General features: G+C 47.6%; 63 protein-coding genes (2 of these 63 only partly in view). 14 read left to right on the forward strand and 49 right to left on the reverse strand.

Going from position 1 to position 56548, the window contains the following annotated elements; translation table 11 throughout:
* The 12 genes from AC2JF8_RS05625 to rsmG all read right to left on the reverse strand — a co-directional run.
* Positions 1-712, reverse strand: partial view of a UDP-N-acetylmuramoyl-L-alanyl-D-glutamate--2,6-diaminopimelate ligase gene (locus AC2JF8_RS05625; protein ID WP_500761880.1) — the beginning only. 860 nt of this gene lie to the left of the window's left edge; 712 of the gene's 1572 nt are visible here — the first part of the coding sequence; the start codon lies at positions 710-712; its stop codon lies beyond the left edge, outside the window.
* A gap of 43 nt (positions 713-755) precedes the next feature.
* Complete coding sequence (locus AC2JF8_RS05630) at positions 756-1910, reverse strand: sensor histidine kinase (protein WP_500761882.1); 1155 nt, start codon at positions 1908-1910, stop codon at positions 756-758.
* A gap of 1 nt (position 1911) precedes the next feature.
* Entirely contained in the window at positions 1912-2598 is a 687-nt protein-coding gene (gene croR, locus AC2JF8_RS05635) for a response regulator transcription factor CroR (RefSeq protein ID WP_500761884.1), read from the reverse strand.
* 231 nt (positions 2599-2829) lie between these two features.
* On the reverse strand, positions 2830-4701 hold the full coding sequence (locus AC2JF8_RS05640) for an ABC transporter ATP-binding protein (protein WP_500761886.1): 1872 nt from the start codon (positions 4699-4701) through the stop codon (positions 2830-2832).
* Positions 4702-6426: an ABC transporter ATP-binding protein gene (locus AC2JF8_RS05645; protein WP_500762226.1), complete on the reverse strand. Its 1725-nt coding sequence runs from the start codon at positions 6424-6426 to the stop codon at positions 4702-4704.
* Positions 6427-6570: 144 nt separating this feature from the next.
* A complete protein-coding gene (locus tag AC2JF8_RS05650) occupies positions 6571-7356 on the reverse strand; it encodes a DUF1129 family protein (protein WP_500761888.1) in 786 nt (261 codons plus the stop codon).
* Between the two features lie 6 nt (positions 7357-7362).
* Positions 7363-8463, reverse strand: coding sequence for a redox-regulated ATPase YchF (gene ychF / locus AC2JF8_RS05655; RefSeq protein ID WP_500761890.1), 1101 nt, complete (start codon positions 8461-8463; stop codon positions 7363-7365).
* A gap of 39 nt (positions 8464-8502) precedes the next feature.
* Positions 8503-8766 carry a DUF951 domain-containing protein gene (locus tag AC2JF8_RS05660; protein ID WP_500761892.1) on the reverse strand — a complete coding sequence of 88 codons (264 nt, stop codon included), beginning with the start codon at positions 8764-8766 and terminating at the stop codon, positions 8503-8505.
* Complete coding sequence (locus AC2JF8_RS05665; RefSeq protein WP_500761894.1) at positions 8759-9646, reverse strand: ParB/RepB/Spo0J family partition protein; 888 nt, start codon at positions 9644-9646, stop codon at positions 8759-8761. Before AC2JF8_RS05665 ends, AC2JF8_RS05660 begins: the two co-directional genes overlap by 8 nt.
* A complete protein-coding gene (locus AC2JF8_RS05670; protein ID WP_500762228.1) occupies positions 9624-10403 on the reverse strand; it encodes a ParA family protein in 780 nt (259 codons plus the stop codon). Before AC2JF8_RS05670 ends, AC2JF8_RS05665 begins: the two co-directional genes overlap by 23 nt.
* Before the next feature lie 15 nt (positions 10404-10418).
* A complete protein-coding gene (gene noc, locus AC2JF8_RS05675) occupies positions 10419-11267 on the reverse strand; it encodes a nucleoid occlusion protein (protein WP_500761897.1) in 849 nt (282 codons plus the stop codon).
* A 15-nt stretch (positions 11268-11282) separates the two neighbouring features.
* A complete protein-coding gene (rsmG, locus tag AC2JF8_RS05680; RefSeq protein ID WP_500761898.1) occupies positions 11283-12005 on the reverse strand; it encodes a 16S rRNA (guanine(527)-N(7))-methyltransferase RsmG in 723 nt (240 codons plus the stop codon).
* Between the two features lie 156 nt (positions 12006-12161).
* Here rsmG and AC2JF8_RS05685 point away from each other — a divergent pair, with 156 nt between their 5' ends.
* Complete coding sequence (locus tag AC2JF8_RS05685) at positions 12162-12698, forward strand: CvpA family protein (RefSeq protein WP_500761900.1); 537 nt, start codon at positions 12162-12164, stop codon at positions 12696-12698.
* A gap of 109 nt (positions 12699-12807) precedes the next feature.
* Positions 12808-13782: a C39 family peptidase gene (locus AC2JF8_RS05690; protein ID WP_500761902.1), complete on the forward strand. Its 975-nt coding sequence runs from the start codon at positions 12808-12810 to the stop codon at positions 13780-13782.
* A gap of 136 nt (positions 13783-13918) precedes the next feature.
* On the opposite strand, the gene AC2JF8_RS05695 is transcribed toward AC2JF8_RS05690, so the two are convergent.
* The 11 genes from AC2JF8_RS05695 to yaaA form a co-directional block, all read right to left on the reverse strand.
* On the reverse strand, positions 13919-14842 hold the full coding sequence (locus AC2JF8_RS05695) for an FAD:protein FMN transferase (RefSeq protein ID WP_500761904.1): 924 nt from the start codon (positions 14840-14842) through the stop codon (positions 13919-13921).
* Positions 14843-14852: 10 nt separating this feature from the next.
* Positions 14853-15644, reverse strand: a complete 792-nt coding sequence (locus tag AC2JF8_RS05700; RefSeq protein ID WP_500761906.1) for a tyrosine-protein phosphatase — start codon at positions 15642-15644, stop codon at positions 14853-14855.
* Between the two features lie 82 nt (positions 15645-15726).
* Positions 15727-16275, reverse strand: coding sequence for an NADPH-dependent FMN reductase (locus AC2JF8_RS05705; RefSeq protein ID WP_500761908.1), 549 nt, complete (start codon positions 16273-16275; stop codon positions 15727-15729).
* A gap of 12 nt (positions 16276-16287) precedes the next feature.
* Entirely contained in the window at positions 16288-16827 is a 540-nt protein-coding gene (locus AC2JF8_RS05710; RefSeq protein ID WP_500761910.1) for an NADPH-dependent FMN reductase, read from the reverse strand.
* 151 nt (positions 16828-16978) lie between these two features.
* A complete protein-coding gene (locus AC2JF8_RS05715; protein ID WP_500761912.1) occupies positions 16979-17584 on the reverse strand; it encodes a TetR/AcrR family transcriptional regulator in 606 nt (201 codons plus the stop codon).
* A 115-nt stretch (positions 17585-17699) separates the two neighbouring features.
* Positions 17700-17921, reverse strand: coding sequence for a hypothetical protein (locus AC2JF8_RS05720; RefSeq protein WP_500761914.1), 222 nt, complete (start codon positions 17919-17921; stop codon positions 17700-17702).
* Positions 17922-18330: 409 nt separating this feature from the next.
* Positions 18331-19005: an ABC transporter ATP-binding protein gene (locus AC2JF8_RS05725; RefSeq protein ID WP_500761916.1), complete on the reverse strand. Its 675-nt coding sequence runs from the start codon at positions 19003-19005 to the stop codon at positions 18331-18333.
* 1 nt (position 19006) lies between these two features.
* Positions 19007-20068 (reverse strand): ABC transporter permease, encoded by a 1062-nt coding sequence (locus tag AC2JF8_RS05730; RefSeq protein ID WP_500761918.1) that lies wholly within the window; start codon positions 20066-20068, stop codon positions 19007-19009.
* A complete protein-coding gene (locus AC2JF8_RS05735) occupies positions 20068-20802 on the reverse strand; it encodes a TetR/AcrR family transcriptional regulator (RefSeq protein ID WP_500761920.1) in 735 nt (244 codons plus the stop codon). Before AC2JF8_RS05735 ends, AC2JF8_RS05730 begins: the two co-directional genes overlap by 1 nt.
* A gap of 25 nt (positions 20803-20827) precedes the next feature.
* Positions 20828-21433 carry a histidine phosphatase family protein gene (locus AC2JF8_RS05740; protein WP_500761923.1) on the reverse strand — a complete coding sequence of 202 codons (606 nt, stop codon included), beginning with the start codon at positions 21431-21433 and terminating at the stop codon, positions 20828-20830.
* A gap of 59 nt (positions 21434-21492) precedes the next feature.
* Entirely contained in the window at positions 21493-22260 is a 768-nt protein-coding gene (gene yaaA / locus AC2JF8_RS05745) for a peroxide stress protein YaaA (protein ID WP_500761925.1), read from the reverse strand.
* 63 nt (positions 22261-22323) lie between these two features.
* Between yaaA and AC2JF8_RS05750 the strand changes: the two genes are divergently transcribed.
* On the forward strand, positions 22324-22980 hold the full coding sequence (locus AC2JF8_RS05750; protein ID WP_500761926.1) for a hypothetical protein: 657 nt from the start codon (positions 22324-22326) through the stop codon (positions 22978-22980).
* A gap of 186 nt (positions 22981-23166) precedes the next feature.
* On the opposite strand, the gene AC2JF8_RS05755 is transcribed toward AC2JF8_RS05750, so the two are convergent.
* From AC2JF8_RS05755 to AC2JF8_RS05795, 9 genes are all read right to left on the reverse strand, one after another.
* Positions 23167-23412, reverse strand: a complete 246-nt coding sequence (locus tag AC2JF8_RS05755; protein WP_500761928.1) for a hypothetical protein — start codon at positions 23410-23412, stop codon at positions 23167-23169.
* 93 nt (positions 23413-23505) lie between these two features.
* Positions 23506-23625: a hypothetical protein gene (locus tag AC2JF8_RS05760; RefSeq protein ID WP_500761930.1), complete on the reverse strand. Its 120-nt coding sequence runs from the start codon at positions 23623-23625 to the stop codon at positions 23506-23508.
* Entirely contained in the window at positions 23613-23747 is a 135-nt protein-coding gene (locus AC2JF8_RS05765) for a hypothetical protein (protein WP_500761932.1), read from the reverse strand. Before AC2JF8_RS05765 ends, AC2JF8_RS05760 begins: the two co-directional genes overlap by 13 nt.
* 114 nt (positions 23748-23861) lie before the next feature.
* Positions 23862-24122 (reverse strand): collagen binding domain-containing protein, encoded by a 261-nt coding sequence (locus tag AC2JF8_RS05770; RefSeq protein ID WP_500761934.1) that lies wholly within the window; start codon positions 24120-24122, stop codon positions 23862-23864.
* A 514-nt stretch (positions 24123-24636) separates the two neighbouring features.
* Positions 24637-24930: a DUF202 domain-containing protein gene (locus AC2JF8_RS05775; protein ID WP_500761936.1), complete on the reverse strand. Its 294-nt coding sequence runs from the start codon at positions 24928-24930 to the stop codon at positions 24637-24639.
* A 20-nt stretch (positions 24931-24950) separates the two neighbouring features.
* Positions 24951-25793, reverse strand: coding sequence for a PTS system mannose/fructose/sorbose family transporter subunit IID (locus AC2JF8_RS05780; protein ID WP_500761938.1), 843 nt, complete (start codon positions 25791-25793; stop codon positions 24951-24953).
* 2 nt (positions 25794-25795) lie between these two features.
* Positions 25796-26662, reverse strand: a complete 867-nt coding sequence (locus AC2JF8_RS05785) for a PTS mannose/fructose/sorbose/N-acetylgalactosamine transporter subunit IIC (RefSeq protein ID WP_500761940.1) — start codon at positions 26660-26662, stop codon at positions 25796-25798.
* Between the two features lie 50 nt (positions 26663-26712).
* The gene (locus tag AC2JF8_RS05790; protein WP_500761942.1) at positions 26713-27216 is read right to left on the reverse strand and encodes a PTS sugar transporter subunit IIB; all 504 of its coding nucleotides are present in this window, start codon (positions 27214-27216) and stop codon (positions 26713-26715) included.
* Between the two features lie 15 nt (positions 27217-27231).
* On the reverse strand, positions 27232-27666 hold the full coding sequence (locus tag AC2JF8_RS05795; protein ID WP_500761944.1) for a PTS sugar transporter subunit IIA: 435 nt from the start codon (positions 27664-27666) through the stop codon (positions 27232-27234).
* A 230-nt stretch (positions 27667-27896) separates the two neighbouring features.
* On the opposite strand from AC2JF8_RS05795, the gene AC2JF8_RS05800 reads away from it, so the two are divergent.
* The 5 genes from AC2JF8_RS05800 to AC2JF8_RS05820 all read left to right on the forward strand — a co-directional run bounded on the left by AC2JF8_RS05800 (position 27897) and on the right by AC2JF8_RS05820 (position 32799).
* On the forward strand, positions 27897-28910 hold the full coding sequence (locus AC2JF8_RS05800) for a substrate-binding domain-containing protein (RefSeq protein ID WP_500761946.1): 1014 nt from the start codon (positions 27897-27899) through the stop codon (positions 28908-28910).
* Positions 28910-30238 (forward strand): sensor histidine kinase, encoded by a 1329-nt coding sequence (locus AC2JF8_RS05805; RefSeq protein WP_500761948.1) that lies wholly within the window; start codon positions 28910-28912, stop codon positions 30236-30238. The genes AC2JF8_RS05800 and AC2JF8_RS05805 overlap by 1 nt, the downstream gene beginning before the upstream one ends.
* Positions 30231-30923, forward strand: a complete 693-nt coding sequence (locus AC2JF8_RS05810; protein WP_500761950.1) for a response regulator transcription factor — start codon at positions 30231-30233, stop codon at positions 30921-30923. The genes AC2JF8_RS05805 and AC2JF8_RS05810 overlap by 8 nt, the downstream gene beginning before the upstream one ends.
* Positions 30907-32205, forward strand: coding sequence for an ABC transporter substrate-binding protein (locus AC2JF8_RS05815; protein WP_500761952.1), 1299 nt, complete (start codon positions 30907-30909; stop codon positions 32203-32205). Before AC2JF8_RS05810 ends, AC2JF8_RS05815 begins: the two co-directional genes overlap by 17 nt.
* Before the next feature lie 135 nt (positions 32206-32340).
* The gene (locus AC2JF8_RS05820; RefSeq protein WP_500761954.1) at positions 32341-32799 is read left to right on the forward strand and encodes a hypothetical protein; all 459 of its coding nucleotides are present in this window, start codon (positions 32341-32343) and stop codon (positions 32797-32799) included.
* Positions 32800-32923: 124 nt separating this feature from the next.
* Here AC2JF8_RS05820 and AC2JF8_RS05825 read toward each other — a convergent pair whose 3' ends face one another.
* From AC2JF8_RS05825 to AC2JF8_RS05835, 3 genes are read right to left on the reverse strand one after another with little or no spacing between them, the layout of a single operon-like run.
* Positions 32924-33235, reverse strand: coding sequence for a hypothetical protein (locus AC2JF8_RS05825; protein ID WP_500761956.1), 312 nt, complete (start codon positions 33233-33235; stop codon positions 32924-32926).
* A gap of 19 nt (positions 33236-33254) precedes the next feature.
* Positions 33255-33566 carry a hypothetical protein gene (locus AC2JF8_RS05830; protein WP_500761958.1) on the reverse strand — a complete coding sequence of 104 codons (312 nt, stop codon included), beginning with the start codon at positions 33564-33566 and terminating at the stop codon, positions 33255-33257.
* A gap of 32 nt (positions 33567-33598) precedes the next feature.
* Complete coding sequence (locus AC2JF8_RS05835; RefSeq protein ID WP_500761960.1) at positions 33599-33796, reverse strand: helix-turn-helix transcriptional regulator; 198 nt, start codon at positions 33794-33796, stop codon at positions 33599-33601.
* Positions 33797-34087: 291 nt separating this feature from the next.
* On the opposite strand from AC2JF8_RS05835, the gene AC2JF8_RS05840 reads away from it, so the two are divergent.
* Positions 34088-34945, forward strand: coding sequence for a TIM barrel protein (locus tag AC2JF8_RS05840; RefSeq protein ID WP_500761962.1), 858 nt, complete (start codon positions 34088-34090; stop codon positions 34943-34945).
* A gap of 12 nt (positions 34946-34957) precedes the next feature.
* Positions 34958-35806: a TIM barrel protein gene (locus tag AC2JF8_RS05845; RefSeq protein WP_500761964.1), complete on the forward strand. Its 849-nt coding sequence runs from the start codon at positions 34958-34960 to the stop codon at positions 35804-35806.
* 296 nt (positions 35807-36102) lie between these two features.
* On the opposite strand, the gene AC2JF8_RS05850 is transcribed toward AC2JF8_RS05845, so the two are convergent.
* From AC2JF8_RS05850 to AC2JF8_RS05895, 10 genes are all read right to left on the reverse strand, one after another.
* Positions 36103-37152 carry an IS30 family transposase gene (locus AC2JF8_RS05850; protein WP_500761966.1) on the reverse strand — a complete coding sequence of 350 codons (1050 nt, stop codon included), beginning with the start codon at positions 37150-37152 and terminating at the stop codon, positions 36103-36105.
* A 235-nt stretch (positions 37153-37387) separates the two neighbouring features.
* Positions 37388-38239: a TIM barrel protein gene (locus AC2JF8_RS05855; RefSeq protein ID WP_500761968.1), complete on the reverse strand. Its 852-nt coding sequence runs from the start codon at positions 38237-38239 to the stop codon at positions 37388-37390.
* Positions 38240-38252: 13 nt separating this feature from the next.
* Positions 38253-39119, reverse strand: a complete 867-nt coding sequence (locus AC2JF8_RS05860; RefSeq protein WP_500761970.1) for a sugar phosphate isomerase/epimerase family protein — start codon at positions 39117-39119, stop codon at positions 38253-38255.
* A gap of 18 nt (positions 39120-39137) precedes the next feature.
* A complete protein-coding gene (locus AC2JF8_RS05865; protein WP_500761972.1) occupies positions 39138-40160 on the reverse strand; it encodes a Gfo/Idh/MocA family protein in 1023 nt (340 codons plus the stop codon).
* A gap of 143 nt (positions 40161-40303) precedes the next feature.
* On the reverse strand, positions 40304-41446 hold the full coding sequence (locus tag AC2JF8_RS05870) for an MFS transporter (protein WP_500761974.1): 1143 nt from the start codon (positions 41444-41446) through the stop codon (positions 40304-40306).
* Between the two features lie 14 nt (positions 41447-41460).
* Entirely contained in the window at positions 41461-42336 is an 876-nt protein-coding gene (locus AC2JF8_RS05875; RefSeq protein ID WP_500761976.1) for an isocitrate lyase/PEP mutase family protein, read from the reverse strand.
* Positions 42337-42351: 15 nt separating this feature from the next.
* A complete protein-coding gene (locus AC2JF8_RS05880; protein ID WP_500761978.1) occupies positions 42352-43038 on the reverse strand; it encodes a hypothetical protein in 687 nt (228 codons plus the stop codon).
* 160 nt (positions 43039-43198) lie between these two features.
* Positions 43199-45061, reverse strand: a complete 1863-nt coding sequence (locus AC2JF8_RS05885; RefSeq protein ID WP_500761980.1) for an FAD-dependent oxidoreductase — start codon at positions 45059-45061, stop codon at positions 43199-43201.
* Positions 45062-45108: 47 nt separating this feature from the next.
* On the reverse strand, positions 45109-46032 hold the full coding sequence (gene iolE, locus AC2JF8_RS05890) for a myo-inosose-2 dehydratase (RefSeq protein WP_500761982.1): 924 nt from the start codon (positions 46030-46032) through the stop codon (positions 45109-45111).
* Between the two features lie 46 nt (positions 46033-46078).
* Entirely contained in the window at positions 46079-47479 is a 1401-nt protein-coding gene (locus AC2JF8_RS05895; protein ID WP_500761984.1) for a sugar porter family MFS transporter, read from the reverse strand.
* A gap of 613 nt (positions 47480-48092) precedes the next feature.
* Here AC2JF8_RS05895 and AC2JF8_RS05900 point away from each other — a divergent pair.
* Both AC2JF8_RS05900 and AC2JF8_RS05905 read left to right on the forward strand, forming a co-directional pair.
* Positions 48093-49550, forward strand: a complete 1458-nt coding sequence (locus tag AC2JF8_RS05900) for a sugar porter family MFS transporter (protein WP_500761986.1) — start codon at positions 48093-48095, stop codon at positions 49548-49550.
* Between the two features lies 1 nt (position 49551).
* Positions 49552-50430: a helix-turn-helix domain-containing protein gene (locus AC2JF8_RS05905; RefSeq protein WP_500761988.1), complete on the forward strand. Its 879-nt coding sequence runs from the start codon at positions 49552-49554 to the stop codon at positions 50428-50430.
* 392 nt (positions 50431-50822) lie between these two features.
* On the opposite strand, the gene efp is transcribed toward AC2JF8_RS05905, so the two are convergent.
* Entirely contained in the window at positions 50823-51395 is a 573-nt protein-coding gene (efp, locus tag AC2JF8_RS05910; RefSeq protein WP_500761990.1) for an elongation factor P, read from the reverse strand.
* A 118-nt stretch (positions 51396-51513) separates the two neighbouring features.
* Entirely contained in the window at positions 51514-52428 is a 915-nt protein-coding gene (gene coaA / locus AC2JF8_RS05915) for a type I pantothenate kinase (protein WP_500761991.1), read from the reverse strand.
* Positions 52429-52519: 91 nt separating this feature from the next.
* Here coaA and AC2JF8_RS05920 point away from each other — a divergent pair, with 91 nt between their 5' ends.
* On the forward strand, positions 52520-53089 hold the full coding sequence (locus AC2JF8_RS05920; RefSeq protein ID WP_500761993.1) for an SGNH/GDSL hydrolase family protein: 570 nt from the start codon (positions 52520-52522) through the stop codon (positions 53087-53089).
* 70 nt (positions 53090-53159) lie between these two features.
* On the opposite strand, the gene AC2JF8_RS05925 is transcribed toward AC2JF8_RS05920, so the two are convergent.
* A complete protein-coding gene (locus tag AC2JF8_RS05925; protein WP_500761995.1) occupies positions 53160-54623 on the reverse strand; it encodes an SLAP domain-containing protein in 1464 nt (487 codons plus the stop codon).
* Between the two features lie 309 nt (positions 54624-54932).
* Between AC2JF8_RS05925 and AC2JF8_RS05930 the strand changes: the two genes are divergently transcribed.
* Positions 54933-55982, forward strand: a complete 1050-nt coding sequence (locus AC2JF8_RS05930) for an IS30 family transposase (protein WP_500761997.1) — start codon at positions 54933-54935, stop codon at positions 55980-55982.
* A gap of 114 nt (positions 55983-56096) precedes the next feature.
* Here the strand turns inward: AC2JF8_RS05930 and AC2JF8_RS05935 are convergent, their stop codons facing one another.
* On the reverse strand, positions 56097-56548 hold the 3' end of the coding sequence (locus AC2JF8_RS05935) for an SLAP domain-containing protein (RefSeq protein WP_500761998.1). Its footprint extends 1018 nt past the window's final position; the window shows 452 of its 1470 coding nt (coding positions 1019-1470); the start codon falls outside the window, past its right edge — the gene reads right to left on this strand; its stop codon occupies positions 56097-56099.

The raw sequence follows: 56548 nt of genomic DNA on the forward strand, positions 1-56548 counted from the left end.
CATTGACCAGCAGCTGCAATTTGCAATGTAAATAATCAGCAAAGTTGGGGTGTTCGTTCGGGCCGATGTGGTCGGGCGTGATATTAAGGAAGAAACCTAGATCATAGGTCAAACCAAATACCCGGTTCTTTTTGTACGCCTGGCTTGAAACTTCCATTACCAGGTGGGTCATGCCGTTGTCCACCGCGTTGCGCATGTCGCGGAACAGGTCCAGCGACTCGGGCGTCGTCAGGCTGGACTTGAAGGTGTCTTCGGGTGCACGACCAACCACGTTGTTGACCGATGAAAGCAGCGCCGTCCGGCCCCCGTTCAATTGGTCCAGCATTCCCTTCAAGAAGTAGGCCGTCGTGGTTTTGCCCTTCGTGCCCGTTATCCCGATAACGAACAGGTCATCCTGGGGAAAGCGGAAAAAGGCGGCCGACAATAGGGCCATCGCCTTGGAGACATCGCGCACGATCAGCGCGTGCATGCCCTTACCTTCCGGGTAAGGCTGTTCAGCCACGTAGCAGTTGGCCCCGTTGTCCTTGGCCATCGACAGGTAAGTCGGCCTGAAGCCGACACCCTTGCAGAAAAACAGGGTGTTGGTCGCAATATCGCGCGAATCATACGAAACATACTCCATCCTGGTCATAACCGTGTCTTGAACCGCACTCGATTTAAGCAAGTGGTGCTCTTTCAAAATTAAAATACAGGTATTTAAGGAAATACTCATGTTATACCCCTCTATCTTTATCTCAGTCAAAATTATACCACAGCTAGGCCGGAGTTTTCGCATTCTTGGGGTCAAGGGGCAGGGAAATGATAAAACTCGTCTTTTTAGGATTAGACTCACAGCGAATCGTTCCGTTGTGCAGGTCAACGATGCTCTTGGTGATCGACAATCCCAGCCCCGTTCCACCAGTCTTGGTGTTGCGCGAAGACTCAACCCGGTAGAAACGTTCAAAAATCTTCTTCAGCGAAGCGGCCGGAATTGGCTCACCGTCATTTTCTACCCGCAACTCCACCTCGTTGTTGTTCACCAGGTTGGCAACCAGGTTGATCTGCGTCGCACCCGTGCCGTACTTAAGCGCGTTAGTGATCAGGTTGTTATAAACCCGGACCAGCTTCTCCGGATCGGCCTTGATGACCAGGCTCTTGGGCCTGGATTCAACGTTGAAAACAATGCCCTTTTCTTCCGCCTCAAATTCAAAGCCCGCCGCCACCTGTTCCAGCATCGAAAAAATATGTAGGCTGGTCGGATTCAGCGTGGTATCGGTCGACTTCAGCGTGGTGTATTCAAGCAGGTCGTGGGCCAAAGACTTCATCTGCTCGGCCTTCATGTAGGCAATGTTGAGGTAGCGCAGCTGATCTTCCGGTTTGGCTACACCCGACTTTAGCAGCCCCAAATAACCGATGATTGAGGTCAGCGGCGTGCGAATGTCATGGGAGACGTTGCTTATGAGCTCATCCTTGGACTTTTCGATTGCCTTCTCCTCGTTGATTGCATTGACGGTGCTGCCCACGAGCGAATTAATCGAATCGATTACCTTTTGCAGGTCGGTCTTCACCTTAAAGGAAATCTTGTGGTCGAAGTGACCCTGGGCAATGTAGTGCAGTTCGGAAATAACGTGCCGCAGCTGCATCTGGTGGTAGCGCCGCATCAGGCGCCAGTAGAGCACCAGCAGATCGCCAAAGCCCATCATGATCAAAAAAGTGTTCTGCCACGACCACAGGTGGCGGCCCCCAGCAAACGTAATGGTCTTCTTCAAAAAGTAGATGCCGTTGACCAGATTTTTGTTCTGCAGGATCGTTAGGTTGATCAGAATGACAAGCGACAGGTTGAGCAAAAGCAAGAGGACGACCGTGATCACGCCTTCCGCAAACAGCTCACTCTTCTCCGCTGCCGTCAGCCTGACGCGTTCTTTTTTCATTCTAGGCCTCTACCTTGTAGCCGACGCCCCAGACGGTCTGGATAACATCCTCGCCGCCCGTCGCCTTCTGGATCTTGTCACGCAGGTGGGAGACGTGCACCATGACCGTCTTGGCCGAAATAATTGATTCCTGCTGCCAAACTCGTTCAAAAATTTCATCAGCAGAGAAAACGCGATTCGGGTGGCTGGCGAGCAGGTAAAGAATGCCAAATTCAAGCGCGGTCAGCTGGATATCCTTGCCATCAATCGTCTTAACCACATGCGAATCACGGTTGATGATCAGCGGTCCCACCTCCAGCACATCAGGCTCATCGTCCTTGACCTGTTTCTGGCTGCGCCGGAGTAGCGAACGCACGCGTGCCATTACCTCGAGCGGATTAAACGGCTTCGAGACGTAATCATCAGCACCGGTAATCAGGCCCTTGATCTTGTCCATGTCACCCGTCTTAGCCGAAACAATAATAATCGGAATATCCGAATCCTTGCGCACTTCTTTGATGACGTCGATCCCGCTCATGTTCGGCATCATCACGTCCAGAATCATCAAAGCAATGTTGGGCGTCGTCGTCAGCTTAGTGATTGCTTCCTTGCCGCTGTATGCAGCAACCGGAGTGTAGCCCTCATTTTTAAGGTAGATGCTCAATAATTCAACAATTTCCTTGTCATCATCAACAACTAAAATTTTCATCGGGTTAATTCCTTCTCTTTATTCATTACTCATCTGCGATTATATTATGCTATTTATAGTGTAGCAGAGTTTGCGCCTAATATTTTAGTCAATTTTAGCTTAATCACCTAATATTCAGGCAGATCTTTATCTTTTTATTAAAAAAGCGGCCCGCTGCAGCTCCAGGTCAGGCAGAATTGGAAGATAAAAATATTCCTGACGCCCATTGCGACACCAGGAATATTTTCTTAATTATTCAATTTCTTTCTTACCCGTATACAACTCATAGTAGTAGCCCTTCTTCTTCAGAAGCTGGTCATGGTTGCCGGCCTCAATGATATGACCGTGGTCAAGGACCAGGATCAAGTCCGAGTTGACAATGGTGGACAGGCGGTGAGCAATAACAAAACTTGTTCGCCCGGCAAGGAGGTTGTCCATGCCCGCCTGGACCAATTTTTCCGTCTGCGTGTCGATGCTGGACGTAGCCTCATCCAAAATCATGACGGGTTCGTCGGCAATCATTGCCCGCGCGATGCTGAGCAGCTGCATCTGGCCCTGCGACAAGTCGCCGCCGTTGCCGTCAATAACGGTCTTATAGCCCTCATCCAAGTGGTGAATAAACTCATCAGCGTGGGAGAGGTGGGCGGCCTGGTAGACGTCGTCATCGCTGGCTTCCATGTTGCCAAAGCGAATGTTGTCCATAACCGTCCCCGTGAACATGTGCGTATCCTGTAACACAATTGACAGCGACCGCCGCAGGTCGTCTTTTTTAATCCGCTTGATGGGAATGCCATCGTAGGTGATCGTCCCGGAATTGATCTCATAGAACCGGTTGATCATGTTAGAAATAGTCGTCTTGCCGGCACCCGTTTCTCCGACCAGTGCCACCTTCATGCCCGGTTTAGCATCAATCGAAATGTCATACAGAATCTGCTTGTCCTCGGAATAGCCAAAGTTCACGTGGTCGAAGACAATGTGGCCCTTGACCGTGATTTTCTTCACGGTGCCATCCGCTTGGGGCACGTTCCAGTGCCACGTGCCCTTAACGTTTTCATCCTTGGAAATTGTCACATCGCCATCATCAACCTCGACCTTTTGGTCCTGCAGGTCAAAAATTCGCTGCGCACCGGCCAATGCCATCACGATTGAATTTAGCTGCTGAGAAATCTGGGCGATGGGCATCGTGAATTGCTTCGACAATTGCAAGAATGCGCCGATTACCCCCAGCGATAACGGAGCCAAGTGATTGATGGCCACGGCCCCACCCAAAACAGCAATTATAACGTAGAGCAAGTTGCCGATGTTGCCCATGATGGGAAACAAGATAGTGGCGTAAGTGTTGGCCTTGCCCGCTGCATCTTCGAGGGCCTTGTTGTAAACCTCAAAGTCCTTTTCGACTTCCGGTTCATGGCTAAACACCTTAATGACCTTCAGGCCACTAAGCATTTCCTCATTATAGCCGTTAACCTGCCCCAGTTCCTTTTGCTGCAGCTGGAAGTAATGCGATGACCGCGTCGTTAGGAAACGGACAACGCCAATCGACAGTGCAAAGATGATCAACGTAATAATCGTTAGCTGCCAGCTGAGACTGAACATTGCGGCTAATGCAAAAATCACGTTCAGCATCGAGTTCAAGAACTGCGGAATGGACTGCGAGATCATCTGCATTAACGTATCGATATCGTTGGTGTAGCGGCTCATGATGTCGCCGTAGTCATTTTCATCGAAGTAGCCAATCGGCAATCTTTCCATGTGCTCGAACATTTCGTTGCGCACCCGGTATTGAACCTTTTGGGCTAAGACCGCCATCAGCATTGAGAACAGGTAGTTCGAAATGAACCCAATAGCATAAAGCCCAAACATGACGACAATTGCATGCCACAGGGGGCCAAAGTCAGGCCGGGCCTGCTTGGTCAACGGGATAATGTAATCGTTAATCAACCGCTCGATAAATAGCGAGCCTGCAACGGTCGCAGCCGCCGTCAGCACAATTGCGACCATAGAAGTAAGTAGCATCCACGGGCTCGTAGTCGCAATCAGCTTAAGCAGCCGGGACAGGATAGTAGCGCGGTGGCCCTTCACTTGTGCATTTTTATTTTCTACTGCTTTATCCAAATCTTTCACCTACTTCTTCTGCTCTTCTTGGAACTTGGCAATCGAACTATACAAGTCATTGCGCTTCATCAACTCGTCATGGGTACCAATATCCTGAATCTTGCCCTCGTCCATTACGAGAATGCGGTCGGCATCCTTAATGGAAACGATACGCTGCGAAATAATGATCTTAGTCGTATCAGGCATGTTCTTGGCAAGCGCCTCACGAATCTGACGTTCGGTCTGGGTGTCAACCGCGGAGGTGGAATCATCCAAAATCAAAATCTTCGGGTTCTTCAGCAGGGCCCGGGCAATCGTAATTCGCTGCTTCTGGCCGCCGGATACGTTGGTTCCGCCCTGCTCAACCATGGTGTTATACTGGTCGGGCATCTCCCTGATAAAGTCGTCGGCATGGGCAACCTTGGCCGCTGCAATCACTTGTTCATCGCTTGCATTTTCATTACCCCACTTGAGGTTTTCCTTAATGGTCCCAGAAAACAGCACGTTGTTTTGGAGCACTACCGCCACGTTGTCGCGCAGTACCTTTAGGTCATACGATTTAACGTTATGTCCAGAAACGCGGACGGCACCAGATTCCGTGTCATACAGCCGCGGGATCATCGCAACCAGGGTGGACTTGGACGAGCCCGTGCGTCCGATGACACCAACCGTTTCACCGGGCTTAATGGTCAAATTAATATTGTCCAGTGCCAAGTTTTTATCGGCCGGATCGTACTTGAAGTTAACGTGGTCAAAAATCACCTCGCCGTTGGTCACGTGCGTCAGCGGCTTGCGGGGATTCACAATTGACGGCTTTTCATTGATCACGTCAGCAATCCGACGACCACTGGCAGTCGAAATAACCAGTTGAGTGAAAATCATTGCCAGAATGTTCAAGCTGTTTAAGACTGAGTTCGAGTACGAAAACATGGAAATCAGCTGACCGGTCTGCAGGCTGCCGCCGACAATTTCCTTCGCACCGAACCAGCAAATGGCCAGGTTGGAAATATTGAGGACCGCCATCACGACCATCGCATTGAGCGACATGATCTTTTGTGCGGTGGAAAACAGCTTGTAAATAAAGCTGGAAGACTTTTTAAACTTGTTAGTCTGCGGATCCTCTTGGACGTAGGTCTTAACCTCGCGGATGCCCCGGATGTTTTCACGAACCACTTGGTTCATGCGGTCATAGCCCTTAAAGATTTTGGGGAAATAAGGGCTGGCACTCTTGAGGATTACCGCCATGAGCAAAACAAAAATTGGTGCGATGACGACAAAAATCAAGGACAGGCGCGGGCTAATGATAATTGACATAATCACTGAGACCACTAACATCATCGGTGCCCTAACCGCAATTCGAATCAAAATTTGGTAGGCCAGCTGCACGTTAGAAACGTCAGTAGTCATCCGCGTGACCAGGCTGGCACTGGAAAACTTGTCAATGTTTTCAAACGAATAGTCCTGCACGCGGTAGAACATGTCCTTACGCAGATTAGCCGCAAAACCGGCCGCAGCATGGGCGGATACGTAGCTGGCAGCTGCACCCAAAACCAGGGAAACGATTGTTATTACCAGCAGGATTAGCCCCCACTTTAAAATGTAGGGCATGCTCCCTTTCATAATGCCGTTGTCAATTAAAATACCGACCAAATAAGGGATCAGCATTTCAATGATAACTTCGCCAGTAACTAACAAGGGAGATAGCAGGGACAAATTCTTGTATTGCCTGATGGATTTGCGCAGCGTGTTAACCATTAAGTACCTCTTTCTAATTAATAAAATGTTGTTCATTTTACTACGTGCAACGAATTAAAAAGGATAAATAAATTTTGATAAATCTATTTATCCTTTATAATATATAGTCATTTTAGTATAACGCTTTTCTTGACAAAAAGCACATCATTTGTTTCTGGGCACGGGCGTGAAAACCGACCCAATAATTTGGTAGTGCCGGCGAAAAACCCAGCGTGCGCCATACGCAATTGCGGCGATAATAATATTATACAGGCCGGGCAATACGGGGTTGACGACCCGCAGGGCGGGAATCGACACGATCCAAAAGCAGGCAAGCAAGATCACCATCATTGCGGCCATGCCGAGAATCAGTTTAGACCACGGAATCTTCTTATTCTTGCCCGCGGCCGGCAAGACCCACTCGTTGTACTTGGTCATGAAAACGCCCATGACCACGCCCACGATAATCAAGGTCGTAATCCCCATCTGCGGGTTGTCCTTGGAGCTCGGCGAGAACATCCCGACGATGCCAAAAATACCGACAAAAATCGCAATATACAACAACACGCTATCAACCACGTACTGCCAAAACGGAATGTCCGCGGCCGTCCTTTTCTTCGGCTTCAGCATGTCGGCGGCTTTTAGTTTCGGTGACATGTTGTAGAGAGTGCTGGCCGGTTGACCGCGGCGCTGTGCCACTACCAAGTCGGGCAAAAGCGCATCGATGCGACTATCCGCTTCTTCTGCGCTCATCTTGCCCTGGAATTCCAATTCTTTTTGCAAGCGAAAAACATAATCCGAATTCTTATTGGTCAACTGCTCGCGGAGTTGACGTGGCGCTGTCTGCCTGATCTCATCCTCCTGGTTCTGGTTTTCAACCTTTTCTTTCAGCTTTTCCTGCTTGCTGGTATCAATTTTTGCTTCTTGTTCGTTTTTCTTTTCAGTCATCATCTTGTCCTAAACGTTAAATCTAAATTCAATAACGTCGCCGTCTTGAACTTCGTAGTCCTTGCCCTCAAGGCGCAGTCTGCCGGCTTCCTTGACCTTCTGCATGGTTTCATACTTATCAAGATCGGCAAACGAAACAACTTCCGCCCGGATAAAGCCCCGTTCAAAGTCGGAGTGAATGACGCCCGCGACTTGGGGCGCCTTCATTCCCTCATGAAAGGTCCACGCACGCGTCTCCGGACCGCCTGCAGTAAAGAAGGTCCGCAGCCCCAGGATATGGTAGGCCGCCCTAATCAACCGGTCAAGGCCAGATTCTGTTACCCCTTCGGCCTCTAAAAACTCTGCTTTTTCATCGTCATCGAGGCCGGCAATTTCCTCTTCCGTAGCGGCCGAAATGCCCAGGCAGCCCGCATTTTCACCGTCAGCATGCTTTTTGACAATCTGGTAATAGTGGTCTTTTTCCGGGTCAGCCATCGTCGCTTCGGCAATATTGGCCACGTAAATAACCGGCTTCGCCGTCAGCAGAAAGAGTCCCTTGACGATCTTTAGCTCGTCCTCGTTAAAGCCGATGGTACGCACAGCCTGCCCTTCTTCCAGGACCGGCTTGATCTTCTGCAGAACGTTGAACTCGGCCTTGGCTTCCTTGTCGTTTTGCTGGGCAATCTTCTTCACCTTGCTAATGCGGCGGTTTACGGCGTCAAGGTCGGCGATGGTCAGTTCCAGATTGATGGTATTAATATCCTCTTCGGGATCGACCTTGCCGGTTACAGAAGTGATGTTGTCGTCATCAAAGGCGCGGACCACGTGGATGATTGCGTCGGTCTGGCGGATGTTCTCCAGGAACTTGTTGCCCAGGCCCTCGCCCTTGGAAGCGCCCTTGACCAACCCAGCAATATCGGTGAACTCAAACGTCGTGTGCACAATCTTCTTGGCAGGAATAAGTTCCTGTATCCGGCTCAGCCGCTTGTCTGGAACCTCGACCATGCCGACGTTGGGCTCAATCGTTGCGAACGGGTAGTTGGCCATTTCGGCGCCCGCTTTGGTAATTGCATTAAATAAAGTTGACTTACCGACGTTAGGCAAGCCGACAATCCCGGCAGTTAGTGACATCTTTATCCTCTTCTTTTCATTAAAAATTACTTGTTACTCTCAGTTAAGGCCCGGCCGTGCAATGTCGTCTTGCGAAACGTACAGTTCATTCTTGCCGTTGACCGGATCATTGGCCTTGGTCAAAATTTTCTTCAAATTATGCGTAAACTTGGCCCGCGGCATCATCACGATGCGGCCGCAGCCCATGCACTTGAGCCGAATATCGGCGCCCAGCCGCAAAACTTCCCAGTCATTGACCTTGCACGCATGCGGCTTTTTCATCAGGACGGTGTCGGCCAGATTGTAAGAAATGTCCTTATTCATCGAGATCAACACCCAGTATTTCAAGTATCCGGTTCAGTTCAGCGACGGACGAAAAACCAATCGACAGGCGGCCGTTGCCCTTTTTGCTTTCGGAAATATTAACGCTGGAGCCCAATTTGTTAGCCAGCTGGTGTTCGCTTGCACGAATAAACGGCGACTTGGCAACGGTCTTCTTGCGCGGCTTCTTGGAATTGAGGCTGGCCACCAGGGCCTCGACCTTGCGCACGGGCATCCCTTCCTTGACCACCTGCTTGGCCACCTCGTCGATCTTTTCCTTGTTCTTCAGACCCAGAAGCGTCCGCGCCTGCCCCATCGAAAGCTCGCCGTGCTGGAGCAAGTGCTTGGTCCTCGTCGGCAATGTAAGCAGACGCAGGTAGTTGGCAATGTACGGGCGCGACTTGCCCATCCGCTTGGAAACCTCCTCCTGCGTCAGCCCCAGATTTTTCTGGAGCATTTCATAGGCCTGTGCTTCTTCTAAGGGCGTCAGGTCCTCTCTTTGCAGGTTTTCCAGGACGGCCACTTCCATCATTTCGCTTTCACTAAAATCACGGACAATTGCCGGAATGGTCGTTTTTTTGGCCATCTTCGATGCCCGGTAGCGCCGCTCGCCCGCGATGATCTCATAGCCGTTAACCGACTTGCGGACAATAATAGGTTGAAAGACGCCGTTTTCCTTGATTGAAGCGGATAGTTCCCTAAGCGCCTTGTCGTCAAAGTTCTTCCGTGGCTGGTAGGGGTTCGGTCTGATGTCGTCCAGGTCCAGGTCGAGAATCTCTTCTTCGGCTTCTTCTACCTGGGGCTCATCCTCAAACAAGGCCTCGATGCCCCGACCCAGACCGCCTCTTTTTTTGGTCTCTTTACTTTTTGAGTCTCTTGCCATGATTCTTCAGTACCTCCTTGGCCAAATCATCATAAACGTCCGCACCGCGTGAGTTGGGCGCGTATTCGATAATCGTCTCACCGTAGCTCGGTGCCTCGGCGAGCTTGGTGATGCGCGGGATAACCGTCTTATAGACCTTACCCGCGAAATAGGAGCGCACCTCCTTGACTACTTCTGCACCCAGATTCGTCCGTGCGTCCAGCATCGTCATCAGGACCCCCTCAACGCCCAGGTCCTTGTTAAAGTGCTTTTGAACCAAGCGGATGGTGTTGAGCAGCTGACTCAGACCCTCCATGGCGTAGTACTCGCTCTGTACCGGAATCAGGATCGAATCGGAGGCCGTGAAGGCGTTGATTGACAATTGCCCTAGCGACGGCGGACAGTCGATAAAGATAAAGTCGTAATCGCCACTAACCGTATCGATTGCCGACTTCAGGCGGGTTTCACGCGCCATCATGCTGATCAATTCGGTTTCGGCACCGGACAAATTAATTGTTGCTGGTACTAGGTCCAACCTATTGGTCGAAGTATGGAAGATGGTGTCTTTAAGTGGGACATCATTAATCAAAACACTGTAGATGTCCTGATTTATTTCCGCCTTTTCAATGCCTAACCCTGAGGTCGCGTTCCCCTGGGGGTCAATATCGACGATTAAAACGCGGTAGCCGCGTTCAGCGATTGAAGCAGCCAAATTGATGGTCGTCGTTGTTTTGCCGACGCCGCCCTTTTGGTTAGCAACCGAAATTACACTCACCATATTTTCCATGCCTGCCTACTTTCTCTTTAGTTCAATTGTAATCATGTAGTCATCGGAACTGTTGTTTTCCTTGACCTTGACCTTGATGCCCGATTCCTCGGCCAGCTTAACGGCGTGCTTGATCGTATTGATCTGCACCTTAAGGTCCTTGGGGATGCGGTTGACAACACGTTTAGTGCTTTCCGCCTTTTCCTTTTGCGCCGCCTTTTCCTTCTTGCGGGTAAAATAGCCCTCGACGTCCTTAACGATTTTTTCGGTGTCATTAACGTTTAAATTTTGGGCCAGGATTTCATCTAAAACGCGCCCCTGGTCCTTTTCACTCAAGCCAACAAGACAACGCCCGTGGCGCGGTGAAATCTCGCCGCTTGCCAGGTAATTCTGCACCTTCGGCGTCAATTTCAAAAGGCGCAATTTGTTTGCCACGTATGACTGGGACTTGCCGATATCTTTGGCCAGTGCAGTTTGAGTCAGGTTGTTTAGCTTCATTAAGTTGCTGTAGGCCTGGGCCTCATCAATCGGATTGAGGTTTTCGCGCTGCAGGTTCTCAATCAGGGCCAAAGAAGCGGCCTGCTGGTCATCCATATTGTTGACAATTGCGGGAATCTTGTCCCAGGCCAAAAGCTGGGCGGCCCGGAGGCGGCGTTCGCCAGCAATGATTTCATAGTTTGGGCCCTGCTCGCGCACAACAATCGGCTGCAGGAGCCCGTCCTTATCAAGCGTTGAGGCTAATTCACGAATCGATTCATCGGAAAATGCACGCCGCGGCTGGTAGGAATTGGGTTTGATTTTGGTCAGTTCAATATCCTGAATTTGCTTATCCTTAGGAATTTCATCATGATGCCGTAAAGAAGAAAATAATGACATATCGCGTCCCCCTGTTTACTGAATTGGTTTACGGTGCGGCGTTCCCGCCTGCCGCGGATATTTCTTGGGTGTTGCCTGTGTCTTCTGCACAAGAATCAGCGTCCGCTCTTCATCACTATGTGGCAATTGCAGCTCTTCCAGCTGAAGAACCTTGCCGCCCAAAATTTTAACCGCCTTTTGGCCAGCCGCTAACTCGCTTTCGGCCTTCGGCCCCTTGAGCGCCACGAAGTAGCCGCCCGGCGTGACCAGCGGCAGGCAATATTCGCTCAGAACCGCCATGTTGGCCACTGCCCGCGCCGTCACAAGGTCAAAGTGCTCACGGTAGGTCTGGTTCTGGCCCACGTCTTCGGCCCGACCGTGAACGAGTTCAATGCCGTCTAACCCTAATTCATCAACCAATTCCTGCAAAAAATGCAGACGCTTGCCCAGCGAATCGACGATTGTCACCTCAAGGTCGGGACGCAGAATCTTGAGCGGGATTGAAGGAAAGCCGGCACCGGCACCCACATCACAGAGGCTGCTACCCTGCATAAAGACCGTCCCGAAAACAAACAGGGGCGTGATGCTGTCGAAGAAGTGCTTGAGGTAAACATCGTCCCTTGCGGTTATCCGCGTGAGGTTGACGTGCTTATTGGCCGCAAGCAGACTGGTAAAGTATTGGTTAAACTGGTTGACTTGCTGGTCAGTTAATTTAAAATTACGCTTTGATAATTCTTGGACAAATTGTTCAGGATTCATTTTTCACCCGTGAAACCTTGTTTCACACCCTTTAATTTAACGCTAAAAAGGGCTTATTGTAAAGCCACTACATCTTCTTAATTATGAAATATTTTTCGACGGTCGTCAAAGTCTAATTACCAAAAATAGACTATAATACCGTCAAAGGAGAAAAACATGCTTGTTACCCTTATTGTTCTAATCTATCTTGGCCTTAAAACGTACCGCGGCTACCAGACCGGTTTTACCCGGCTGGTCGTTAACCTGGTCTTCGCTGCCATCGTTTTCATCGCCGCTATCCTCTTCCAGAATCCGCTTGGCAACTTCATTTACGGCCAGGTCACCGGGCAGGATATTCAAACCACCCTGGCGCCGGGGACAAATCTGATGCTCTTTCGGTTTCTTGCCTTCTTCATTATTCTGTTTGTAGGCAAGACGGTCATGAAGGTATTCAAGGGCTGGCTGCCGACCAAGAATCCGCACACGACGAGCTTCGGTACCATCCTTGACGGTACTCTGGGCGCCATTGTGTCCTTCTTCGCCAGCTACTTCTTCGTTTACATTATCCTGTCGATGCTCAACGCGCTGCAGAACCCCTGGTTCATCCAGCAGACGCTGGATTCCTCGCTTCTGCGCTTCATCATCTACAGTACGCCCGGCTTATCCAACGGACTATTCAACAGCATCTTCAGCATCAGCCGGACCACGGCCTAACGAGCAATTTTTCTCGCCTATGCATGACTGCGGTTACTAGTTTTTCTTATTTTTTTGTAGTAAACTATTTTTGTAAACGAATCCATTCATCAAGTCAGGGAGGAACACAGTGAAAAAAACATTTGTCTTAAAGAAATTTGCAACTGTTGCGGCGGCAGTTTTGATGGCGGCACCAGTCTGCACCAGCGCCCTTAGCGCGGTTGTCAGTGCTGACACGACGGGCGCGCCGGCCCAAGCTCAGCAGACTAACACCACGGCCGCAAAGATTGCCCAGGCCCCAAGCTCAGCCAAGAAAGTTAAGACCTTCAAGGTGGCCGTGGTCAAGAAGAACTACGGCATTTACCAGGGTGCGTTTGAAAACAAACAGCCTGGCAAGAAATATTTCCACCAGGCCTTTAACGTCAACCACACCTTCACCCACAACGGCAAGACCTACTACTGGATCAACAAGAAGGGCAAGAAAGCCATTGGCTACATCAACAAGAAGGCCGTGGCTAGACCCAACCAGTCCAAGCTGGTTGATGCGCCTTACGTGAGCCAATACGTGCCCGTCAAAACTCCGTGGGGCTGTGCCGGCGCTTCGATGGCCATGCTGCTGGGCGCGCAGGGTCAAAAGATTACCACGGGCCTGCTCAAGAAGATTCAAGACAACCTACCAATGCAGCCGACTAAGGGCGGCCAAAAGGGCAATGTTTACACCGGCGTGGGCTTCGGCTACGTCATCAGCCCGGGTGCGCTAGCCAAGTATGCCCGTACCTTCAAGAAGGGCAAGAAGGTCATTAACGTTTCCGGCAAAAAATTAACCGTTAACGACATGAAGATGTACGTTCAGGCCGGCAAGCCGGTTCTTTACTACGGCTTTTCGTCCTACCAGAAGCCGGGCGATTATGTCCGCAACCACTGCAAGGTAATCACCGGCTACAAGAAGGGCAAATTCCTAGTTTACGACCCGCTCTACTATTCCAAGTTCGACAAGGCCGGCACGGGCGGCAAGAACATGGCGTACGACCACGGCGCCATCGCCTGGGTACCCAAGTCCGCCATCCAGAACGAATTCTGCCACAAGGCGCTGACCATTAAATAAGGATGTAAAGTAAAATGACCCCCAAGCTTGAAGCTCGGGGGTCATTTTTTATAGCCAATAGTTTTAGAGCAATCACCAGCTACCACGGTCATAATCCTGAGCTGACGATAACCATCACAGCCTGGGTGGATTAACGCTAAAAGTTGTCGTACTCCACGTGGTCGTCGTTATACACGAAGACGGCACCCAACCGGTCTGGGTCATCGTGCCAGCCTTCAAGCGGATGGCCAGCAAAGAAGAGGCGCTTGCACTCAATCTCGGCTTCCACCGAATCCTTGGTGAACGTGGTGACCCCGGCCAGGTCCGTCTCCACTGGGTGGCCGGTCCGCGGGTCAATCAGGTGGTGGTACTTGTGCCCGTCAACCACCAGGTAGCGCTCGTACGTCCCGCTGGTAACGGCCGAACACTGCGGCACCATCACGGATGCGATGTTCTTGCCGCGCGGCTCCTTAGGATCCTGCACGCCAATCGACCACTGGCCGCTGGTCCGCTTGGGCGAATCGCCCACGAGCAGGACGTTGCCGCCCAGGTTGATGATGCCCGCTTGTACGCCGTAGGCACGCCAAAAATCGCGGATGCGGTCCGCAATCCAGCCCTTGGCAATCCCGCCCAGGTCAAGCTCCATTCCCGCTTGCCGCAAGAAGACCGTCTGGTTCTGATCGTCTAGCTCCACCTTAAAGGGATCAATCAGCTTCATTTTTTCCGCGATCTGCTCTTCGGTCGGCACGTGCGCGTCCTTGAAGCCAATCGACCACAATTTGACGAGCGGACCAATGAGGGCGTTGAAGCCAAAGTTGGCCTGGCTCTCCTTGACGGCCAGCTTGATCAGGCTGTACGTGCCGCTGGAGACCTGGACCGCATTTTTGCCGGCCGCGTGGTTCACGTCCATCACTTCAGACTGGTCGCGGTTGACTGTCAAGAGGTCCTCGTAGTGGTCGATCAGGTCAAACGAGTCATTAATTATGTTCTTGTTCTGGGCCCCAAAGACCTGCAGGGTAATCGTCGTGCCCAGCGCGTGGTGCTGGTCCACTTCTTGCTCTAAAGCTAAATTTTCAATCATTTCATTATTCCTATTTTTCCAAATATTTTTCTCTCAATACATCCTGCATCTGCTGGTCGATGTCTAACACATCACTAATATATGCGTCCAGCCCGCCAAAGTTCTCGTTAATGGTGATGAGGCTGGTATCCAGGAAGGCGTCCGAAACGGAGCCCAGGACACGCATGTTGGCCCGGAAGCAATCGTTTTCGCCGTCTCTCTTAAACCGCAGATCGCGCTGGGCCCGGTAGTCATTGAGCATCCAGTTTGAATACAGGTAATCCCGTCTGATTGTTTCCATGTCAACGCCCAAAATGCGTAAAAGAATCAGCGTGACCAATCCGGTCCGGTCCTTGCCCTCGGAGCAGTGGTACAAAATGGCGCCGCCGGTTGACCCGGCCATCAACGCAATGATCCGGTGAAAGCTCTGCTGGGCGGGCTTAGCCAGTATATGCCGCTTATAGCGCTTGCACATCATGCGCAGGCCGGCATACTGGTCGCGGCGGTACTGCGCAAATTCAGCCTCCATGTCCAGGCCGTTGCCGCCCGTATTGTCTTCAACCGATAGCGGACACGCATAGTGTGCCACGCCCGGCATAACCTTATCGGGACTGTTCTTGCATTCAGCCGGCGAACGCAGGTCGATTATTTTGCTGACGCCGTAATCAAGCAGAAACTTTTCATCCTGAGCCGTTATTTCACTAATATTGCCGGTTCGCAGGAGGCGGTGGGATTTGATCAAGCGTCCGTCAAGACCGCTGTAGCCGCCGAGGTCACGGGGGTTACGAACAGATTTTACTGGTAAAACAACTGGTTCAGACATGCAAAAATCCTCTCTAAAAAAATAGCCGGATAGATACTCCTATCCGGTTATTTTACTCTCTGCCAGTCAAACTAGCAAAAAATTACTTATTTGCTTGTTCAACAAACTTGATAAAGTTGTCCATCATGCCATCCAATTGCTTGATGGTTGCTTCATCGGTCAACTCGCCAGTCTCTTTGTTAAACTTGGCTGGAGCTTGACCAATCAAGACTTCGTTGCCTGGTAAAACGTTAGCGCTCATATCAGGTGAAAGCAGGATTTCACGAATGTCTTCCTGTGCACGGCCGGAACCCTGACCGCCAAAAGAGGCACCAGCAACGGCTACCGGCTTCATCTTCATCACGTTTGGACCAGCGTGTGAACCAAGCCACTCCAGACTGCTCTTTAAGGCAGCTGGAATCACGTGGTCGTATTCAGGCGTGGTAATAATAACGCCATCGGCGCTCTTAATATCTTCAATCCAAGCCTTGATTGAATCATCGGCCATTTCTGTTCTGCAGAAAGGTGTAAGCTTGTCAATTTCCTTTACTTCAATGTCAGCCTTATCACTATAATGCTTAGCAATAAATTGCGCTAATAAACGATTATATGAAAAAGATGCATTTGTACCAACAATTGCTAATAATTTCATTCTTGGTCCTCCTTACTTAGTAACTTGTGTGTACCATTCATCAACTTCATCGAAGAAGTGACCTAAGAATTCAACGGTTGACTTGTCTGTCAGGTCACCATTGTCATCAAATTGTGTTGGCGCGGTACCCATCATAAACTCATCGCCGTTAAAGACGATTGAACCAAAACCAGGTGCGGTCAACAAACTCTTTAACCGGGTTTGTGAACGAGATGCGCCTTGAGGCATTGGTGAAGTTGAAACAATAGCTACCGGCTTGCCCTTAAACGGGTGAATATCGCATGACAGCCACTCAAGCGTACTGCTCAGAGCACTGGTTACCGAGTGCTGCTGTTCTGGTGAACCGATCAGTACCAAGTCCGCAGCCTCGACGTCTTTTTGCAAAGACTTAACGGATTCTGGGAGCTCTTCACCCTCTTTAAACATTGGCACCCCTTTAACGGTTGCTAGTTTAAAATCATACCTGTCAGCGAAGTGCTTAGTAATAAACTTAAGCAACGCTTCATTAAAAGAATTATTGGCATTTGAGCCAGATAATGCAAGGATTTTCATAAAAACCACCTTTCAGAAAACTAATTTCTAACGTCATTATAGCATTATCCAAATTTATTTGATACAAACTTGCGCTTTGCCCCAAGCATAAATTTTGTAAAAAAAACGGCGCCCCTTGCGGACCCGCTCCTTCCTCAAGCAACTATTTACCTTATTCTGGACCATCTACAGAACCGAATAGCGTGACTTCGCTGGTCTTGCTCAGCCAGTCATTCAGGATCGCGTCGTTAAGCTGCGCTTTTAGCACGTTCACAATCTGTACCTGTGAAAACTTGGCAATCTCATTAACAATTAGCGATGCAATTCCAATCGTGGTAATCCAATTGGCAATGACAATATTTTTAATCCTCTCTTTATTATAGTTCTTGTCCACGTATTGTTCCTTGAACTTGGCAACGCCCAGGTCAATTAGCGTATTTGCAATAATCTCGCTGCCAAACTTGCCATCAACAAACATCGCCCGGAAAAGGTTCTCGTGTTCCTGGGCAAAGTCAATGTAGGACAAGTCAATGTCGATTAACGGCTTGCCCGTATACTCTTTTTGCAGGATATGGTTTCTCAGGTTATCCGCAATCTTGCGCAAAACTTCCTTGCGCAATTCATCCATACTGCTGAATTCAAGGTACAAGGGCTGTGTTGAGAAGTGCCCCGCCTTGGCAATACCGCGCGCAGTCAGGCTCTCAATGCCATCCTTGACAACCATCTTATAGGCAATATTTAAAATCTTATTTCGTCCTATTTCTTTTTTTCTCGCCATCTCGGTCTTCCCCAGATCAACTAAAAAGCGTTCCTTGCTTCTTTAAACGGGCGGTGCCGCCTATTAGCTGCAAAAAACGCTTTGCCTACGTTACAAAATATTCACGCCAACAGCGTCAAGCGTTGCTATCCAAAAACTCGTCGTAATAGGAAGACACCATGTCGCTCACCTCGGCCTTGCTCAGCCCCTGTGACGCACAAAAAGAGAAGAAGGCGGCAGACAGGATATAGCCCCGCTCGCGGTCATCCGTCAGATCCTCAGAAAAATTCATGTTAATGCTATTATTTTGATAGTCCGTTGACAATTCAATCGACTTATCCTTTGGAACCTCATTCATTTTTTTACCCCATTTATAACAATTTTAACTTTTGATCAGGTCATTTTGCCCCGAACCAAGCGCTAAAAAAACGGATTGTATAACATTCATACACACGCACGATGCTCTTTTGAACAACTGACTAACTACCATAAAGCGGTCAGATCGGCTTATTCCAGTACAAATTGCCAATCAGATAGTTTTAAAAATAACAGCCAGTTATCTTATGTTAGAATAGTAAACTTAAAACTGTTTTGTCAAGGATAAAGCGCTTTTTACCTTTATTCGACCACTCATATTTTCATTGTACAGCAAGCAGCACTTATCATTTTAACAAGGCGCTTTTAAATTTACCTCTGTACCAAAAATGCCCAACTTTACACGCAAAAATTGGACATCCTGAATTTATTTTTTTGTTTGAATTCTCCGGCTACTTTTTCTTGGTCATTTCTCCGTCCATCATTTCATAAATGTGATCGGCGTATTTTTCTAGACGGGGGTCGTGCGTTACCAGGATGACGGCCTTCTTATACTCCTTAGCCAGGTCCTTGAACAACTGTCCCACCTCGTCAACGTTCTTGCTGTCGAGCGAAGCCGTGGGCTCATCGGCTAATAAAACCTCAGGGTTAGCATAGAGCGCACGTGCAATTGCGGCACGCTGCTGCTGACCGCCCGATAGTTCTCCCGGATACTTGTCAACCAGATTCATAATGCCCAGGCGGTCGAGCAAGTTGTGCAGGGCCTCCCGGTCAATGTTGCCGCCCTTTTTAACGCGATCAACGAGTTCGAACTGTTCCTTCACGGTCAAAAACGGCACCAGGTTATAGGACTGCAGGACAAAGCCCAGGTGATTCAGGCGCAAGTTGTTGCTGCCCTTAGCAGAGAGCTGTGCAATGTCCTCGTTACTAATCAAAACCCGGCCGGCGGTCGGCTTCTGCAGCGATCCGGCAATCGTTAAAAACGTGCTCTTGCCGGCACCGGATGGACCCATGATGAGGACCACTTCACCCTTGTTTGCCTTGAAGTCAATCTTTTTAAGCGCAACAACTTCGGCCGCACCCTTCCCGTATACCTTTTTAACGTTTTTTAATTCGATAATTGCCATCTTATTCACCTATTGCCTTTACAGGATCTACTTTAAGGATTGACCGTACCGGAATCAGGCTGCCGATGACTCCCATTAGGAGCAGGCCGACCGTTCCGCTCACAATAATCTGAGGCGTAAAACTCATCGGAACCGCTGCCGGCAGCAGTTTGGCCGTTGCCGCCAGCGCCAGCAAACCGAGCACCACGCCGCAGACAACCAAAATAACGGACTGGCTGATCGTCGCATTGACCAGCGTGCTGCTAGGAATGCCCTGTGCACGCATGACCGCGTAGTTGTGCATCTTTTGAATAGTTAAAATGTACAAGAAGACGGCAATAATAATCAACGAAATAACAAAGAGAAAGCCAATCATCAGTTCAAAGGTCATGTTCTGGGCGGTGTAGCCCGGAAGCTTGCTGATAAAGGTCTTGACGGGATAAGTCTTGCCGTCTTTATGGTTATAGCGGAAATTTTGCCGGCGGGAAATAATCGCCGAAGCGCGCATATCCGGCATTCCGCGGCGAAGCTTCTTCCAGCTTGAAAGCGTGCCGTAGGTTATGGGAGCGATGTTGATCTTTGCGTTTTTGACAAAACCGACTATCCGATATTTGGTCTTCGAACCGTTCAGTTCCAACTTATCACCGAGCTTGTAGCCCTTAATCTTAAAGGCCTGGTCAACCACGATCTCGGTGTCCTTCTTGGCCCTTCTGCCGGCAATCAATCCCTGGTTGGCGTAAATGAACTGGGACTTCTTGACGCCGATGAACTGGGAAGACACCTGCGGACGCTTCTTATCCTTGACGACCACCGGCGTTTGTCCAACCAGCGCCTCGTCTTTGGTGATTTTGGCGTCCTTCAGGTCCTCCTTGGTTAACACTGACTGACTCATGTTGACGTTGGCATTCTTGTTCAATACCACCTGCTTTGCCCCCCACGACTCAAGCGCCTGCGTGTTTTGGCTAGCCAGGCCAACTGCCAGTGACGATAGTACAAAAATCAGGTAGCTGATCAAGAAAATCATCAAAATAATCAAGCCGTAACGCAATTTTTCCCGTTTAATTTCTTTAATTGCTAAAAACACTAATTTACTCCCTTGTCTAGTAATTCAAGACCTGCCTTAAAGCGGTCCAGTACAACTTCCTTCTGCGCAGGATTTTCAAGCACCATGTGAATGGCCGCGTGGCTAAGAACCATCGCGCTCCACGTCTGCGAGTCAAGCTTACGCAGAGCGTCAGATGGAAACGGCTCGGCAACCGTATTTTCATTAAACAGCACGTGCATTCTTACCAGGCGCGCGTATTTGCTCGACTGGGTCTGCTCAATAAACTCGACCACAGCCTGGTAATAAACCTGCGGCTTAAATGAGACCTGCCGCTTGAAGCCGGCATGAATCTCCTGCATCGCACAGTGGTAGAGGTAGAGGTACGCGTCGGTCAAATCGGTAAAATACTTGTAAAAGGCGCCGCGCGCGATTCCCGCATCCTTGACAATCCGCGCAACCTGCGCCTTTTGTAGGGGATAGCTACTGAATTCATGCAGCAGAGCCTGACGGATCAGGTCCTTCTTGGACGCCGACAAATTCGTAAAAGTTGTCTTCACCATTTTCGTCAACACCTTCCTGTACCCCATAAGTGACACCGTGTCACTTTCTAAAAGAATACCGCTTGAAAACGCGTTCGTCAACTTAAAAATAGTTTTTAGTTTGGGGGCAGCTTTGGTCAGCGTGGCCGTTAAATTTAGGATAAAGTCCAGTTGGTAGCCGTTCTTCGGTTTTGCCCGTTGACTATTTGCGGCCGCAAAAAAGGCCCCACTCATTATGAGGGGACCTGGGCTTATTCAATCAGTCAAAAACCAGGGAGCGGTTATAGTAATTAATGCGCACAATGCCGGCGCGAACAGAAATTTTTGCCAGGGCACAGTTGTCCATCGTTTCAAAGAAGTTCATGTCACCATCTGCAAAAAAGTGGGCAAACATCATCCGGATAAGGGTGCCGTGACAAACCACCAGGATTCTTTGCTGCGGGAATTTTTTCCGCATGTCGGCCAAGAAGCTGCCACAACGCCGGTCGAGCTCGGCAAAGGTCTCGCCGCTTGGTGCATACTTAACGTAAGCAGCACTGGCCTTGCCCCAGGGATCAACCGCATCGGGGTGCTTTTGCCCTAATTCTTTAAGGTACTGGCCGTCCCACTCGCCGAAGTTAAACTCAATTAGGCGCTGGTCTACGTTGATCTTCTTTTGCCCCTTGGTAAAAATCCGGGCGGTTGTCAGCGCCCGCTTCATGGGGCTGGAGAAGACAAGGTCAAACGGCGTCGGATCGAAGTGGGCTGCGGCTCTTTCTGCGTAAGCGCGCCCCTCTTCATCCAGGTCGTGGTCAAAAAGCGCCCCTTGTATGCGCCCCGTCTTATTCAGGTCGGTCTGACCGTGACGAACAAAAACAATTTCCATATTATCCTCGCTTTTCATAGGTATACTTTGTTTAGCTGCTAATTCCCGGGCGTGCGTTTCTACCGCCTTTTAAAGTCAAATTTGGTCCTGAAGACGTAGGCGCTCGGAGTGCTGACGGCAGAATCGTATTCAAAACCAAAGTCATTGAAATCTTGCAGCTGCTCGGGCGCAGTCAGTCCCCGCTCGGCAATAAAACGCGTCATTTCGCCGCGGGCCATCTTGGCGTGCACGCCGACGGTCTTCCACTGGCCGTTTTTCTCTTCCTGGAAGATGACGTTGAGCAGCTGGCGCGAGCCAGTCGCATAGGGTGCGATACTCTGCGAATATTCCTTGGAGGCCAGGTTGACCACCACGTTGTCTTCACTAAAGAGGTTGTCGGCCAGGCGGCTCCCCCAGAACTTATACAGGTTGGGCTCGCGGAACCCGGCTGCCTTGTTCTTCATTTCCAAACGGTACGGCCAGACGCCGTCGAAGGGACGCAAGACACCGTAAAGGCCGGAAAGGATGCGGACATTCTCTTGCAGGTAATCAAGCGCCGACGTGGTAAACAAATCCGCCGCCATGTACTGGTACTGGATGCCCGAGTAAGAAATAACTGCCGGCGTCAGCCCTGTTGTCTGCGTCAGGTCGATCACTTCCAACTGCCGGCAGCCCTCCTTGGTCGTGCGCGCGCTTGACTGCCAGATTTGCTGCAATTCTGCCGCACTGCACTGCTTAAGAAAAGCCGCCAATTCGCCAGCCTCCCGCAAAAACTGCGGTGTAGACCTAACGGGAAAGGACTCCTGGTCGACCTTCATCTTCATCGCGGGTGAGATAATAATTTTCATCTTTCGTAATTTCCCCCTTTTGCGTTAAACTTAATACTAACATGTATTGAGGAGAGAGAACTAATGAATCCTGATTTTGCTATCATCCTAAATTTTAAGCTAAAAGCCGGTCAAAATGCAGACGCCGACTTCTTGGTCAAGACTGCACGCAATATCGGTGCCCGTGCCATCAGCTCAAACGGTGCGCAAGCCGAATTTGCACGGGCCGGCCAAAAGTACACGATTGCACTGGTTGACGAGCACGTCGGGAGCAAACTGACAGACGCAAACGTGATTGACCAGATTGTGCAAAGCCGTAGGGACGGTAAGAGCGCATATATCGACATTGCCCTCAATGATGACGGCAGCTTGACTGCGGAAAGCAGTGCGCTGCTTGACCGCATCAACAACTGGATGCACCTTTTTGGTCACGCACTCAATGAAGGCGAACCATGCAGCCTCCAGGTCGACCACGGCTTTGTCCTGCAAAACCGACACATGCCCTACCAGAAATATATTTTCCTTAAGAAGCCAATACCGCGTCAGCTCATAGTTACCGGGCTGGCCCAGGCGCCCAACCGCATTGAGATGATCGAGGAACGAACCGAGCCGACTTTTACCTACGAAAATGACAAGCTGACCGTTGACCTTAGCGACATGCCGGACAGCGCGCTGGCTTGGCAGGTCGTACGGATTCAGGACCACCGGCCAGAAGATGACATCAAGGAAACCAAATTTTAGCAATTGATTTATGAACAATCCAAATGGGAAGACCGCAAGTTTAAAACTTCGGTCTTCCCATTTTGCTCCGCTAATTATGATGAAACGGTCCGCTTTCTAAGCAATAGAACTATTACATTTATTAGACCCGTCTCTTTTTAAAAGCGATTGCACTAACAATCAAAACAAGCAGTACGCATATTACCACTAAGCTGGTCGCATTTCGGTACCGGTTTTGGGCACCAGATGCTTTTTAGCAGATTGCTTATCAGCCTTGTCTCTTTGCGTCCGCTTATCTTTACCAATATTAGTCACTGCTTTTGCAGGCTGAGACGGAACGACTCCTGAAGGACACCTGCCCTTGCCTTTTGCATTGTTAGGAGTGGTGCTGCCCGGCTTTGCTAGATATTCAGCCGGCGCGCTCTTGTCACCGTTGTCTGGCGGCGTTGGCACAGTGCTGTGTATTTGTTAGTCAGATTCACACCAATTGGGCTAATAACTTTGTAATCCGCCACTTTGTCTTCCATGCTGGCTGGGCTGCCCTGTTCAATCATAGACCGGCACATCTTTGAAGCTGCATTGCCAGTTGTCCTTGGCCGTAACTACTTTGCTTTGGAGTGGTTGATTCAATTCGCCATTGGGTCCCTTGATTACTAGGTGTACCATGATTGACTTAGACCGTCTTTTTTCTGGTTGTCATCCCAGGTCTTCGTGCCCGTAAGATCTATCTCGGTCCACGGAAAGTTTACATCCTCACCGCCACCATTAAACGGGCTAGGGACGGTCATTTTTAAGCAGCTGGTTGTCACCGTTCAAAATACCCATATTCTCATAATGATACGTGGCACCACCATTGGTCACTCCAGTCGTGCAATCAAACATAACCATATCTTCGATGTCACCTAGGATAGTTTTAAAGCCCGACGTGACCTTTCTGTGGTAACACTATTGCGGTACGTATAAATAGTATCGTAGTTTAAACCGTTGTTGTGGTACCTGAGCTTAGTTAGCTTAACAGAGCCACTGACCAGTTTTTGGTTGTGATCAAGCTCGTTCGCGTATACCGCATCTTTGATATTCCGGCGCGCAATGTTAAACCAGGCACGCCAGTAGATTGTGTGGGACGTTGGAATCATAATCGGCCCACTGGTAGAAGGTCTCACCAGGCGAGAGACCGCTAGAGCAATTACTGAACTACTAAGGAGAGAAAAAATAATGGTAGTAGCGCAAAGTAGGTTTTAAATTTTTTATACACGTCCAACGCCCTCTCAGTCGTTTTCTATGTTCTCTAATTAAAAATTCTATTCTGCATTATCTATTCTGCGTTAGTTATAGCTTGTCTTTAGCAAATTGATTTGGGCTAGCTATGAATCCTGATTAATTACTCTCAGCAAGCAATAAAAATTCAATTTTTCTTTAATACAAATAGTATTATAAGCACAACTTGAGTCAACTAACATACACCATATCTACTCTTTCTATTATTAGAAAACAGGGTGGCGGACAAAATAAAAGAGTCTGGGAAAAAACTCTAATCTAACTAAAAAGGCTGACAAATCACATTAATCAAACGTTGATTTATCAGCCTTTTTAAATTGTGAAATTTTTCAATTTAACTTCAAGAGCACTTTTTTCCCAGACTCTAGAAATCGAATAACTTTTTGAGCAAGCAACATTCTACTTTTTAAAATATTCAATCTTCTTTTGGTAATCGGCAATCACCAGCTTGACGTTCTGCTTACCGCGATGTTTGCCATAGGCTATCACCGCAGCACCGAGTGCACCAACACCTAGCATTAGCACGCCAAGAACGAATAACCAGGTGGTTTTGCCATAAAAGTAGTAGCACAGCACCAGGCCAATCGCCCCGACGGACAGAAACGTCTGCAGCCAATACTGCAGGTTGCGCAGCATCTTTTTCTGGTAATTTACTTCCTTCTGGTAACCAGCAGTTAATTCTTTAATAGTCATGCCTTTTCTCCATTTTGAAGTTAGTATTTCAATCCCGGGTTGAATACGCCAAGAACAACACCGATAAGAGCGACGCCAATCAGGATGATCATCGTCCAGATGGCCGAAACGTGCTTTTTAGCCATTAGCCACCAGCAGAACAGCGTCACGATAACGGTCAGGAGGCCGGGAAAAATCCCGTCGAGTTGCTTTTGTAAGTCGAGGAAGACGTGGCCCGTAGAGTCCTTCAATTGCAGTGAGGTCGTAACGTTAACCCAAGTGGCCAAAACGCCTCCGACAACCATGCCACCGACAATCGAAATTGCCCGGCGCACTGCCTTGCCCTGCTTACCAACCAGGAAGCCAACAGCTTGATCACCTAGCTTGTAACCACGAAAGTACAAGAAGCGTTGTCCAAAGTATGCAATCAGGTCCCAAGCAATGATGTAGAAGATTGCACCGACGGGTGAACCATTTCGTGACATGCCCAAGGCAATACCAAGCAAAATTGGAATCAGAGTTCCATCGATCAGGGAATCGCCAATACCAGCAATCGGACCCATCAAGCCGGCACGCATATCGTTGATGGTCTGGCCGTCGATGTTTTCACCGTTAGCACGGGCTTCTTCGAGGCTGGCAGTGGCACCAATGATGACCGTACCCAGCATCGGATTCGTGTTAAAAAATGCCGTGTAGGCCTTGATGTTTTCGGTTTGGGTTTCGTTATCATGCGGATACAATTCCTTAATGATTGGCAGCATGGAACACAGGTATCCAAAGGTCTGCATGTGCTCCTGTGAAAAACAGGTTAGCGCGCCCCAAAACCACAGGTTAAAGGACTTGTTCAAAGTCTTGCGGCTTAATTTCTTCTTCTCAACATCCATCTTTAGATATCCTCCTCTTCGTCGTCATCAGCAATGCCAGTTGAAGCGGCAGCGGTCTGAGTTGAGCCCGAATTATCTGCGCCCTTTGCCATTTCAATTTCGTACATAATTACGGCGAACAGTAATGAAATAACCGTAACCGCAACCAGGTTTAAGTGCAAAGACGCTGCTAAAGTAAAACCAACGAGGAAGGGAATAAAGTCAAGCGCCTTGTTGATAATTTGCCGCAGCAAGATTGCAATACCGACACACGGAAGCATTGCACCAACGGTGAACAGCGTCTTCATCGGGATGCCATCCATTGGGAGGGCAGTTCTCAGCGCCGTAACGGCTTGTGCACCGAAGTGGGTCATGAGCAGCGTAGGCAAAAATGAGAATACCAGGTGTGATACCCACGGCCAGCCGAAGTCAACGCCGTAAAGACGGTTCAGCTTGCCCTTCTCAATATCCTTCCAGCCGAAAGCCTGCCAGATCAAGTTCATGAAGGCAACGGCATAGAACAAAACGGAACCGACTGTACCTACTAATGTAGCAAGCGACTTGGCCATATTTGCGGCTTCCGAACTCATCGGACTCAAGCCACGTGACGAAATCGCAACCATTGCCAGGGGTATACCAATATATGAAATTGCCCGCACGTCAGCGGCAACGGTACCACCGGGGGTAACAAGCGCGATGTAAACCAACTGCGTTGCCACGCCACAGGCAATGCCCAGTGGCAGATTCCCCAAGACAATCCCGCAGACCAGTCCGCCGACTAGCGGTCGCCCGATCGTATAATTGCCCACTGCTTGGCCGGCCATACAGGAATTTGAGCACAAACATGCAAAAACTCCCAGAATAGCGGCCTGTAACCAACTTATAGTCATTTTTTCTCCTTCTTTTCAATAAAAACAAACTTTAAGAATAGTTTCTTGACTTAATAGCCAAACTTGCCCCTGAATTTGTCCCAGTAGCCTAGCTGTTTGTCCGGAAGCAGCGCAAAGTGAACCTTGTAGCCCTTCTTGCTGATCTCCTCAAAGGCTTCAGCCTCTTCCGGCGTAAATGACTGGTTGTTGCCCAGCTTGATTGCACCGGGGCGGTCGTTGCCGGGACCGACAATCAATTCCTGCTGGTCACTGGGAACAAAATTGAGATCAACCAGGATGTGTTTCATGTCCTGCGGGTTCTTAGTAATTAGGAAGTAACGCGTCTTTGAGTTCAATACCTTGTCTTGCACGTCCTTAAAGTGATCCATCGTCCAGACAAAGGTTTTCTTGCCCTGGTCTTCACCAGCAGTCTTGTAAGTTGACTTCAAGATGGGGTTTGATGCAGCCTTATCGTTAACCGCAATAATGCCGTCACAAGGACGCTCTTTGGCCCACCGAGTAGTAATCAATCCATGGATTATTCTGTCATCCACCCTAATTAATGAAACTGTCATGTTTTTCCTCCTCAATTAAATATCGTCTTCCGCTGCGCTAGACGCCACTTCATACTGCTTCATTGCCTTTTGGCCCTCGCTCAAGGCCGCTTCCACCAGCTGTTCCTTGCTCATCACATCCAGGGAAACCACCGCTGTAAGTGCCATTGAAAAGTTCACGCCGCCTAACACAACACTATTTTCTAAGTAGCCTTGGGCCGCAAACAAGTCCAAAAACGTGGTTAGCGGGCTGCCCCCGATAATATCGGCAAGCACAACAAAGTCGTCATCCTTGGTGAACTGCTTTTTCTGCAAAAATTCAGTAACCTTCTTGCCAAAGTCATCCGCAGATTCGCCGTTGTGCAGACATAGGGCAAAACAGCGCTGGGTAGCATCGCCGGCAAACATGTCTAGTGACGACTTAATGCCTTCGGCAAACTGCCCGTGTGAAACTAAAATCACGTATCTCAAGATTTCATCCCCCTCTTCTTCAATTTAAGTAAGTTAAAAATACCACAATCTTTGGATGCGCTCACAGTGCCAAATGTCACTAAAGTAAATGTGACAAATGTCATATTTTTGAAAGCACTTTCGCGATTTTGTTGATTGCGGCAGCTTTTTCGGCAATAATTAAAATAAGAAGCAAATACGTACAAGTGCTTATGCAATTAGTTGAATTGATGAGAGGGCCATATGGACATATGAACATGCGCAGATTTCGAAAGCACCATAATAATTCCCGTGGTGGCCGAACAAAAGCGCTGCTGGGCACAGAGCTTTTTATAGCTGCTTCCCTTGTACTGGCGGTTTTTGGGATATTTATTGCCAATCCCAGCCAGAAAAAGCAGGTCAAAATTGGTGCTACGTACATGACCATGAATAACAGCTTCTACCCCGTTCTGAACGAACAGGTTGCCAACTACGTCGACTACCGTCACGGGCGCCTGTACAACCGTGACCCCGCGCTGATTGTCGACAAGCAGGTAGAGGAGCTGAATTCTTTTATCGCCCGCGGCGTGAGTGCCATCATTATTAATCCGGTGGACGGCAACAGCATCAAAATTCAGAATGCGCTGCGCCGAGCCCACAACAAGGGCATCAAGATCGTCGTCGTCGACTCGCAAATGAAGTCGGCTCGCTACAGTGACTGCACCATCCTTTCCAATAATTACCGGGCGGGGCAGCTGTGCGGACGCTACCTTTTGCGACACAAAAAAAGGGCGCGCATCTTCCTTTTGGAGCATTACTCCGCCTATTCCGCCAACAACCGCATTCAGGGTTTCACCGATACAATCAAATATGCCTTGCACCAAGGAAACTACCGCATCGTCCGCAAGGTCAACACGTTGGGCCAATCCGAGATTACTCTGCCCCTCGTTGAAAAAGCACTCAAACGCGGCCCCAAGTTCGACACGATCATGGCTTTGAACGACCAGGCGGCGGTCGGCGCCCTGGCGGCAATCGATGAGGTCAGGGTCAAACGGCAAATTGACGTTTACAGTGTCGACGGGTCGGAAAACATGAAGAAGCTGCTCGGCGTCAACCGCAACGCCATCGCATCCGCTGCCCAGACACCGATCAACCTGGGCAAGACAGCCGTGAAGATGGCTTACAGGCTGATTGCGGGCAAAAACGTGCCCCGGAAAATCATCCTGCCGGTTTACCTGATTACAAACAAAAACATCAACCGCTACAACGTTTTGGGGTGGCAATAATGCCCAAGTTCAAGCACCTGATTCTATTGCGTCGGATTATGATGTGGCTCAACTTCTTTGCCATCCTCTTCAATGCCACCCTGTTCATATATGCGACCGACTACGTTATTAGAACGGAGCAGTCCTACCAGCTTTTATCCTCGTTGCACCACATACCCGACTCGCCCCAAACCATTTTTTGGCAGAGTATCAGCAGCTTCATGGTGCTCGCTGTGGTGATATCCGTTCACCACCACAGCAACGAGTTTAACCATAATTTGGAATTAAAAAACTCGGTCATCCTGACCGAATTTCTCCTGGCAATTATCGTCTTTGCAAGCTTGCGGATGACTTACAACGGAATTTTTCTCTTTATTTTTGTTGACTTTATTATCAGCAACCGCAACCAGTACAACTTTCACGATTACCTAATCTGGACAATCGTAATTGCTTTTCTGCTACTTGTTTTGCTGGTGACGGACTATTCTATCCTCAGCCGCCTCACAACCCTGCCTAATTTGACCACCTACCTGAGTTTTTTGCCTGCCAAGATTGGACCGGCACTGATCTTTTGGAAAAACTTCATCGCCACGCTCAACCTGGCGTTATTCATCCTGATTCTGATTTACTTTGCCATTTACCAGCTAAACTTGGAAAACGACATCCAAAACAAGCTCGCACTGGCTTCCAAGGCCAACCACGAATTGAAAAACTATGCCGCCCTGTCGGAACGGATTGCACAGGACCGGGAAAGAAAGCGGATTGCCCGCGATATTCACGACTCCGTCGGTCACGCCTTAACCGGAATTGCGGCCGGAATCGATGCGACGCTGGTTTTGATTGAGATTGATCCGGACGCGGCCAAGAAGCAGCTGACCAAGATTCAGGTTGCGGTCAAGCAGGGGCTCAAGGACGTGCGCAAGGCCCTGAACCGCATCCGGCCGGGCGCACTGAAAAACTACACCCTGCAGGAATCGCTCAAGAAGATGCTGCAGGAGTACGCGGATATTTCCCGCATTAAAATCAACTTTTCATATCACTGGGGAACAACGGAATTCGAAAAAACAACCGAAGACGTCGTCTTCCGCATCATTGAAGAATCGATTACCAATTCCCTGCGGCACGGTCACGCAAGCCAGGTAAACATCAGCTGCACTAAGCCCGACCAAAATACGTGCCAAATGGTAATTAGGGATAACGGCACGGGAACCGCGACCATCAAGCCCGGCTACGGCATCACGCAGATGAAGGAACGGGTAGCAATTATTAACGGCAAAATTAGTTTTGACGGTCAGAATGGTTTTACCACGACCGTCGTAATTCCAGTGGAGGATGACACAAATGATTAAGATCATGATTGCGGACGACCAGCAACTCATAAGAGATTCACTTAAGATTATTCTGAGCGCGAGTCCTGACTTCACCGTCACCGCAACGGTGGCCAACGGCCAGGAGGTGCTGGATAGCATCCCCAAGGAGCGGCCCGACATTATCCTGATGGACGTGCGCATGCCCGTGATGGACGGCACGGTGTGCACCAAGTACGTTAAGGAAAAATACCCGGACATCAAGGTCATCATTCTCACTACCTTTGATGACGATGACTTCATCTTTAGCGCCCTCAAGTACGGCGCGTCCGGCTACCTGCTCAAGGGGGCTTCAACGACCGAACTGTACGAGGCCATCAAGACCGTCTACAGCGGTGGTGCGATGATTAACCCCGACATTGCAGGCAAGGTTTTTCGACTGTTTTCTAAAATGGCTCAAGCCAACTACGCGATTCAGGTTAACGACAAGAACACGCAGAACTTTTCCAGGCACGAATGGCGTGTGATTCAACAGGTCGGACTGGGGCTTTCTAATAAGGAGATTGCGGCCAAGCTGTTTTTATCGGAGGGAACGGTGCGCAATTATATATCTAAGATTCTCGACAAGCTGCAGCTGCGCGACCGCACCCAATTGGCAATCTGGGCGGTGCAAACCGGCGTCACAAGCGAAAACATCGGTGATAATGACAATGAAACGCAGAAATAGCATAGTTCTAGCCGTTATAACGCTTCTCTGCCTGCTTGCCGGCATCATCTTCTGGAAGTACCACGTGAATAAGGAGCAAAAGACCCTAACCATTGGGCTTTATACCAGCAGCAGCTGGGGTGTGCCCAACGGTCACCAGTACAACGTGATTGACTACGCCATTCAAAAGTTCAAAAAGGCCCACCCCGACGTTAAGGTGAGGTACGAAAGCGGCATTCAGCGTGAAGACTACCGCAACTGGCTGAGCGAAAAGATTATTGAAAACAAGACGCCCGACCTGATTATTGTACCGGACCAAGAATTTGGCGCACTGGCAAGCGAGGGGGCGTTCAAGAACCTGGAGCCGCTCATGCAGGAAGACAACATCAGCCCGGCCACGTTTTACCAGAGCACGCTTAAGGCGGGCCAGTACAACGGCAAACAATTGGCATTGCCCTATGAAGCAAACCCCACCTTAATGGTAATGAATAAAACGCTGCTCAAAAAATTGAAGATCCCAACACCGCGGCAAGAGTGGACTCCGCAGCACTTTTACCAGTTATGTCACTGGGTCAGTCACGCTGGCAACCGCCAGAAGTACTACAGCGTGACGCGGGACTACAACTGGCAGGACGCGCAACTTGCATACGGCAGCAACCTCTTCGACAGGAATGACGAGAGCGTGCAGCTGACGACGGATAGCGTCCGGCGCGCCTTCTCACTAATCGAAAACATCACCAACGACCAGCCGTCGTATAACGTTACCTCGCAGCTGTTCGACAAGGGGCGCGTAGCCTTCATGCCGCTAGGCCTGGCCCAGTACCGCACGTACACCTCCTACCCGTTTCATATTACGCGGGACAACCGGTTTCTTTGGGAATGCACCAAGATGCCGGGACGCAAAAACGTGCAGGCGACGCCAATGGAAACCACAATGTTTGCCATCTCCAGCAAGGCGCACAACGTCCGGGGCGCGTGGGAATTTATGAAGCTTCTATGCACAAGCAAGGACGTGCAGCGGAGGGTAATGAAGACCAACATGGGAGCTTCCGTTCTGCCCAGCATCATTAAAAGTGCTGCCGCGCAGAAGATTCTTGACGAAAAAGTCATCAACTACCACAACCTGACCGTTAACAAGCTAGACGCAATAATGCGGGATGGGACCGTTTCGCCGAAGTCAAAGTATTACAGCGTTAAGCTCGAAAAACTGGACTACCTCATTCAAAATGCACTCAGAAGCGGAAACCTTGAAACGCAGCTGTTCAACATCCAGCTACAGGTCAACCAGAGTGAAGGAGAATAGATACAAGAAAGCTTTATTAAGAGAGCCAGCTGCACACATTAAAAATTTCATCTACCTAAATTTATAACAATTAAGCATTGACGTTTATATATTATTTTCCTACAATAATTAATTGAATATACGGAGGTAGAATTGATGAAACATCAAAAACGATTTTGCAAAAAGTCGTGGTTTTGGCTAATCGCAACAATAATAATTTTAATCAGTACTAACGGCCAACTTGTCTCTGGTGCAAAAAATGACCATGCAAATGAAGCACGTTCTACAGAAACTACAGTTAGCCGTCAAGTTAAAGAACAAGGAGTTCAGGGGCGTAAACATGCAAAGCAGAGGCGCCTAGCCTGGCTTACCAAGCAGCAAACTCAGTTAACTTACCTAAAGAAATATTCACGTCGCCAAAGACAACCTCACAAAAGAACAGTTGCCGTCAATAAACGCAGCAACCGGACTGTCTACATAGCTCCAGCGTCCGGCAAGAGATATCATTATAGTTCGGGATGCCGCGGTTTAACCCGAGCTCACGGACACATCACAAAGACAACACTGCGCAAAGCAGCTAAACAAGGATATACACACTGCAGGTGGGAAAAATAATCCAAAAAGATTTCGAAATAAAACCGGTTAAAACAAATTTCTTCCTATGTATGTAGTATATTCAATATAACCAAAAGGAACACAGCAAAGATAGCTGTGTTCCTTTTGATTTTCTAATATCGAATTATAACCGCTTTTCGTAATACTTTAGCGATAATAGCTTTAAAAAGAAAATGCCATATGGCAATGTTTCACAGTACAGCAATAAAACATTATATAGTACTGCTTGCGGTGGTGTCACAATAGAAGCTACCATTAGCATTGCGACAGTTACTATTAAGATGAATTTTAGGGTAAAGCTGTCTGACTTGGCTCTTATTAGCTGCCAGCGTTCATCATTTTTTTCTTTATTTTTAGTTTTTGAAACATATCGTATGTAAATAAACGTAATTGCGATAAACACTAGCCACATCATGTCTTTGGCAAAGTTGTTCATTTTAATTCCTACTTTCTTCCTAAAGTTGGTGCTCGTAAACTTTCAGCGCAACAATCTTGATCAGGCAGATGATTAGGGGCAAGGCGACGCAGAAGGCAATAACCTGCCCGCTCAGGTTTTGCTTTGTGAGCGGGATATTCAGTGCCAGGAAGGCCAAAGCCACGGCGACCGGCAAAGTCAATTTCAGCGTGATGCTGTCCGACTTGGCATCAATCAGCTGCCAGCGCTCGTCGTTTTTCTCCTTCTTGCCCTTCCTAGCCACGTAGCCCCAGTAACAAACAAAAATCAGGTAGAAGCCAAACAGCAAGACGTTCTTAATCATCACATTCATTTTCTTTTCTCCTTGAAAAATCCCCAGGTGCGTTATTCCTCCTGGTAAAAGACGTCGGTAACGGTCAGATTGAAGGCCTTGGCCAGGTTAAACGCCAGTTCCAAAGACGGCATGTACTTGTACCGTTCAATCGAAATGACCGCCTGCCGGGAAATTCCCACCTTGTCCGCCAACTGCTCCTGGGTCCAATTATTCTGCGCGCGCAGGACCTTGAGTTTATTTTTGATCAAAGCAATAGCTCCTTTGCTAAATGTAATCACATGATTACATTTTATTCTAGATGATTCCGGTTAAATGTCAACAGAAGATTACATTTAATGCGAATTAATTTGCCTGTTTTTCGATCTCTCAGTTGCAGGTTTTTCCCCTCTAATTTCTCCTTTTGCTGTCCTTTAGAAGACGTTGAAAATACAATTATCTGGTCAGGTTTTACATTTACCATCTCCCTTTTGTTATCTACTATTAATTGTGGGAAACGCTTTTATGGCGCGAATAGCAACTTAAAAAATGGAGGTTTTTATATGATTAATAATACGAATCTGTGCCTTAACCGGAAAGTCCTGCCCGGTCTTCCGGTTGCGGACTTCATCAAGCTCGCCCACGACCTTGGAATCAAGCACGTGGAACTGCGAAATGATCTGGCCGCAGTGCCTGGTAACAAAAACATTTTGGACGGAATGAGCACTTCTGAGTTTAACGACTTATTGAAGAAGTACGACGTTCACGTTGAAGACATCAATTCCCTCGGCAGCACTGACCTGCTTGCGCAGGAAGACCAGAACCTTAAGGAACTGGACGAAATGATTGCCATTGCCAAGGGCATCGGTGCCACAAAGATCCTCTTTTGTCCGGTAATGGATAAAAACGATGGCCGCAGCGACAGTGAGAAGTTTGACCAAGGCGTTAAAACAATCAAGGTTTTCGCCGACCGGCTCCAAGAAGAGGGCATGTCGGGACTATTTGAAACGCTGGGCTTTCCAGAAAGTTCAATTAGGACGCCGTTCAGGGCCATCGACATTATTGAAGAGGCCAACGTCACCAACTTCAAGGTGGTCGCCGACCTGTTCCACTGGTTCATGGGGGGCGTTACCCGTGCGGATTTAGACACCAAGCTTGACGTTGACAAGGTGGGGCTAATCCACATGAGCACGGTCGAAGTGCAGAAACCTAAAGAAGAGCTTACCGATCAAAACCGCGTTCTTTTGACTGATCCTGCTCAGGACGCGATTAGTGCTTACGACAGCATCAAGTGGTTCTCAGAGAGTGATTTCAGTGGCCTGTTTTCATTCGAGCCCTTCTCAGATGAATTGCGCAAGTGGGACTACGAAACTGCCAAAAACAACCTATCAAATAGTATTAAGTTAATTAAAAATATTTAGGAGAAAATACCAATGCTAGAATTAAATGACTTTTGTATCAACCGCTGTTGTGCGGGCGGATTAACGCTCAGCGACTTTGTTAGACTGGCCAATGACGTTGGCGTCCACAATATTGAATTAAGGACAGACATCCACCGCGGCAGCAATTTCTTAGACGATATGAGCGTTGCCGAATTTAACGACCTGCAGCGCAAATACGACGTCCACGTCGCCAACATCTCGGCCGAGTTCAACCTGGATGACCGCAGCGACTGGAACCAAAAAATCCAAACAGTCACCAAGCTGGCTGATATCGCACAGAAGATTGGCGCACAGCACATTCTCTTTACCCCAATCAGAAATGCCAACGACATCCGCACAGATGCACAGAAGTTTGCCGACCTGGTCCACAACATCCGCATTTACTCCGACATCCTCGGTGCAGTCGGCGTGAGCGGCCTAGTTGAACCCCTGGGCTTCGGCGACTCATCATTGCGCTTTCCGTGGGTCGCCCAACAGGTCCTCAAGGAAGCAGACGCCAAAAACTTCAAACTGATTGCCGACACGTTCCACTACTACAAGGCCCGTGTTACCAAGGAAGACTTTGACGAAAAGGTTGACGTCAGTCGGGTCGGGTTGATTCACTTAAGCTCAATTCCAGCTGCTAAGAGCCCTGAAGAAGCAGATGACGCTGACCGTTTATTCATTTGTGCCAATGATCAGGACGTCATGAAGACCATTGATCAGGCCAACTGGTTCAAGGAAAGCAACTACTTCGGCTTGTATTCGTTTGAACCTTGCGCTCCCGAAATTGACCAGTGGAGTTATGACCAGTGCAAGCAGGAAATTTCATCCAGCATTGAAAAGATTATCGCCGGTTAAACCAACAAGCGACTGTCCCACCTGTTAAACATCTAAATAGAAGGCGGATCAAAACTAAATGTTTTGGCCCGCCTTTTTGCTTGCGCTCCAACTGCAATAATTATCCCCATTCGCACTCGCCATCCATTTATCCGGTCCCTGCACAACTCTTTCTTCCTATAATATTGTTCTTATTGTAAGGACTTGTCGCAGCTTCTTGATTGCTCCTGAAAGCCAGCTGGCCTGGAGCAAATTTCTTCGTGCCCACAGCCCTTGATAATTATAAAATCGAAAATTGCAATTTTAAGTTGAACACCCTACTTGCTTTGATAGATGCAATCTAATCTTCTCTCATATAATTCATCGGGAGTGTGGTAGGCTAAGATTTTGCGCGGCAGGTTATTGCACCATTCCTCAATGCCGTAGATTTGCATTAAGTCATAATCCTTGATGTATTTGCCCTTAGGAATGAAGCGCCTGATTAACCGGTTGCGCCGCTCCACGCCGCCCTTCTCACAAGAAGTATAAGGGTGCGCGTAGTAAACCAGCGTCTGCGCTGCTTCTTCTAACTGGGCTAAATCCGCAAACTCAGAACCATTATCCGTGGTAATGGTCTTAAAGACTGCGTGCCAGTGCTCCTGGTATTGGCTGCGCAAGGTTTTAAAGGCCGCCATGACGCTGGCAGCCGTCTTATCCTTAATCGGGATAATCATGAATTTGCGGGTCATGCGTTCATACAGGGTCAAGAGAGCCTGGTCATCTTTGGTTTTATGTCCTAAAACCAGATCGCACTCCCAGTGGCCAAACTCGCGGCGCTGGTTAATAGCAGCAGGCCGTTCACTAATACTGCGGCCCAATCTGCGTTTATGCTGGCGTACCCGTTTAGCTTTCGTCTTGCGGCTTAAGCATTCGGGCAGATCCGTCGTTTTAACCCGTAATAAACCACCTTCCACATAATGATAGAGCGTCTTGGTGCAGACCGTTTCTTCCCGGATAAAGGCGCCACTGGCTAAGACCCGGCCCACACAGGCATCAAGCGACCAGCCCTGCTTGAAGAAGTGCTGCTCAACATACTTAATGAAGCGGGTTTTGGCCAAGAAGGATTGCTTACGACCGCAATGGCTGCGCCTGGTCTGGTAGCGTCTTTGCGCTGCTTGGGCATCATAGCGGTACCGTTTACCGTGATACAAAGAAATCTGGCCGCGTTCAAGCTCGTACTTAACCGTGGTGGGTGAACAATTGAGACTGGCGGCAATTTGACGCAGGGACTGGCCCTGCTGGCGCAAAACTTGGATAATTATGCGGTCTTGCAAAGCAAGATGTTGGCCCTTTTGGTGATTAGATATGGTAGAATTAAACGAGTTCATTGGCAACTTCTTTCTAGAATTCTGGGTAATTACATTCTATCAGAGAAGTCCAATGGACTTTTTTTATTTTCTAATCAGGATAAGTGTTCAACTTCATTTTACAATTTACCATAATTATAAAATACGGAATAAAAATAGGAATACTGAACATTATTTAATATTGTTCAGTATCCCTATTAAGGATCATATTAAGGTAAACAAATTAGGCTAAATCAGTAGAATGTAACCATAATTATTACTTAGCATTAATCAAGTCTATGCTATGAATAATTTCCTTTTTGGCTTTTTCAGCATCCCATTCGTATAAGTCTGGTGAGAAGGGCTCGAACGAGTATAATCCATTGTAAGAACTGTTTTCAAACATCTTTACGTGGTTAACGACATGCATGATGTCATTGTCTTCAAGCATAACCCGGTCTGCATCGTCAAGCTCTTCACGTGGCTTATCGTTAACGACGGAACTCAGGTGCACCAGGCCAACCATTGTTGGATCCACCTTAGTGTCAAAGTCTTCCTTGGTAACATTGGCCAGGTAGTAGTGGAAGTTGTCCGCCACGAGCTTGAAGTTATCGACACCGGCTGCCTTGATAATATCTTGGGCAAGCCACGGTGTCTGCAAAGTTGCATCGACAAAGCCCAGCGGCTCAAGCAGGCCGCTCATGCCGTTTTCCTTCAGCACTTTAGCGTAGACCTTCATGTTGTCAATTGCACCTTGGCGCCGCTGCTCATCGCTTCTCGTATCGCTAGCATCACGCACTGGGCAGAACAAGATATTCTTTACGCCTAAGATTTTACCGATGGCAATCATTTGGTTTAAACTAGTTAGGTTCTCATCCAACTTCTCAGCTAAATCCATATTACCTTGAGCGTTGATATCAACAACCTGAATGCCTTTTTCATCAAGCAACTGCTTAATCTCTTCTGGTTGATAACCATCCAGAATCGCTGAATTATCGACCTTGCCAGTTATATCGTTACGCAGCTCAATATATTTAATACCAAGATCTGCAACCATCTGGATAAAGTCCTTTAGGTCTAATCCAGGCGCAGCTTTTCTATTAATACAAAAATCATTATAAGAAAGCATAAGTGCCCTCCTTTTATTTAATATGAAGCCCTTCTTTAATCGACTTCAGGGTCTTTTCATTTGACCACTCAATTCGATCAGGCCACATAAACACATTGTTAGTGACAATACCATCAAAATTGATTTCGCGCAGCGTAGAATAGAAGGCGTCCATATCTACTTCACCTTCACCTGGATTCAGGTGTTGGTGAATGGTTACAGGCGCAGCCGGCGGATTAATGGTGTAACGTAGTCCATACGATCCTGCGTAATTAAACGTATCTGCAATTAAAACATGGCTCAATACATCTTTAGAATCCAGGATTTGTTTTCTCACGTCACCCTTGCCCCCATCAGAGTAAAAGGCATGGGATGAACATAAGACTTGACCAACATTGTCAGAGTTAAGGGAGCGGATTAATTGCGCCGCTGCATAACTAGACTCGATAAAGTCGTTCGGATGAGCCTGAATTTCGAGACGAATTCCTTCCTTTTCAAAGATTGGCAGCAATTCCTCCATGGACTTGTACCACTGGCCTTCTGACGCCACCGAATTGTATTTGTCACCTGAAAATTCTGTGTTAATGGTATCAACACCTAACTCTGAAGCAAGCCAAATCGTTCTCTTCATATTGCGAACAGCTGCTTGCCTCTCTTGTTCATCAGGAGATGACCATTGTTGAACTGGAACGAGAGAAGAAATTTCAATTCCTGCGTCCCTGCACCATTTGCGTACATTGGCAATCATAGCAGAATTGGCCTTAGGATATTGGTAGAACCAGAAGAAATCTGTCCGCGGTGCTAACTCCAAATATTTATAGCCAAGCTCTGCTACCTTATCTATAGTTTCATGAAAAGGTGTACTATCACGAAACATTGAAGCATCATAAGCTAATTTCATAAAAATCTTTCCCTACTACTAGTTTTTGTAAAGTTCTGGTCTTTCTGGCAATACAACTGGTTCTCTTACGAAGCCATTGTCACGTGACTTCTCCAGGGCATCAGCAGCTACACATGCCATTAAGCCATCCCAAGTAGTTGGAGCAGTTGGGTTTAAGTGATCTGCCAAGACACCGTTTACCCAGTCTTGGATTTCTGAGTCAAAAGCTTGACGGAAACGAACACTATCATTTTCTGGAATGGTAGTTTGTTCTCTTTCTTGGGTCTTAACCTTTGAGAAAATTGGACTGGTCAGGGCAATAGTACCTTCTTCACAAACAACCTCACAGTTAATGTCGTAACTGTTGTGGTTATTGACAAAGACTTCAAGGTCACCATGAATACCGCTCTTGGTGTCAAAAGTCATGCATTGTGGATCCTGTAAGCCTTCGTGGGTGTACTTGGTCTGTGCGCCTGGAATGAAGCAGGATACCTTGTCGTAGTCGTCGCCAACCAGCCAATGCATGATGTCGCATTCATGAATGGCCGTTTCAACAATAGCATCGTTATCGTAGTAGTCGGAAACAGTCGTTTCGTTTCTGTGAGTCATGTGCAGCAGGAGTGGCTTGCCATAAGTGCCCTCGTCAATGGCCTTCTTGATTTGACGGTAACCATTGTCGTAGCGGCGCATAAAGCCAACCTGAACTAGTCTCTTGCCAATCTTAGTTTCGGCTTCAACAACACGCATACAATCATCAGCTGAAGTTGAAAGTGGCTTTTCAGTAAAGACATACTTGCCTGCTTCAAGAGACTTAAGCACATATGGCACGTGCGTGTCGTGGGGACGGGTAACAACCATAACTGCATCAATATCAGGCGATTCAATTAACTCATCACCGGTTTGGAAGTGCTTGCAGCCATACTTTTTAGCGTACTTTTCTGCACGTTCCTGCTTAATATCAGCAACACCGGCCAAAGTAGCGCCGTTGATTTGGTTAGCCACCCGGTCAATATGGTCGCCACCTTTATAACCACAACCAATAATACCTATTCTAAGTGTCATGTTTTTCCTCCTAAAAATTACTTTAGTTTTTACTAGTAAGCGGTTTCGCTCACTTGTTACATTTTTCATTATAGAGCTTTTGCAATACGTCTCAATGTAAATAGATATTCATAAAATGTAAAAAATGCTCAAAGTTGCGGTGACTAATCGGACCAGAATTTAACTGCCAATGCCCCGCCCACTAAAGCAAGAACCCCTAAGCCCCAGAAGGCTGTCGTCAGCGAGTAAGCTGCGCGCAATTGCCCGGCAAAAATAGGCAGACTCGTCATTCCCAAGGCATAAATAGATTGAAAAACACCGGTTGCCGTGGACCAAACGTTTTGGGGCACCCGCGAGATTGCTTCCGCATTGAGAATAGCAAAGAGAATACCCGTACCAACCCCTGGAATAACTTGCAGCAAATAAATTAAGTAAATTGACCCCACTAGGGGCACCAGGAAGCAGTAAGCTGCCAGCAAAATAAAACTAGCAACTAAAATCTGGCGTTTGGTAAATTGTGCGATCCACTTTGACGCAGTTAGCTTTGCAAACAAAACGGCTGCCAGCATGTAAATTATCGACGATAGCCCTTCAGAATAAGCTGGGGCACCGATTTCTCTCACAATCTGCGTCGTGAAGGACATGGTTGTCGCCATTTGTATTCCCTGCTGAATGAAGGCCAGGACGCCGCACGTAATTAGCGTTTTGTTTTTGAAGACGCGGCGCAGATTTTTTAGCGCGTCCGTCCCGGCGTCGTTTTGAAATTCAACTACAGGCAGGGACAAGGCCAAAAGAAATGCGAGCACGCCGGCTGCGGTGCTCAGAGCACATAATCCGGTTATTGCAATTTTTGAAGCCAACACGCTTGAAGCGATGAATCCCAGCAGCATCCCTGTATTATTGGCCATCACCAAAATGCCCATGTTTTCAACTCTGCTTGCTTCGTCATTTATTTTTAGAAAGTACATCATGAATGACAGCCACGTGGCACTTGCAATTCCCGAAACGATATTTCCAAGCAAAAAGCCGGTTCCCGTCTGCCAGAGCAGGCGGGCTAAAGAAGCCAAGCCGGCTAGCAAAGTGCCGCTAACAATAATCAATTTATGATTCAAGCGCCAGTCCGCCAACACCCCCAGAGGGATTCTAAGCAGCAGCTGTGCAAAGCCATACGCTCCGATCACCAGTCCGATTAAGCTGGAAGTGACGTTAATGGCAGTTAGATAAGGGGTTTGATACGGCACGTAAACATACTGCGCAAACCAAAACAAAACAATAATCACTATGAATAATGTTTTCTGCTTCTTCATCTGCATATTCCGCATCATTTAGCATAGGCACTTTCAAGCCGGCGCATTTTATCGGTATCCACCAACTGTTCGAACTTCTCCCGTTGATCATTGCCAGTTGAACTATTTTTCGCCGCCCCGGTATCTTTTTCCTTAGCCAAACTGGCCTGCTCCGCTGCCACCCGGGCATGCAGCGCGTCATCGCTGAGGGTCGTCAGCGAATAGCCCAGGGCAAGCAGTTCTTTAGCATCTACTGGTTGGGTCAACAAATTGAGGTTTGCTAAAAGCGGCACGTTGGGAACTTTTTGCGCAATCTTGCGTAAATCGTCCACGCTCGTGATACTATCCACGTACAGCATGTCTGCACCCGCCATAACATAGCTGCGGTACTTGGCAATCGCCTGATCAAGATTACAGACAGCGCGTGCGGATGAATGGGCCATGATTGTGAAGTCGGCGTGCGTTCTGGCTTCCACAGCGGCCCTTATTCTCTGGGTCATTTCTGCCTCTGAGACAATCAGCGTGGCTGCCATGTCACCGCAGGCTTTGGGCCACACGCCGTCATCAATATAGATTCCCGCAGCACCAATGGCCTCATAGCTCCTGGTAGTCCTGGCTATATTGGCGCTGAAGCCGTGACCGGTGCCCACATCACACAGAACCGGAATGTTCACACTGTCGACTACTTCTTTAGCCTGGTTAAACAAGATGTAAAAATCTGCAAAACCCCAGTTAGGCTTGCCATATACCGAATTTACGGCCAAACCCGTTACGTTGATTGCCTTAAAGCCCGCTTTTTCGCCAATCTTTGCAGATAAGCCATCGCCAGCAACCGGCATCCTTAGCATCTGATTGCTCTTGCAAGCCAGGTCATTAAAAGTTTGCCGCATTACAGCCGCTTTATTTTTCATAATTAGCTCCTTAATTTAAAGATGTAAAATCTTGCTATTCATTTCTTCAATGCAGTCGATTGTCTGCCGGACAGGCATGATAAACGCCGGCGTCCGTGCTTGGGCTTGGGCTAAAGAAATATTTTCATCATCCAGCGCAACTCCAAGTTGAGCAAAAAAAGGTTCGTCCCCTAGTTTCTCAAGCTCTTCTTGGTGCAGCCGGGACACGGCAATCTGCTCTATTCCCAGCTGCTGCAAACAGCGAATCCGTTCAACTAGCCCCGTGTAGCCGTACACGCTCGTGCCCTCTAGCTTGGGAATGACTTGCAAATCATAGTCATGCGCACCGGCCACGGCCGCCTTAACCATATTAAGGTAATTCGCTGTCGACCTTGCGCCCGCAATCTGTAGTGACGTCGCCGGCCAGGCCTGATCATTTAGTACCATGTAGCTTGCACCCGCGCTACCCAACTCGTCAGCAGCCGTCCATGCACTCAACTCATTGCCAAAACCCGACTGGGCGTCAGCAATTAACGGCGCCCCCGTTTCGATGCTGAGCGTAGTAAAGTACTGCAAATACTCACGTCTGGTTATCAGGCCCTCGTTGTCTTTGCCCAAAGTCAATAGTGCCAGTAGTCTGCCACTGACAAATACGGGCTTATTATCATTCACGCCGTTTATCAAGTCGGCCGCAACGGTTACCGGTATTTTTCCTTTTAACATAATATTTCCTCGTTTGTTTTTACCAAAAAAGCCCGTATAACCTAATATCTGAATGCAATTATCATCATTCCGAAAAAAGTTAACTACGAGCTTTAAAAGTAGTGCACGACCCTAAAGAAGGTGCGTGCGGTCTAACCTAAATTTTCAATAGAGCAGGTATTTACTTGTGCTCTTTTTTGGCTGAGTCCAAAGCCATCTTGACTGCTTCCCTCATGGCACGGCTGGATGATGAAGCGCCTGAAACGGCATCAACGTCATAGGTATTTTGCTCAACCATGATCTTTGGCAATGCCTTAATAGCCCGCTTACCGTAGTCTTCGCTTTCGCTTTCCTGCAGAACCTCAATGTTCTTAAGGTTCTGGTCATCATCTACGGTAACCCGGACAACAATATCATTGCCCATGCCGGCAGAACTTACACCCATGTACTGATTCTTGTCTAACTTAACAGTGTACTTCTTCTTCAGGTCACTAGTTAAATCAGCATCTTCCTTAACTGATGCGCCCGACGTAGCATCGGCGTTATCACTAAATACACCATATTTATCAGGCTTTTCCTTAGCGGCATTTTCACCTGCAACCTTGCCAAAGATTAGGCAATCGGCCAGGTTCTCACCACCCTGGTAGATGCGCACAATATTGCTGCCCAGTTCACCGGCGCCGTAGAGGTGCGGAATAGCATTGTTAAACGGATCCATGATTTCAGCCTTGCCGTTGCGCTTTGGACCACCATGGGTCTGGGCGATGGACTGTACCATCGGTAAAGCATAAACTTTGCCCATAGAATCGAATCGTTCTAGGGTAGCAGCTGCACGGTGGAAGTCTAAGTCATTACCGGATTCGGCGTACGAATTGAAAGTATCAATTGTTGTCGTCAACGTTTCAGGATCAACATCAATCTTCTTAGCTAATTCTTCAACGCTGTTTGCGCTTATCAGGAAGTTCTTCAGGGCACGTTGGTACGGCACGTGGTCAATCTTGGCCAATTTTTCGTATTGTTTTTGGTCAAAAACTACGTACGGCTTGATTGGGGCGTGCGGCGTCCGCCATTGGCCATGCTCGTAGAACCAGCCCTCAATACTGAAGATATCTTCGCGGCAATACCTTGTTCCATCATCTCCCACAGTAAAGATGCTGCCCGTATACATCTCTTTGGCATCAATGTCAGCTGGTTGGAAGATACTACGTTCACCTTCCTTAACTGGCAGAGTTAAATCGCCTACGATGCCGGCTGAATTATACGTAGTCATGTGCCACAACCGCGCCCCGGCCTCAATGGCAAGATCAATCCCGTCACCAGTGTTATACAGGGTCCCAACTGGTGCCAGGTGCTGCTCACCGATGAAGTCTTGAATTTTAATCTTACTGTTCGAAAAGCCACCAGTAGAAAGCACGACACCATTGCGTGCGCCAATGTTTTTTACCTTGCCCTTACGCTTAATTTGAACTCCAACCACAGTTTTATCAGGGGTTTGGATAATATGAATGGCTGGCGAATCATACCAAACATCAATATTATCCATGCGGTCTACAACTCGTTCCCGCAATACTGTCCACAAGGCAGAGTCAAACATGCCATTATGTACAGTCATTAATTCTGATGCGTCAGAATCAGTAAATTCCGGGTGAGTCGCAGTCGTCTGGTTATCTGCGGTATGTGTCAGCGGGTTATCTTCAGGATGCTCCCCAAATACAAATGGCTTTACTTCCAAATATTTTGAGAAATAATCCTTCATATTTGCCAGGCCGTTAATTACAGTATCTTCTACATCCTCATCAATGTGAAAGCCCTGTGCAAGCTGCTTGTAGTAAGTTCTAAATTTTACTGGATCCGGTGTATAGCCAACGTTTTGACCTGAATACCTGGTGTTACCACCTTCATGGCCCTCTGGTGCCTTGTCAACTAACAGCACCTTAGCACCATTATCTGCGGCAAACCTAGCCGCACTAGCACCAGCACCACCAAATCCCAATACTACTACGTCGTAGACCTTATCCCATTTAACGGACTTGTCAATAATCATATTATTAAAAACCTCTCTTTTATTCTAAAAAGGAAATTAGATGAAAACTAATTTAAACTCTTATTTTCATATGGAATAAACAATTCGTTTTCCATATACTTATGTGCTTTTACAGCCATTTCAAACGGATTATGCTTCTTCGGATCTTGTTCAGCTTCAACCATAATCCAGCCGGTATATTTATGATCGGCTAAAGTCTTAAATACTGGTTTGAAGTCAATACTGCCATCACCCGGTACCGTAAACATGTCGTTCATAAATGAATCTTGGAATGACAAGCCCCTTGCTTTAGAATCGTCTTCCTTGTCCTTACGAACATCCTTGAAGTGGACATGAACGACCCGGTCAACAAATGCATTAAGCATCGGCATCACGTCACCCTCTGAAGCGTAGGCATGGCCTGTATCAAACACCAAGCTTACCTTGTCAGGATCAGTATTGTCCAGCAACCGCTTGGTTTCCGCAAAAGTTTGGATACCGGTACCCAGGTGGTGGTGGTATGCCACTTTAACGCCGTACTTCTTGCCGATTTCACCGTACTTATTCAAGCCTTCGCAGACTTCTGCCCATTCTTGGTCGGTAAAGTACGGCTTATCTTCGAAGATGTTCTTGCTGGTTTGCTGGATTGAATAAGTCTGTTCCGAAACGGTCGCAATGTGAGCGCCCAGCGCTTGCAAGTTCTTGCAGTGCTCCTCAAAATCAGCCGCTGCCTTGTTAATGCCATCGCGGATGATGAAGCTGCTGAACCATTGGCCTGCAATCTCCATGTGTCGCAGTTTGCGCTCGTAGTTAACGTGATCTGCATCCGGGAAGAAACCACCCACTTCTACGCCCTTAAAGCCAGCCAAGGCTGCATCGCTCAAAAGCTGCGGGAATGTGTTTTCCGCACCGATCGATGGAATATCGTCATTCCGCCAGCCAATAGGACAAATACCTAATTTAATATTTTTATTAATATCGTATTCTGACATTGTAATTATCTCCTTAATAATTTATTAACTATAGTTTTATAACCGCTTACTTGTCATATCTGTCACGGAAGAATGCTTCAATACTGTCTAGTGAAACGCCCTTTGTTTCAGGAACTCTGGCCCTAACAAACCAGGCGCCAATCAAGCAGAAGACCGCAAAGATATAGAATGACGAAATACCCAAAATTGAAAGGATCACAGGGAAGAGCAAACCTACTACGAAATTAGCCATCCATAAAACAAAAATAGTAATACCCGTACCTACACCACGGTAACGAGCGGGGAAGATTTCTGAGTTAAGCAGCCACGTAACGGGACCAAGTGTGCCTTGATCAATGACAATGTAAACTAGCAAAATAACTAAAACTGCGTATGGCGCCCATGATGTATGCAGGGCCAATGTCCCAATTAATGCGATAACAACTAAAGCAATTGCACAGAACACGTAGCCAATCAGCAGCAGGGCTTTACGGCCTAAGCGATCAACCGTGTACATACCGACAATGGCGCCAATCACCGAAAAGACGCCGTTAGCGATATTCATGTACAGTGACGTGTTGCTACCAAAGCCGGCCGAGGTCAAAATCTTGGTACCGTAGTACATAACGGAGTTAATACCGGCAAATTGCTGAAAAACTCCCAGTAGTGACCCAGTAATAACAATTTGTAAAATCCACGGCTTCTTAAAGTCTTTAAGTGAAGCCTTTTCGGCATTTTCCTGCTTTAATTTTGCCGCATTTTCTTTTAGCTCATCAATTTCAGCTTCAGCCTGAGCTTTGCTCCTAAGTTTATAAAGGGCCTTTAAAGCCGGACCAAACATCCCCTTGTTGACGTACCACTGTGGACTTTCTGGTACAAGGTACATACCAAGCCACAATAAGATACCAGGAATGGCAGTCACGCCTAACATTAGCCGCCAAACAGCAGCATCATGTGCACCAAGTGTGTTGCCCAAAACAGCGTTGATTAGGAATGCCAACCCCTGGCCGCCAACAATCAGCAACTGGTTCATGCTGACAAACTTCCCCCGCTCTTCGGCCGGTGAAATTTCTGCCAGGTACACTGGTACTAAGGCGGAAGTTGCACCAACAGCCAGCCCCATGATAAGTCTTAAGACTATCAATGTGATCGTATTAGGCGCAAAGCCACATCCCAAAGCGGTCAAGGTGAACAAAACACCCAACCAAATCATTAGTTTTTTTCGCCCTAAACGGTCACTCAGTGGACTGCCAAAGACTGCACCGAAGGCGGCCCCAAACGTCAAACCACTTGAAACAACACCTTGTTCAAAAGCCGACAGGTTTAACTGATCCGGTTTTGCCATGAAGTCAAGCGAACCATTCACGACTCCAGTATCAAAGCCGAAACACAGCGCTCCCATACATGCAATCCATGCAACCAAAACTAAATAACCATGATGATTATTTTCGTAACTATTTTCTTGCATCTGCACTCTCCAAATTCTGTAATATGTGGCCCCACAAAGGCACATAAAACTTAACTACTAATACTTAACGGGTAACTACTAAAATCTATAAGATTATAGATCTTTAATCTATTCTCTTCGTGATTGCAATCACTGAAATGTATTGTAAAAGCGCTCCTGCTTTTTGCAAGCGTTTTTATTTTTGACCAATTTTTAGAAGCGTTTTGAACAAACATTTTTTAGTTATTTTTACTGGTTTGCTGGGACTTTCTCGCGTTCTTGTTCCGCCCGCTGTGAATTTGGAATTTTCTAATACGATCATTTGTCAGTAGTTAAAATCGCACTTTTGTAAATATGTCAACGTAAATTTGTGCTAGATATATGTAAAATAAATCATGAAATCCGTGGTTTTTGGGAGCTTTTAGACCATTTGCTCTTGCTTTTACAAAGGTTTTAAAAATTAAGTGCGTGTATCAAATCCTTATACACCAGTAATTTATCGGCAATATAACTATTTGTTGAAAACGGATACGCTTGCAAAAAAAACAAAAAATGGATAAGTTGTTCACGAATCTATTCTTTACTGATTGCATCACTAAACTGATTTGTTTTTTAAATTAGAGATGGTGATTCAATGGATAACAATCAAAACGTGCCTTCTAACCTGGAAGGCACAGTGAACAATAAAAAAGCCAAAAGTTTACAGGCATACGGTTGGATAATTACTTTGGGCGGCCTGCTTTTTGGGATGGACACGGGGGCAACTAACGGTTCCCTAGCCTTCATGAGCAGACCGGATCAGCTTAATCTAAACGCCTCAGACGAAGGGTTAGTAACTAGTGGCATAACTCTGGGCGCCGCGTTTGGCGCCGTAATTGGCGGCAGACTTTCAGATTACTTCGGCAGAAAACGCGTTTTGATGTACGCTGCCTGGATTTTTATCTTGGGAACGTTAGGATGCACGTTCGCTCCCAATGCCGTGATAATGATTCTGTGCCGCTTTATATTAGGGCTGGCCGTTGGGGCCGAGTCCGTTATCAGTCCCGTATTTCTGGCTGAATTATCCACACCAGAAATCCGCGGAAACTTCGTTAACCACCATGAATTGATGATTGTCGGTGGTCAATTGTTGTCCTATGTCATAAATGCCTTATTCGGCGTAATGCTAGGCAGCTACAATGGCATCTGGCGTTACATGCTGGCCGTTGGGCTAATTCCCGAAGTACTACTTTTGATTGGAATAAATAAGGTACCTGAATCCCCAAGGTGGCTGATTACCAAACATAAAGATAAACAGGCCTTACGAGTTTTAGAAAAAATTCGCAAGGGTAAAGATAGTGCGATCACTGAAGTGACAGAAATAAAAGCCTCTTTAGCAGAGAGCAGTAAACAAAAGAAGGCAACGTTTAGAGACTTAAAAATACCCTGGATTCGTCGGTTAATCTTAATTGGCATCGGCATCGGAGTGATGCAGCAAATAATTGGCATCAACATAATAATGTTTTACGGTACCACCGTCTTAAGTAATGCTGGCTTTAGTCACTCTGCTGCATTAATTGCAAATATTAGCAATGGTGTTATTTCAACACTCGCAACTATTGTCAGCATCAAGATAATGGGTCTAGTTGATCGCCGTAAAATGGTTATTACTGCTATCTGTGGAACCACCGCCACAATGATTGCCATCAGCATTTTCGCGCTTGTACTTAAAGGCAATCCGGCCTTTCCGTTTGTTATGCTCCTACTAATGGCAATCTTTTTGATCTTTTTCCAAGGTGGAGTTTCCCCCGTGGTCTGGGTACTCTTATCTGAAATCTTTCCTCAAAGTATTCGCGGTATGGCCATGGGAATTGCTACGTTTTTCCTATGGCTGGCCAATTTCTTAGTAGGCTATATTTTCCCTATTCTTTTAGCTGGAATCGGCTTAAGTAAAACATTTGTTATCTTTACTGTGTTAAACTTAATTTCATTGCTATACGCAATAAAATTCATACCCGAAACCCGTGGATGGTCGCTAGAGGAATTACAATCATGCTTCCAAGAAAAACGCATAACCAAAGGACATTCTAAACAAATGACGGAGAAGGAATAAAATGAATAAGTACAATGATTTTATTCCCCTAAAAGAAAGTGGTGTAAAAATAGAAAAAGGGGTGTTTTATAATAATCCGAGTGATTTAGCACATGAAATATATTTTTATCCTATGTTTGGTGCTGAATATCATGTAACGTATCCATATGAGGTTAAAAGGGACTTTATGGATTCATTTATTTATATATACATTTATAAAGGCGAAATGAAGTTTTATTTTCATAACCAAGAGTTTCATGCAAAAAATCAGATAGTTTTGCTAGACTGCAAGGAACCCAATCATTACAAGGCTGTCACGGACAGTGAATTTTATTTTCTTCACTTCAATAGTCCTTTCATGCAGGCAATTTTTGACAAAATAACCGAGAATACCATTCCCGTTTTTACCCCGCGTAAAAACATTGAAAATTTGTTCACTCGAATTTTTAGACTGATTTCAACGAATTCAGACGGTCAAAATGAGCCCTTCTTGTCCAACCTTACGTATAATTTGATTTGCGACCTATCAATTACCCAGGAAAATATGGTTATCAATAATTCCAGCGATTTTCATTCCGTGCCCAGTTACATTAATACTGCCATCGAATACATGCACAGAAATTTTGTTCACAAGGTTACAATTAATGACATTGCCCGTAAATGTTCCATTAGTTCTTCCCAGTTATCCCGTGATTTCAAAAAATACACCGGTTTGAGCCTGCACAGGTATTTACTGCAAACACGGATTAAGGAGGCCAAGCGCATGCTAGTGCAAGACACGACCATCCCGCTGGAAAGGGTGGCTGCAGCCTGCGGCTTCACGGATGCATCGCACTTATACAAAAAGATCAAAGAAGAAACAGGTATGGCCCCCGGTGAATTTAGAAAGAAGTATTATTAATATAATTGGCCTAACTTCACAAACATTATAGCTGAAAACTAAGTTAGAATTAAGGCACCCCACGTTTATTAAGTTTCAAGTTTAGTTTATTCGTGGGGTGTTTTACATTTTTATATTATAGAAGATATGTAGTAAGCATTTTTGACAAATTACTTAACTGTTTATTCTTAACAAATGAAAAAATAGTTACAATTACAAAATGGAAAAGCTGATTCATATATAATTATCCTCACGCCTTTTATAAATAATATTTCGATTTTTTTAAGTTGCCACTACTTAATCGAACTGTAACTAAATTTAACTGCAAACATGATAGCGATAACAGGTTACCGTTATATTGAAATCAAAAAAGCCGCAATCCTGTGATTGCGGCTTTGATATTGCTAACTATTTTACTTGCCACCGTCGGCCCGTGATTTGTAGGCACCCTCGGCGGTGTTAATGACCAGTTCCTCGCCGTCCTTGACAAAGTCCGGCACCTGAACAACAAGGCCGGTTTCCATCGTTGCCGGTTTGCCCGAACCCGTTACCGTTGCGCCCTTGATGCCTGGCTCAGTGTGCACTACCTTCATCGTGACCGTTGACGGCAGTTCCACGCCCAGCAGTTTGGTGCCGTTGGCAAACTCCAGCTGCACCTCAATATTAGGCATCAAGTAGAGCTTGTCGTCGCCTAGCTGCTCGCTCGAAACCTCATACTGCTCGTATGTTTCTGTGTCCATGAAGGTGTAAACATCGCCTTCGCTATAAAGAAACTGCGCGTTTTTCTTGGTGATGTCGACCAGGTCAACCTTCTCCGTGGGCCGCATCGTCTTGTGCACAACCGCGCCGCTCTCGATGTTGCGCAGGTCCATCTGCATCACCGTGTTGCCCTTGCCCGGCTTGTGGTGATTGGCCTTGAGCACCTTGATCATCTTGCCGTCTTGACTGAAAACCATACCCTTTTTTAAGTTAATTGCCTGTACCATTATTTATTCTCCCTTATAACTAGTAAAATGACCACAACAAAAAAGGGTCACGCGGGCGGCAAGGCAAATTTTTTGATTAGTAGTAAATAAATCGTCTTCATGCCTCAATTATAACAAATTAAAATTGTCTCAGGTAGACCCGATCAATCAAGTGGCCGCTAGTTTTATGCAAAATTAGGCTGGCGCGCTGCTTGGTCGGTGCAATGTACTCGCGCAGGTTGACCAGGTTGACCATTTGCCAGGTGTCTTGGGCGAGCTGCAGAGCGTCCTGCCTTGGCCCGTTGGCCATTTCATAGTAAAAATTATACGGATTATTCTTATTCAGTTCCAACACGCGGACGAAACGCTGCATGAACCATTTTTCAATCAGGTCCTCTTCGGCATCAATGTAAATCGAAAAATCAAAAAAGTCGCTGGTAACAATCTGGCCGTTGGTGGGCAGCTGCAGGGTGTTGATGCCCTCGATAATTAGGATATCAGGCCGGCGCACGTGTCCGTACTGCCCCGGAACAATATCGCTTAGGTCTTGGGAGTAGAGCGGATAGGCGATGTCTTCCTTGCCGCTGAGCACGTCCTTCAAAAAATTGCTGAGCATGTTCATGTCGTAGCTTTCGGGGAAACCCTTGCGGTCAAAGAGGTGACGACGTTTTAGTTCCTGGTTGGGGTAAAGAAAGCCGTCCGTGGTCATCAGGTGAACCTTGGGCTCCGGATACGTCCGACTCAGGAGCACCTGCAGAAGCCGGGCCGTCGTCGACTTGCCCACGGCCACCGACCCGGAAATGCCAATGATAAAGGGCGCACCGGTTACGTTCTGCCCCAAAAATGCACGCTGCTTCTCCTGCAGATTGCACTTTTCCCGGTAGACCAGGTGCAGGTAGGCAATGAGGCTGGCGTAAATTTCCTGCACGTCAGCCAGGTCGACCACGTCGCCCAGCGACTTGATCTTGGCCAATTCTACCGGCGTGATTTCAACTTGCCCGGCAGACGACAGCTTGGCCCACTCATCCCGGTTAAACTGTAAATAATTCTTCATTGCGCTCCACTTTCCTACTCTTTTTCCATATTATAAGTAAAATAAAGGTGATAAGCAAAAACGCCATCTCGGCAAAATTAAGGAGAAAAACATGATTAGAGTAACCTTATTCGGCGATTCGCTCATGAACGGCTACCGTCAGGGCCGCGACACGAACCTGGTCACGGCGGGCCTGCGGGCAGCTCTTGGGCCTAATTACCAGCTAGCCAATCACGCGCTCAGCGGCGCCACCACGGCCGATGGCCTTGAGCGGTGTGTACTCGTTGATTCGCAGTCCGACCTGGTAGTTGTCGAATTCGGCACCAATGACTGCTCCGCCACCTGGGGCATCAGCCGGCAGCAGTACGCACGCAACCTGCAGCAACTGGTCGACCGCTTGGGTGCAGACCGCCTGCTGCTCGTGGGGCCTTCGCTGGCCGACATTAATAACGAGACGATCATGCAGGATTACAGCGTGCAGGACATTGACGCCTACAACAAAACCGCACGCGCGTGCGCCAAGGCAAACGGCATCCCCTTCGTTGATTTGATTGCACAATTGCGCGCTGATAGCGCCAACGCGAACTATTACCAAGAGGATGGCCTGCACTTTTCCGACCGGGGCAACCGCCTGTTCATCGCCCTATTGGCTGACGCAATCAAGCAAAAGGACGCACGATGACTGCGCCGGTTTGCTTTTAGACATAAATAACCACCAATTTATAAAATTAGTGGTTATTTGCATAGCCAAATTAAAATAATGGGTATCCGACGTCAGCATGCGGATGCCGCAATTTTGCTTGAATTTGCCCCAGCAGTCTGCCGGCTTCCTTAACCTCACTCCGCAGTGATTTTGGGGAAGCAAATACGTCCTGGGCGTATTTTAGTATGTCATCATAGGTTTTTCTATAATTAAACGCATAATTTTGATATCCTTTGCTGCTTTTATCCAAATCCTGTTGGTCGATTAGCTTTTTTAAACCTTGTTTATCGGCTGCGGGCGCGATTACCGCATCGGCCTGTGCCTCTTGGGGAGTATTGACTGCCTTTAACCGCGGTCCTGAAATATAGAGCGCCTTATCTGCCCTTACATACCGGTAACTCTCATCCTTGCCCGGATCTATTCGCTTCTCCCGGTAGCGTGCCTTAATCTCTTCGTTACGCGCCAACTTCAAGTGATAAACAAGCTCAGTCTTGTTTTCCTGAGGCAGCCAAATGTAGAGCAATTCATCGACTGCCGCTTGTTGGCCCCTAAGCAGCGGAATCACTTGTTCCGGCAGCTTGGACTGCCAATCCTCACCTAAAAGATTATAGGCAGTGGTATCCGCCGTGGTTTTAATATATGTATCTGTCGTATAGACCTTTAGCCGCTGACGGGGATCATTCCGAACGCTAAAGCCATTGACAAAAAAGTCTCTGCCTTTAATACCGTAGTAGCGCTCCTCGTGATTGCCCACGCTCATGTTGGTTATCCGGTCAATTGTGACCTTCTGCCCATACTTAAACGTTACCTGCGCATCCGTCGTCGCTATCTTTTGCTTAGGATACTGCCCTAGTGTCACCCGAGCTTCACTCGCATACAGCGGCCTGCTGTCAATCTGGCCCACGTTGTCCGCACGCACAAAGTGATTCTTGCCAATCTGATAATAAATCTTGCCCTTGATCGTGCGGTAGGGCAAATACGACTGGTGGTAGTTGTCGTTATCTAAGAGATAATACTTCTTGCTGTCTTGGCTCGCCTGCTTGATTGTATCCGTGTAGTTGACCGTGTGCCCCCAATAGAGCTTCTTCTTGCCGCGGAAGCGGACGCGGCGGCCCCTTTGGTCATATACATAGGAATTGTGGTTCAGCCAGAGACCGGCCTGGCGCGGTGCGGTAACCAGCTTAGCGTTAGCCGCCTTGATGTAGCCGTCCTCGTAGTCGTAGCTGCCGATTTCATAGAACTTGGGCCCGTTCTTGCGTTTATCACCCAACGCCTTCTGGGCCTTGGTCGAAGTTGCGGCGATTGTGGCCCCGATCGTCAAGCGCGGTTTTTTATTCCCGCGAAAACTTTTCAGCCGCTTGCCCTCCTCGTCGTATACGTAGGCATTATGTGTGATCTGCAGGACTGCTTGTGGTTCAGCTGTGCTGGCAGCCACCGGTTTAATCGCCGTGCACGCCAGTACAACTCCAAGCAGAGCACTGATTGCTAAAGTCCATTTTCTCATCAACGTCATGTTTTTACCTCCTTAACTAGTCTTCTAGCCTAAGTGTATGCGCTTGACACCAACTTGACAAGCGAACTGATGCAAAGCAATAACAAAGCCGGTCATACCTCATATGATCGGCCCCGTTAGCTATATAAATTCTATTGATACTTAATTTCTAGAAAACTTACTATTTATTTTTGGTAAATTGTAAAATAAAGTTGAACGGTAAATTGTAAAATGAAGTTGAACACTTGCCCTAATTAAAAAATGAAAAAAGTCCATTGGACTTCTTTGATAGAATGTAATTACCCAATCAATTCTAGAAAGAAGTTACCAATGAACTCGCTTAATTCTACCATATCTAATCACCAAAAGGGCCAACATCTTGCTTTGCAAGACCGCGTGATTATCCAAGTCTTGCGCCAGCAGGGCCAGTCCCTGCGTCAAATTGCCGCTAGTCTTAATTGTTCGCCCGCAACCGTGAAATATGAGCTTGAACGCGGCCAGATTGCACTCTATCACGGTCAACGGCACCGCTATGATGCCCAAGCAGCGCAAAGACGCTATCAGGCAAGACGCTTAAACTGCGGTCGTAAGCAAGCCTGCTTGGTCAAAACTCGCTTCATTAAGTATGTTGAAGCGCACTTCTTCAAGCACGGCTGGTCGCTTGATGCCTGTGTGGGCCGGGCCTTAGCCAGTGGTAAATTTACCCGGGCCGAAACCGTCTGCACCAAGACGCTTTACCATTATGTGGAAGGTGGTTTATTACGGGTTAAAACGACGGATCTGCCCGAGTGCTTAAGCCGTAAGACTAAAGCCAAACGGATACGCCAGCATAAACGCAGACTGGGGCGCAGTATTAGTGAGCGACCTGCTGCTATTAACCAGCGCCGCGAATTTGGTCACTGGGAATGCGACCTAGTCTTAGGTCACAAGACCAAAGATGACCAGGCCCTTTTAACCATGTATGAACGCATGACCCGCAAATTCATGATTATCCCGATTAAGGATAAGACGGCTGCCAGCGTGATGGCGGCCTTTAAAACCTTGCGCAGCCACTACCAGGAGCACTGGCACGCAGTCTTTAAGACCATTACCACGGATAACGGTTCTGAGTTTGCGGATTTAGCCCAGTTAGAAGAAGCTGCGCAGACGCTGGTCTACTACGCGCACCCTTATACGTCGTGTGAGAAGGGCGGGGTTGAGCGGCACAACCGGTTAATCAGGCGCTTCATTCCTAAAGGCAAGTACATCAAGGACTATGACCTAGTGCAAATCTACAGCATTGAGGAATGGTGCAATAACCTGCCGCGCAAAATCTTAGCCTACCACACTCCCGATGAATTATATGAGAGAAGATTAGATTGCATCTATCAAATCAAGTAGGGTGTTCAACTTAAAATTGCAATTTTCGATAATTTTTCGAATATTTAGAAATTAAAAATGCTTCTAATAGTTTAACTTACTAACTACTAAAAGCATTTTTGTATCTTATATTTTTTAAAATTTCGGGTAAGCATTATACCTTATCGGTTCAGACATTAACTTGTCTTGGCTCTGTTTTAAAAGTCTTGCTGCTTCTTGAACCTCGGCTATAGTCGCGCTCGTAGAAGAAGCAACTTTTTTGGCATACGTTAATATGCGCTCGTACTCGGCCTTGTAATCATAATAGCCCCACCTGTAGCCATTTTGATAATTGACACTGGATTTTGCTCTCTTTTCCTGATTGAGCATATCTTGCAAGATCTGTTTGTCAGCTGGTTTAGCAACACTTGCCTGCTGTTTAGCATCCGCAGCCGTATTTACCGCCTTCAACCGTGGTCCAGAAAGGTATTCAACATCGTTTACCTTCACGTACTGGTAGTCAGCCTGACTCTGAAGATTGAGTCTATATTTGGACTCAAGGCGGTCCTGCAGCGGATTAATTAAATGGAAAAACAACTCTGCCTTGT

Source organism: Lactobacillus sp. CA30L (genome assembly GCF_059900845.1).

Coding starts and splice junctions, on each gene's coding strand:
- AC2JF8_RS05720 (WP_500761914.1), bottom strand. CDS start 17,921: ATGAATGAGGTTCCAAAGGATAAGTCGATTGAATTGTCAACGGACTAT.
- AC2JF8_RS05920 (WP_500761993.1), top strand. CDS start 52,520: ATGATTAGAGTAACCTTATTCGGCGATTCGCTCATGAACGGCTACCGT.
- AC2JF8_RS05715 (WP_500761912.1), bottom strand. CDS start 17,584: ATGGCGAGAAAAAAAGAAATAGGACGAAATAAGATTTTAAATATTGCC.
- AC2JF8_RS05765 (WP_500761932.1), bottom strand. CDS start 23,747: ATGACCGTCCCTAGCCCGTTTAATGGTGGCGGTGAGGATGTAAACTTT.
- AC2JF8_RS05630 (WP_500761882.1), bottom strand. CDS start 1,910: ATGAAAAAAGAACGCGTCAGGCTGACGGCAGCGGAGAAGAGTGAGCTG.
- AC2JF8_RS05900 (WP_500761986.1), top strand. CDS start 48,093: ATGGATAACAATCAAAACGTGCCTTCTAACCTGGAAGGCACAGTGAAC.
- rsmG (WP_500761898.1), bottom strand. CDS start 12,005: ATGAATCCTGAACAATTTGTCCAAGAATTATCAAAGCGTAATTTTAAA.
- AC2JF8_RS05705 (WP_500761908.1), bottom strand. CDS start 16,275: ATGAAATTATTAGCAATTGTTGGTACAAATGCATCTTTTTCATATAAT.
- AC2JF8_RS05820 (WP_500761954.1), top strand. CDS start 32,341: ATGAAACATCAAAAACGATTTTGCAAAAAGTCGTGGTTTTGGCTAATC.
- AC2JF8_RS05710 (WP_500761910.1), bottom strand. CDS start 16,827: ATGAAAATCCTTGCATTATCTGGCTCAAATGCCAATAATTCTTTTAAT.
- AC2JF8_RS05685 (WP_500761900.1), top strand. CDS start 12,162: ATGCTTGTTACCCTTATTGTTCTAATCTATCTTGGCCTTAAAACGTAC.
- AC2JF8_RS05775 (WP_500761936.1), bottom strand. CDS start 24,930: ATGACTATTAAAGAATTAACTGCTGGTTACCAGAAGGAAGTAAATTAC.
- AC2JF8_RS05845 (WP_500761964.1), top strand. CDS start 34,958: ATGCTAGAATTAAATGACTTTTGTATCAACCGCTGTTGTGCGGGCGGA.
- AC2JF8_RS05810 (WP_500761950.1), top strand. CDS start 30,231: ATGATTAAGATCATGATTGCGGACGACCAGCAACTCATAAGAGATTCA.
- AC2JF8_RS05790 (WP_500761942.1), bottom strand. CDS start 27,216: ATGACAGTTTCATTAATTAGGGTGGATGACAGAATAATCCATGGATTG.
- AC2JF8_RS05865 (WP_500761972.1), bottom strand. CDS start 40,160: ATGACACTTAGAATAGGTATTATTGGTTGTGGTTATAAAGGTGGCGAC.
- AC2JF8_RS05750 (WP_500761926.1), top strand. CDS start 22,324: ATGAATCCTGATTTTGCTATCATCCTAAATTTTAAGCTAAAAGCCGGT.
- AC2JF8_RS05805 (WP_500761948.1), top strand. CDS start 28,910: ATGCCCAAGTTCAAGCACCTGATTCTATTGCGTCGGATTATGATGTGG.
- AC2JF8_RS05875 (WP_500761976.1), bottom strand. CDS start 42,336: ATGAAAAATAAAGCGGCTGTAATGCGGCAAACTTTTAATGACCTGGCT.
- AC2JF8_RS05925 (WP_500761995.1), bottom strand. CDS start 54,623: ATGACGTTGATGAGAAAATGGACTTTAGCAATCAGTGCTCTGCTTGGA.
- AC2JF8_RS05850 (WP_500761966.1), bottom strand. CDS start 37,152: ATGAACTCGTTTAATTCTACCATATCTAATCACCAAAAGGGCCAACAT.
- yaaA (WP_500761925.1), bottom strand. CDS start 22,260: ATGAAAATTATTATCTCACCCGCGATGAAGATGAAGGTCGACCAGGAG.
- croR (WP_500761884.1), bottom strand. CDS start 2,598: ATGAAAATTTTAGTTGTTGATGATGACAAGGAAATTGTTGAATTATTG.
- AC2JF8_RS05670 (WP_500762228.1), bottom strand. CDS start 10,403: ATGGTGAGTGTAATTTCGGTTGCTAACCAAAAGGGCGGCGTCGGCAAA.
- AC2JF8_RS05860 (WP_500761970.1), bottom strand. CDS start 39,119: ATGAAATTAGCTTATGATGCTTCAATGTTTCGTGATAGTACACCTTTT.
- AC2JF8_RS05905 (WP_500761988.1), top strand. CDS start 49,552: ATGAATAAGTACAATGATTTTATTCCCCTAAAAGAAAGTGGTGTAAAA.
- AC2JF8_RS05830 (WP_500761958.1), bottom strand. CDS start 33,566: ATGAATGTGATGATTAAGAACGTCTTGCTGTTTGGCTTCTACCTGATT.
- AC2JF8_RS05825 (WP_500761956.1), bottom strand. CDS start 33,235: ATGAACAACTTTGCCAAAGACATGATGTGGCTAGTGTTTATCGCAATT.
- noc (WP_500761897.1), bottom strand. CDS start 11,267: ATGTCATTATTTTCTTCTTTACGGCATCATGATGAAATTCCTAAGGAT.
- AC2JF8_RS05700 (WP_500761906.1), bottom strand. CDS start 15,644: ATGTCTGAACCAGTTGTTTTACCAGTAAAATCTGTTCGTAACCCCCGT.
- AC2JF8_RS05645 (WP_500762226.1), bottom strand. CDS start 6,426: ATGGTTAACACGCTGCGCAAATCCATCAGGCAATACAAGAATTTGTCC.
- AC2JF8_RS05740 (WP_500761923.1), bottom strand. CDS start 21,433: ATGGAAATTGTTTTTGTTCGTCACGGTCAGACCGACCTGAATAAGACG.
- AC2JF8_RS05855 (WP_500761968.1), bottom strand. CDS start 38,239: ATGCTTTCTTATAATGATTTTTGTATTAATAGAAAAGCTGCGCCTGGA.
- efp (WP_500761990.1), bottom strand. CDS start 51,395: ATGGTACAGGCAATTAACTTAAAAAAGGGTATGGTTTTCAGTCAAGAC.
- iolE (WP_500761982.1), bottom strand. CDS start 46,032: ATGTCAGAATACGATATTAATAAAAATATTAAATTAGGTATTTGTCCT.
- AC2JF8_RS05695 (WP_500761904.1), bottom strand. CDS start 14,842: ATGATTGAAAATTTAGCTTTAGAGCAAGAAGTGGACCAGCACCACGCG.
- AC2JF8_RS05885 (WP_500761980.1), bottom strand. CDS start 45,061: ATGATTATTGACAAGTCCGTTAAATGGGATAAGGTCTACGACGTAGTA.
- AC2JF8_RS05870 (WP_500761974.1), bottom strand. CDS start 41,446: ATGAAGAAGCAGAAAACATTATTCATAGTGATTATTGTTTTGTTTTGG.
- AC2JF8_RS05880 (WP_500761978.1), bottom strand. CDS start 43,038: ATGTTAAAAGGAAAAATACCGGTAACCGTTGCGGCCGACTTGATAAAC.
- AC2JF8_RS05800 (WP_500761946.1), top strand. CDS start 27,897: ATGAACATGCGCAGATTTCGAAAGCACCATAATAATTCCCGTGGTGGC.
- AC2JF8_RS05930 (WP_500761997.1), top strand. CDS start 54,933: ATGAACTCGCTTAATTCTACCATATCTAATCACCAAAAGGGCCAACAT.
- AC2JF8_RS05660 (WP_500761892.1), bottom strand. CDS start 8,766: ATGAATAAGGACATTTCTTACAATCTGGCCGACACCGTCCTGATGAAA.
- ychF (WP_500761890.1), bottom strand. CDS start 8,463: ATGTCACTAACTGCCGGGATTGTCGGCTTGCCTAACGTCGGTAAGTCA.
- AC2JF8_RS05895 (WP_500761984.1), bottom strand. CDS start 47,479: ATGCAAGAAAATAGTTACGAAAATAATCATCATGGTTATTTAGTTTTG.
- AC2JF8_RS05650 (WP_500761888.1), bottom strand. CDS start 7,356: ATGATGACTGAAAAGAAAAACGAACAAGAAGCAAAAATTGATACCAGC.
- AC2JF8_RS05665 (WP_500761894.1), bottom strand. CDS start 9,646: ATGGCAAGAGACTCAAAAAGTAAAGAGACCAAAAAAAGAGGCGGTCTG.
- AC2JF8_RS05815 (WP_500761952.1), top strand. CDS start 30,907: ATGAAACGCAGAAATAGCATAGTTCTAGCCGTTATAACGCTTCTCTGC.
- AC2JF8_RS05785 (WP_500761940.1), bottom strand. CDS start 26,662: ATGACTATAAGTTGGTTACAGGCCGCTATTCTGGGAGTTTTTGCATGT.
- AC2JF8_RS05840 (WP_500761962.1), top strand. CDS start 34,088: ATGATTAATAATACGAATCTGTGCCTTAACCGGAAAGTCCTGCCCGGT.
- AC2JF8_RS05735 (WP_500761920.1), bottom strand. CDS start 20,802: ATGAGTGGGGCCTTTTTTGCGGCCGCAAATAGTCAACGGGCAAAACCG.
- AC2JF8_RS05760 (WP_500761930.1), bottom strand. CDS start 23,625: ATGGTACACCTAGTAATCAAGGGACCCAATGGCGAATTGAATCAACCA.
- coaA (WP_500761991.1), bottom strand. CDS start 52,428: ATGAAGAATTATTTACAGTTTAACCGGGATGAGTGGGCCAAGCTGTCG.
- AC2JF8_RS05725 (WP_500761916.1), bottom strand. CDS start 19,005: ATGGCAATTATCGAATTAAAAAACGTTAAAAAGGTATACGGGAAGGGT.
- AC2JF8_RS05780 (WP_500761938.1), bottom strand. CDS start 25,793: ATGGATGTTGAGAAGAAGAAATTAAGCCGCAAGACTTTGAACAAGTCC.